This is a genomic window from Paenibacillus sp. (assembly GCF_035645195.1).
Lineage (GTDB): Bacteria > Bacillota > Bacilli > Paenibacillales > YIM-B00363 > Paenibacillus_AE.
Map to the genome: position 1 here is coordinate 173,015 of NZ_DASQNA010000033.1, position 57,671 is coordinate 230,685.

A 57,671-nucleotide genomic window follows, 5' to 3' on the forward strand; every position below is an offset into this window, starting at 1 on the left:
GGCTCGAGACGCACGCCGATTACCGCCTCATCACGGAAGTGTTGAAGAGGGAGATCGGGTTTACCGGCATCGTTCTTTCCGACTGGGACGGCATCAACGCCATCCCCGGCGATTACGCCGCGGACATCCAAGCCTCCGTGAACGCGGGCATCGACATGTTCATGGTGCCTTACAGCTGGAAGGAGTTTATCGCCATTTTGACCGATCACGTTCTGGACGGCCGCGTGCCCATGTCCCGGATCGACGATGCCGTCGAACGAATTTTGCGCGTCAAATTCGAAGCCGGCTTGTTCGAGCGTCCTTGGGCGGACCGGTCGCTCCTTGCGGACGGCAGCTTCGGCGGAGCGGAGCATCGCGCCCTCGGCCGGGAAGCCGTACGGAAATCGGCGACACTGCTCAAGAACGAAAATCACATATTGCCGCTTTCCAAGAACCTCGGAAAAATTTTCGTCGTCGGCGATATCGCCCACGATATCGGCTTCCAATCCGGCGGTTGGACGAAGGAGTGGCAGGGCCAGATCGATCTCCACAACGGCGGGCAAAAAATTACGCCGGGCACGACGATTCTGGAGGGCATCCGGAACACCGTCGCCGGCTCCGGCGCCTCGGTAACGTACGAGCGGACGGACGGGAGCAAAGCGGCGGGCCATGACGTCGCGATCGTCGCGATCGGAGAACGGCCGTACGCGGAATGGAAGGGCGATATCGGGACGCCGCACAACGGCGATCCGAACGAACAATACGGGTACGATTTGAACTTGAGCGCCGAAGACCAGCGGATTCTCGATGCAGTCAAAGCGACAGGCGTTCCGACGGTCGTCGTTATGGTATCCGGCCGCCCGCTCATGATCGCGGATCGACTCAACGATTGGCAGGCGTTCATCGCGGCGTGGCTGCCCGGCACGGAAGGCGACGGTCTGGCGGATGTGCTGTTCGGCGATTACGATTTTACAGCGAAGCTTCCCGTTACGTGGCCTTCCAACTTCGGCCAAATTCCGATCAACCTCGGCGACGCCGATTACCGGCCGTTGTTCCCGTACGGGTACGGATTGAACGCTTCGCGTACCCATGCTAAATCGGTGCCCGGCGTCATCGAAGCGGAAAATTACAACGATGCGTTCGGCGTTCGGACGGAACCGACGCTGGATTCGAACGGCGGACTGAATGCCGGGTATATCGACGAGGGCGACTGGTTGGAGTATCGGATCAACGTTCCGGCGGCGGGCTTGTACCAAGTTCGGCTGCGAGCGGCCAGCGCGGCGGGGGCGCCGAACGCCGTCCGGCTGATGAACGGTTCCGCCGAACTTGCGGTCTATAGCATCCCCAATACGGGCGGCTGGCAAAACTGGACGACGATTTCGCAAGACGCCATGCTGAGCGCCGGCGTGCAAACCATCCGGCTCCAGGCGAACGCGGGCGGCTGGAATTTGAATTGGATCGAGCTCATACCGCTTGCCCCTCAGGAGAGCGGAAACCTGTTGGTCAACGCCGGCTTCGAAACGGGTTCGGCCTCCGGATGGGCGTCGTGGAATAACGGAACGAACGCCCAGTTCGTCGATACCGACAATCCGCGCACGGGTTCTTACAAGCTCGTTCATTGGGCGCAGACCGCTTACCAGCAGTGGACGCAGCAAACGTTGACCGTCCCGAACGGAACTTACCGATTCAGCGCCTGGGCACGGAGCAGCGGAGGGCAAAAGAAACTGCACTTGTTCGCCAAGCCGTCGAACAGCGCCGAGGAACTGACCGCCGATATCGCATCCAATGCCGGAGACGGTTGGGTCAAATACACGATCGACAATATCCAGGTTACGAACGGTCAGATCGAGGTCGGCGTATGGTCGAACGCGAACGCAGGCAATTGGGTCGTGCTCGACGATTTGGAATTGACCTCGGCGAACTTGCTCGCCAATGCGGGCTTCGAGCGTGGCAATACGTCCGGATGGACCGAATGGCATGACGGCGTACTTGCGCAGAAAGCGGATCCCGACCATCCGTTCGAAGGCAGTTACAAACTTACGCACTGGGCGGGGACGGCCTATAGGCAGTTGACGTCCCAAACCGTCGACGTTCCTAACGGCATGTACCGGTTTTCCGCCTGGGTCCGCTCCGGCGGCGGCCAGGGGTCGCTTCATTTGTTCGCGAAGCAGCACGGCGGGCCGGAGCTTACGGCCGCGATCGGTTCCCAGCCGATCGGAGACTGGACGGTCTATACGATTCCGAACATCGCCGTAACGAACGGACGCATCGAAGTCGGCGTATGGTCGGACGCGAACGCCGGCAATTGGGCGGCGTTCGACCGATTCGAATTGGTTCGACAATAGTTTAGGAAGAGCGTACGCAGCGACAACGACGACAAGGAGGAACGACCATGAAACGTTTCAGAAGATGGCTGATGTCCGCTATCGCGGTCGCGCTGTGGGCGGGCTCGTTCGGAGCGGCTGCGCCGAAAGCGGAAGCCGCCCCGTCTCTCGTAGAGGTATACTACAGTTCCGAATCGAACACGGTGAAACCGAAGGATCGGAATTGGTACTGGAATACCGAATGGGCCATGTCCGACGTACCGTACCAACTCTCTCGTCAGCCGGATATTGCGTTCACGAGTCCGACGGGAACGAACGTCCCGGCGATCGCCGTCCATCCGGACCAGCGGTACCAAACGATTCTCGGCATCGGCACGTCGCTCGAAGAGTCGACGATCTATAACCTGTCGCTTATGTCCGCGGGGAAGCGGGAGGAGGTGCTGCGGAAATTGATCGATCCGGTCAACGGCGCCGGAATGAGCTTGTTCCGCATCACGTTCGGAGCATCCGATTTCACGGGCCGCCCTTTCTACACCTACGAAGATACGCCGGGTCAATTCTCAATTCAGAAAGATATCGACTATAACATCGTCGAGACCATCAAGCAGGCGATCGCGATCGGCAAGGCGACCGGCAACCCGATCCGCATCTTCGCCAGCTCCTGGACCGCGCCGGCTTGGATGAAGACGAACGACAGCATTCTCGGCGATACGAATCCGTCCGTCGACGGCGTCGGAGAGGGCTATTTGCGCAGGGAGCATACGAACAATTTGGCGGCGTATTATCGGAAAGCGATTCAAGCGTATCAAGCCCAAGGCATTCCGATTTATGCGATGACGATTCAGAACGAGCCGTTGTTCCCTGCGCCGTACCCCGGCATGCTGCTGACTCCGGACAACGAGAGAGAATTGACTCTCGCGATGAAGGCGGAATTCGATGCCCATAACCTGCATACGAAGCTGTGGTCGTTCGACCATAACTTCGCGGACGTATGGAAGCATGTCCCGGGCATTCTGGACAACGCGCAGGCGCGGGCCGCCGTGGACGGCGTCGCGTTCCACGACTACGCCGGCGAACCGGCAACGATGACGGACGTTCATAACATATATCCGGAGAAAAACATGATGGTGACGGAACGCGCCGTATGGGGTACGGCTGGAGCCGACCGGATCGCTCAATACTTCCGCCATTGGTCGACGACGTACGTGAACTGGGTCACCATGCTCGATCAGGATTGGAGCCCCGAACAGTGGTCCGGCGACCCCGATCCGACGATGCTCATTCAAAGCAAATGGAACCGGGATCAGTACTGGGCTACGCCGGAATACAACTTCTTCGCGCAATACGCGAAATTCGTTCGCCCGGGGGCGAAGCGGATCGGCAGCGATTACGGCTTCAAGGATACGGTCACGAACGTGTCGTTCCTGAATACGGACAATACGGTCGTCAGCGTCGTCATCAACCAGAACGATTCGCCCCGCACCTTCAAAATCCAGGCGGACGGCTACGAATTCATCCATACGATTCCGAAGTTTACGGTGGCTACGTTCAAATGGGCGCGCAGCGGCTCAAGCGCGGGAGCGCCGATCGGCGCGACGATCGCCGTCAAGTCGATGGCGAACGGCCAATTCGTCGCTGCGGAAAATGCGGGAGCCGACGCCTTGATCGCGAACCGGAACGCGGTCGGCACGTGGGAGAAGTTCCAAGTCGTCGATGCGGGCGGCGGCTACATTGCGCTCAAATCGCTGGCGAACAACAAGTTTGTCGCGGCGGAGCATGCCGGCGCATCGAGTTTGATCGCAAGGAGCGACGCCCCTCAGGAGTGGGAACAATTCCGCTGGATCGACAACGGGGACGGCACGTTCTCGCTGCTGTCGAACGCCAACATGAAGTATGTGACGGCCGAGAACGGAGGCTCGAGCCCGTTGATCGCGAACCGCATGCAAATCGCGGACTGGGAGAAATTCCAATATTTTATTCAATAAAATAAATGAAAATCGTGCCTATGCCTTCGGCGGCCTCGCGCGCATGAGCGCGTCGGGCCGCGTTTTCGTTATGGAGGGAGAACGGAACTTTCATTCTGGTTTTGGCGTCTAGATTGGAGAAGGAAGCGCCAAGCACCGTTAAGGGGGCGGCTTATGCATTATTCGTTGAAAATGCATTGATCTTGACGGGAATTTTTATGCATATCAACGAGGGGCTCGACAGCTTCGGGGAGCCGAAGATGATGAACAGATAGGGAGAGGAAGAACGATATGCGCGTTAGAACCGTCACGGAACAAGATGCGGAGGCATTCGTTCGTCTGCTGAACCAAATCGACGGCGAATCCGATTTTATGCTATACGAGCCGGGGGAACGATCGGTCACTGCGGAGCAGCAACGGGAAAAGATCGCAGCCTTGGGAGAGCGCTCGACGATTCTCGTCGCAGAGCTGGAGGGAGCGTTGACGGGGTACGTAATGGCCGACGGCGGATTCGCCAATCGGAACAAGCATTGCGCCTACCTCGTCGTCGGCGTTCTGCAAGCGTGCTCCGGGAGAGGCGTCGGCACGCGGTTGTTCGAGGAGCTGGAACGGTGGGCGGTCGACCGCCGCTTGACGAGGCTCGAACTGACCGTCATGCGGCACAACGAGCGGGCGATTGCGCTATACCGCAAAATGGGCTTCGACATCGAAGGCGTCAAGAGACGCTCGCTCTTCGTGAACGGGGAGTACGTCGACGAATATTATATGGGGAAACTGTTGGAAGGTTGAACGTTCGCAAAGAAGAGGGGAGCCGCATGCGGCTCCCCTGCTTGCGTTCGGCCGGCGCGCGGCATTACGTCGGCTTGCCGTTGAGCGTCGGCGGCGCTTCCTGCTGCATGTCCGGGCCGAATTCGTCGACGGCGGCGGTCGGATTGCCGTCTTGATTCCAGGCGTCGTTCGTCATGAACGCCTTTCGCCGTCCTTCGTCGGTCGAGTCTTTCGCTTTCGCCCGCTCGAGTCGGTTTTCGTTTTCGTTTCCGTTTCCGTTCATCGGGCCACCTCCTTCGCGATCGCGCGCATCCTTAGGAGTGTTCCCGAATTTCGTTCCGAACATTTACATCGCAAGCGGGAGGCGCATTCTCCTTCGATCGGACGAGGGGCAATCCGCCGCCGGGCGGCTGCTCGGGCAGGGGCGAACGCTTGTATCGTCCGACGATGAGGCTCGCGACCGCGATCGACAGCACGGACGCGGCCGCATGACTCCACCCGAGCATCCACGCGGCAGCCGCCACGATCAGAAAATCGGTGACGAAGATGGACGCGCCTCGATTGATGCCATGCAAGCGGTCGAGCACGAGCGCGAAAATTTGGACGCCGCCGAGAGAGGAACCGTTGTTCAGCACCACCGAGATGCCGGCTCCGATGCAAATGCCCGAAGCGACCGCCGCGATTGCGGCGGGCATCGTCGGGAACGACCAATCGAAACGATGAAGCGTATGGCTGATCAACGAGATGCCCATGATCGCGGTCAACGTCGACCATGTGAATCGCCAGCCGAGATGGCGGATGGAAAGGAGAAAGAACGGAAGGTTGACGGCGGCGAACCAGAAGGACCAAGGCAGCGGAGTGGTGTAGCTGAGCAGGAAGGCGACGCCCGCCGTGCCTCCGAACGCCAGCTCGTGAACGGCAAGCAGCTTCATGCCTATGGACGTGATACAAAGGGCAAGACCGATCAGGAAGGTTTTCCGAACGAGCCGCATCATCCTAGCATCTCCTTCCCCAAGGGATGCTTTATGATATTCAACCGGCGTTCGAAAAGTGCCCGGCGTGTTCGTCCTGTTAACGGGCGGCGGCAAGCTGACCCGGGCGGCGCGAGGGGCGCGCATGCGAACGAACAAAGGGCGGAAGGGAAGGTGACGGAAGGCAAGGAGCGGGAGAGAACGAACGCATCCCTTCGGCGAGAGAATTCGGCGAGAGAACAGCTCGTTCTTCGCCGAAGGGATGTCAAAAGCGGGCTTCAGCTCCCGATATATTTCGCGTACAACGATTTCGCCTCGACGATATCTTGGGTGCCTTGAATCATGACGCGCCCGTCGCGAAACAGCACCAAGGTGCGGTCGTCGATCGACGCCCGCAGCAGGAACGGGTTGCGCTCGACGACGCCGACGTTGCGGAGCACCTGCTCCTCTTTGTCGAAATCGATCACTCGGGGCGATCTCGGCGTGAACTGCACGGAGTCGCGGCCGCACATGACCGTGAATACATCGTCTTCCTCGGAACCGTTCAAAAACTCGAACAGCCCTTGCCCGCACGCCGGGCAGTTCGGCTGCCGGCCGCCGGCGATGTTCATCTGCATGTGCATGTTCGTCCACATCTCGAACTGCTCCAAATACGGGTTGAAGCGGTCATGAGCGCCGACGAGAATTTTGAACGCCTCGGCCGCTTGATACGAGGCGACGACATGGACGATCGGACCGATGACGCCGACGGTGTCGCACGTGTCGCCGCGCCCTTCCGGCGGGTGGGGGAACAGACAGCGGAAGCAGGGCGTCTCGTACGGCCGCACGGCGGCGAACATGCCTCGCGAGCTGACCGCGCCTCCGTACACCCACGGAATGCGATGCTTAAGCGCGACGTCGTTAATCAAATATCGGATTTGAAAATTGTCCGTGCCGTCCAAAATGATGTCGACGCCCGTCAGCAGCGATTCGGCGTTGCCGGGGTGAACGTCGTCCACGACGGGCTCCACCGTCACGGAGGAATTGACTCGGCTCAGCTTCTCCGCGGCGGCCGCCGCCTTCGGCATATGCCGCCTCGCGTCGTCTTCGTCGTACAGCATTTGACGCTGGAGATTGCTTTCCTCGACGAAGTCGCGGTCGATGATGCGGACGTAGCCGACGCCGCCGCGGACGAGGTGATTCGCCAGCACCGACCCGAGCGCGCCCGCGCCGACGACGACCGCGCGGCTCGCGAGCAGCTTCGCTTGGCCTTCGGGGCCGATCGGCGTGAACAGCATTTGCCGGGAGTACCGTACCTTCGGATCTTGCGCCATGAATGAGTGCCTCCTGTCGGACGTGATTACAATCAATAAACGATTTTGCCCTGAATGAAATCGCGCAGCAGCTCGCTTCGCGGACGCTCGAAGAAGGCGGCGGCCGGGCCGCGCTCCGCGATTTCGCCCTGCCACAGAAATAAACATTCGTCCGCGAGACGCCTGGCTTGCAGCAGCTGATGCGTCACCATGAGAACGATCGTCGACCGCCTCTCGCGAATGCGGCGGAGCGCCTGCTCCATCAGCTCGACGTTGCCGGGATCGAGATTCGACGTCGGCTCGTCGAGCAGCAGCAGCTCGGGCTCCACGACGACGGCGCGGGCGAGCGCGACCCGCTGCGCTTCGCCGCCGGACAGCGTCGACGCCTTCCGGTGCGCCGCCGCTTCCAAGCCGACGAGCGCGAGCGCGTCAAACGCGCGAGCGTTCCGCTCGGGCTTCGGCAGACCCCGATAGCGGAGGCCGAGGGCGACGTTCTCGAGAACCGTCGCCTGGAACAGAACCGCGTTCTGGGCGACGAACGCCATTCGCCGCCGCAGCGCCAGCGCCGCGCGGGGGCGGATCGCCGGCAGCGGCTCGCGGACGCCGGCGAACTCGAGCACGCCGGACCGCGGCCGCTCCAGCAGATTGACGGCGCGCAGCAGCGTGCTCTTGCCGGCGCCGCTCGGGCCGACGACGCAGGTGAAGCTGCCCGGGGCGAAGCGGGCTTCGGGCACCGTCAGGAGGGTGCGCCCGTCCCGAACGACGAGAAGATCGTGCAGCGATACGCCGGTCATCGGGATGCCTTCCTTTCCGCCTGCAGCCGCTCCAGCGCTCCCGCAACCATGAAGCTGTTGAACAGAAAGCTGAGCGCCAGCAAGGCGAGGCCGAGCTGCAGGCCCGTTTCGTAATTGCCTTTGCGCGTTTCGAGAATGATGGCGGTCGTCATCACCCTCGTTTGGTGTTCGATATTGCCGCCGACGAGCATGACGGCGCCGACCTCCGAGATCGCCCGGCCGAACGCGGCCGCGACCGCCGCGGCGATGCCTCGGCGCGCTTCCTTCACCATCGTCAGCGCCAGCTGAAGCCTCGTCGCGCCGAGGCTGAGCGCCGTTTCGCGATAGCCGGACTCTCTCGCTTGGACCGCCGACATCGTCAGCCCGGTCACGATCGGCGCGACGAGCAGCGTCTGCGCGATCGTCATCGCCCACGGGGTGAACAGCAAATCAAGAAAGCCGAGCGCGCCGTAGCGCGACAGCAGCAGGTACACGACGACGCCGATCAAGACGGGCGGCAGCCCCATCAGCGTAAACACGGCGACCGCGAGCGCGCGCCTTCCGGGGAACGAGAACAGCGCCAGCGCCGCGCCGGCGGGAATGCCGACGGCGGAGCCGAGCAGCACCGCCAAGGCGGACACTTGAATCGACAACAGCATGATTTGCACGACTTCCGGTTGAATACGCCGACACGTCCTTTATACGAAATTCATCGCTGCTTGGCGTTCGGAGTGAACAGGGGCTTGCCGTATTCGTCTTTTCCGAATTCGCCGATCAACCGTTGGCCCGTCTCGCCGGTCAGAAATGCGATCAACCGGGCCGCTTCGTCCGGATGCTTCGTCGACGCGACTTGGATGACGCCGTAAGGGTTCTGCAAGCCGGCGTCGCCTTCGAGCACCGGGGCGAGCTCCGTGTCGCACGCGAGGAACGTCGCTTCGTCGGACAAGGTGTAACCCCGCTTCTCGTCCGTCATTTTCAGCGTCGCGCACATGCCTTGTCCGGCGGAGATGTAACCTTCAAGGCCGGCCGGATCGATGTTCGCCTGCTTCCAGAGCGACAGCTCCTTCTTGTGCGTGCCGGAATCGTCGCCGCGAGAGACGAACGGCGCGCCGGAGGAGGCGATGCGGGACAGCGCGTCCGCCGCGCCGCCCGCGCCGCGCACGCCGGCCGGGTCGTCCGACGGACCCGCTAACAAAAATTGATTATACATCACATCGTAAGCGTTGACACCGTACCCTTCTGATACGAAGGCGTCCTCCGATTGGCGGTCGTGCACGAGCAGCACGTCGGCGTTGCCGTCTTTGCCGAGCTGGATCGCTTGTCCGGTGCCGACGGCGACGACGTCTACCCGGATGCCGGTGTCCTCTTCGAAGACGGGCAGCAGCGTATCCAGAAGGCCGGAATCCTGGGTGCTCGTCGTCGTGGCGAGCACGATCTCCGCGGCCGAATCGCCGCTCGCGGCGGGCAGCATCGGCGCGCAGCCGGCGGAGACGGCGGCGAGGGCGAACGCGGCTCCTTGAAGCGCTTTCCGACACCATGACCCGACGTGAAAATTTCGCCTAGGAAACTCCATCGCCACTCCCCCAAAACTTGGATATATGTTATAATACAACAAAAGAAAGCGCTTCGCTGTTTTAAATTTCTTCAAATTTTTACTTTTGGTTGGAAGGAATTTGCGAACAGCGTTCGAAATATGTATTTATAATCGGATGCATCAATGCCATCGTACATGATTTCGAAGCGCGCGTTCAACTTTGAAGAGGAGGCGAACGGATTTGGGGATCGGCGGTTTTAAGAACAAAGAAGTGGTTGTGGATTTGACGGCGGGAAGCGTCAGTTATCGGGGCATCGACGAGGAGCTGGCGCGAAAGTACATCGGCGGCCGCGGTCTTGGCGTTAAATACGTCTTCGACAATGGGCCCGATGTGGAAGCGCTTTCCGAAGAGAACATTCTTTGCATCATGACGGGACCGATTTCCGGATCGCGAACGTCGATGAGCGGCAGATTGTGCGTCGTCACGAAGTCGCCTTTGACCGGCACGGTCACCGACTCCCACATGGGCGGGTGGACGGCCGCGAGACTCAAGTGGGCGGGCGTCGACAACATCATTATTAAAGGCAGAAGCGACAAGCCTGTATATTTGTACATCGAGAACGGGACGGCGGAGCTGCGCGACGCATCCGACGTCTGGGGCAAAGGCACGCGCGACACCGTCCGCGCCATGCAGGATCGGTACGGCAAGGACAATTTGTCCGTCATGTGCATCGGCCAAGCCGGTGAAAACCGGGTGCGGTACGCGGGCTTTATCAACGAGAACGACCGCTCCGCGGGCCGAGGCGGCACAGGCGCGGTCGCCGGGTTCAAAAACTTGAAGGCGATCGTCATCCGGGCCGAGCAGAAGGGCAACATGCCGCAGCCGGCGAACGACGAGGCGTACAAGAAGGCGAATCAGGCGAGCCTCAAGCTGATCATGGAAGGCGGCCTCACCGCGCCGAAGAAGGGCGGGCTTTCCGTCTACGGGACGAACGTCCTGACGAGCCTCATTAACGAGGTCGGCGCGCTGCCGACGCGGAACTCGCAAGTGTCGCATTGGGAAGGGGCCGAAGGCCACAGCGGCGAGACGGTCAACAGCACGCTCCTCGTCGCCGACAATACGTGCCATGCATGCCCGGTCGCTTGCAAGAAAGAAGTCGAGGTCAAGGAAGGCAAATACAAGACGCGCGTCGAGAGCTTCGAATACGAGACTGCGTGGGCGCTCGGGGCGAACTGCGGTCTCGGCGACGCCGCCGCGATTTCGTACCTGCTCAATTTGTGCAACGAGCACGGCATGGATACGATCGAGCTCGGCAACGTGCTGTCGGTTACGATGGAAGCGTTCGAGAAAGGGTTGATTTCCGAACGCGTCGATTGGGGCGACGCCGACCGCATGATCGAGCTGACCGAAATGATGGTGCGCCGCGAAGGCATCGGCGACATCCTCGCCGAAGGCGCGGTGCGCGCGGCCAAAGCGTTCGGCAACCCGGATCTCGCGATGGCGGTCAAAGGCCAAGCGATTCCGGCGTACGACCCGCGCGGCATCCAGGGCATCGGCCTCGGCTACGCGACGAGCAACCGCGGCGCCTGCCACCTTCGCGGGTATACGGTCGCTTCCGAGATCGCCGGCATTCCGGAGCCGACGGACCGGCTGAAGCCGGAAGGCAAAGGCGAGCTGCTGAAAATTTTCCAAGATCTTCACTCGTTCTCGGATTCGATGGACATCTGCAAATTTTCGGCGTTCTCGATCGGCGCGGAAAACTACGCGGCGCAATACGCCGGCATGACGGGCATCGAGATTACGGCGGACGACGTGCTGAAGATCGGGGAGCGCATTTACAACTTGGAGCGTTACTACAACAACTTGGCGGGCTTCAACAAGCGGGAAGACGATTACCTGCCGAAACGGTTCACGGAGGAGCCGGCGACCGGCAACAGCGCCGGATCGGTCAGCCGGATGGATATTATGCTTGACGAATACTACCGGGCGCGCGGATGGGTCGACGGCGTCGTGCCGGAGGAGAAGCTTCGCGAGCTGGAAATCATTTAACGAATCCGAATATCAGGCGCGAAAAAAAGGTGGAACTCGATTCCACCTTTTTTTCAACCGGCGCCGGGTTCGCCCCGGGCGGCGGGCTTCGCCGGGCGGAGGATTATCCTCCGGCGCGGAACGTTTTCGTGCGGTACGCGCGGACGACGGCGTCAAGCCGTTCGTCCGTGTCGGCTTCGAAGCGGATTTTGACCGCGTTGACCGCGAAGATGGGGGTGAACCGGATTTCCGTCTCTTCGAGAATGTCGGCGCGCCAGCCGGGCCCTTCGAACCGCAGCGGAAAATCGGACGAGCGGGGCTCGGCGTCCAGCTCTTTCAGGTAATCGATCAGATGCGACAAGCGGATGCCGCGCAGCTCCAACGTTCGCTCGGCCACGGCTCAACCTCCCGCCACGGGGGGAAACAGGGCGAACTGGTCTTCCGCGCGCACCTTCGTCTCGAGACCCTCCAAATGAATGATATTGCGGCCGTTAATGTACACATGCACGAACGGCTTCAGCCGGCGGGCCGCGTCGAACACCTCCGGCTCGAGCGGAGGGAACTGCTCGATAAGCGCTTCCAAAACTTCGGCGACCGAGCTTCCGTCCGGGGCAGGCACTTTGACGACTTTGTTCATGCAAATTTCTCGGAAATTCGCGAACACTTTCACGTTCATGCGCGTTCACCTGTTTCGTCGTTTTTTTCTTCATTATAAACAAACATACGCGGTTGGGTAGGAGGAAGGCATGAAATTTTTTAACGTCTTGACGATCGAAGCGACGTTGTCGCTCATTGCGGAGCAGTTTTCGCCGGTGCGGCCGCCGGTTCGCATTGCGGCGGCCGACGCGCTCGGCCGCGTCGCCGCCGAGGAGATCGCATCGAACGAACAAGTGCCGGCGTTCGCGAGGTCGACGGTGGACGGCTACGCCGTCCGGGCGAAGGACACGTTCGGCTCCTCGGACGCGATTCCGGCGTTTCTTACCATCGTCGGGCACGTCCGGATGGGCCGAACGCCGGACAAGGCGGTCGGCGAAGGCGAGGCGCAGTACATCCCGACGGGCGGCATGCTGCCGCCTGGGGCGGACAGCGTCGTCATGATCGAGCACGTCGAAGAGGTCGGCGAGCTGCTGAACGTGTTCCGCCAAACCGCGCCCGGGGAGAACGTCATTCAAGCGGGGGACGACGCGCAGCCCGGCGCGCCCATCGTCGCCCGCGGCACCCGGCTGCGCCCGCAGGAGCTGGGCGTGCTGGCCGCGGCCGGCGTCGTCGACGTCGCGGTGTACCCGGTGCCGGTCGTCGGGCTGCTGTCGACGGGCGACGAGATCGTTCCGCCGGAGACGCGGACGCTGGCGCCCGGAGAAGTGCGCGACGTCAACCGCGTCATGATCGCCGGCCGGCTGCGAGAGGCGGGCGCCGAGGTGATCGACGGCGGCATCGTGCGGGACGACCTCGAGCTGTTCGTCCGCCGCGCCCGCGAGCTGTTCGAACAATCGGACATGCTGATCATCTCCGGCGGCAGCTCGGTCGGCAGCCGCGACTTCACCGTGCAGGCGCTGGAGGCGCTCGGCGAGCCGGGCGTGCTCGTCCACGGCGTCGCGACGAAGCCCGGCAAGCCGACGATCATCGGCAAAGCGCAGGGGAGGCCGGTCGTCGGACTGCCGGGACATCCGGTGTCGGCGCTCATCATGCTGGACGTGCTCGGCCTGCCGATCGTCCGGCGCATCCGCGGCGAGCGGCCCCAGTCGTTCGACGACCGGCTGCGCGCCCGCCTGACGAGGAACGTGGCGTCGGCGGTCGGGCGGACGGATTATATCCGCGTGAAGCTCGAGCAGCGCGAAGACGGCCTGTGGGCCGCGCCGGTGTTCGGCAAGTCGGGGCTCATTTCGACGATGGCCCAAAGCGACGGCATCGGCGAAATTCCGGCGAACAAGGAAGGCATGCTGGAAGGCGAATGGATACAAGTGAAACGGATATAGAGGGGGTAGCGAGCGATGACGAACATGCGAACCATTTACCTCGAAGACACGCCGCTGCCCGAAGCGCAGCGCACGCTGGTCGAACGGGCCGCGCTGCCGCGCAGGACGGAGACGGTTCCGACCCGCGAAGCGCTCGGCCGCGTGACGGCGGAGCCGGTGTATGCGGTCGTCTCGATGCCGAATTACCACGCGTCCGCGATGGACGGCGTCGCGGTCGCGGCGTCTTCCACGTACGGCGCGGACGAGTCGCGGCCCGTCCGGCTGCGCCGGGGAGCGGATTACGACGTCGTCGATACGGGCGATCCGATCCCCGCGGGCCGCGACGCCGTCATCATGATCGAGCACATTCATCAAGTCGACGACGATACCATCGAGATCATGGAGCCGGCGGCGCCTTGGCAGCATATTCGGCCGATCGGGGAGGACGTCGTCGCGGGCGAAATGATTCTCCCGCCGTACCATAAGCTGCGTCCCGTCGATCTGGGCGCGCTGCTCGCGGGCGGCGTCACGACCGTACCCGTGTTGATGCGGCCGACGGCCGCGATCATCCCGACCGGCACGGAGTTGATCGAGCCGCGCGACACGGTCGAGCGGGGCGAAATCATCGAATTCAACGGCACGGTGTTTTCCGCGTATTTGACGGAGTGGGGCGCGGAGCCGATGTATATGGGGATCGTGAAGGACGATTACGACGCGATCAAGCGGAAGGTGCTCGAAGCGGCGGAGACGGCGGACGTGGTCATCCTGAACGCCGGATCGTCGGCGGGCACGGAGGATTTCACGGTGCACGTCGTCTCCGAATTGGGCGAGGTGCTGACCCACGGCGTCGCCACCCGCCCGGGCAAACCGGTCGTCACCGGCATCGTGAACGGCAAGCCGATCATCGGGCTGCCCGGGTACCCGGTGTCCGCCTATTTGGCGCTGGAATGGTTCGCGAAGCCGTTGATCGAATCGTACTACGGCCTCGCGCCGATCCCCCGCGAGACGATCAAGGCGACCTTGGGCCGCCGCGTCGTGTCCGTCATGGGCGCCGACGACTTCGTGCGGATGAACGTCGGCCGCGTGGACGGGACATACGTCGCGAATCCGCTGACGCGCGCCGCGGGCGTGACGATGTCGATGGTGCGGGCCGACGGGCTGCTGCGCATCCCGCCGTCGGGGATGGGCTACGAGCAGGGGGACGAAGTCGAGATCGAGCTGTATCGCCCGAGATCGCATATCGACCATACGCTCGTCGTGACAGGCAGCCACGATTTGTCGCTCGACGTGCTGAGCGCGCATCTTCGGAAGCGGCACCCCGGGCGGTTCATGGTTTCCTCCCACGTCGGCAGCATGGGGGGACTGCTCGCGATTCAGAAGGGCGAGGCGCATGCGGCCGGCGTTCACCTGTTCGACGAAGCGTCGGGGGAGTACAACGTTCCGTTCGTCGAAAAATTCGCGAAAGGGCGCGACGTCGTGCTCGTGCATCTGGTGTACCGGCAGCAGGGCTGGATCGTGCCGAAGGGCAATCCGCTCGGCATCCGTTCCGTCCATGACGTCGCCCGCGCCGGCGTGACCTATATCAACCGGCAGCGCGGCGCAGGCACGAGGCTGCTGTTCGACTACTTGCTGAAGCAAGAGGGCTGCGATCGAGCGGAGGTATACGGCTACGAACGGGAGGCGGTGTCGCATCTCGGCGTGGCGGCCGCCGTCGCAGGCGGATCCGCGGACGTCGGGCTCGGCATCTATTCGGCCGCCGCCGCGATGGGGCTCGATTTCGTTCCGATCGCGGAAGAACGATATGATCTCTTGATGAGCAGACGATTTTTCGATAGTGTAGAGGGAAACGATTTGCTTGAATTGATACGTTCCGATTCGTTCCGGTCCGACGTCGAAGCGCTGGGAGGCTGCAGCTGCAGAGAATCGGGCCGCATCGTATACGAAAAATGAACAGGTAGGCGGTGAGCGGCGCAATGAATGAATTCATCCCTTTACTCGACCGACGAAATCGACCGCTCCGAGATTTACGCATATCGGTGACCGACCAATGCAATTTTCGCTGCCGCTACTGCATGCCGGAGGAAATTTTCGGACCCGATTACAAGTTTCTGCCGAAGGAAAGCCTGCTGACGTTCGAGGAGCTGACGCGGCTGTCCGGCATCTTCGTCTCGCTGGGCGTCGAGAAAATCCGGATCACCGGGGGCGAGCCGTTGATGCGGAGGGAGCTGCCGACGCTCATTCGCATGATCGGGGACGTTCAGGGCGTCCGCGACATCGCGTTGACGACGAACGGCTCGCTGCTCGCAAGGCATGCTCAAGCGCTGCGGGACGCCGGGTTGAAGCGGGTCACGGTCAGCCTTGACAGCTTGGACGACGAGCGATTTCAGGCGATGAACGGCCGAGGGTTTCCGGTCGAGCGCGTGCTGCGCGGGATCGAAGCGGCGGCGGAGGCGGGCTTCCTAGTCAAAGTAAACATGGTGGTTCAAAAAGGCGTGAACGACGAGGATATTTTGCCGATGGCCCGTTATTTCCGCGAACAAGGGCACATCCTCCGTTTCATCGAGTACATGGACGTCGGTAACTCGAACGGCTGGAAGCTCGACCAAGTCGTGCCGAGCCAAGACATCGTTAACCGCATCCATGCCGAAATGCCGCTCGAGCCATTGCAGCCCTCCGCGTACGGGGAGACGGCCAAGCGGTACCGCTACGTCGGCGACACGGCGGAGATCGGGCTCATTTCCTCCGTCACCCAGGCGTTCTGCTCCACGTGCACGCGCGCCCGGCTGTCGGCGGAAGGCAAGCTGTACAGCTGCTTGTTCGCATCCGAAGGCACCGATCTGCGGAGCCTGCTGCGCGAAGGGCGGAGCGACGACGACATCCGGGAGGCGATCCGCAGCTTCTGGAACGCGAGAGACGATCGCTATTCGGAAATTCGACTGACGAATACGCCGGAGCTCAGAAAACGAAAAGTGGAAATGTCCCATATCGGAGGGTAATCTCCCTCGCCGTCGGCCCGCAGCGATGCGGGCTTTTGTCGTTGCGCGGAATACGCGCGCGGGAAAAGACCTTGCTTCCGAACGTTCGCGTCAGTACAATGGCTGTACTTCGGCATTTTTCGTGATTATTCGACAAAAATCGCCAAAGATGACACCTGTACGAAACCGAGAACGGGGGCTGCGCGCCATGCTGAAGCAACGACTGCTGTTGAAACAAGTGAAAAGCGTTCGGTTGAAAACGATGCTGACGATGCTGCCGATTACGATCGCCATCGTCTTGTCCGTGTCGGCCGTTACGTTTACGAAATCGAAACAAATGTTGCTTGAAACTTCCGCCTATGCCATGGAGCATCAAGCGGAGGGCGTCCGGCAGCGGATCGAAAAAGACATCTTGTCGCACAAGCTGGCGGCGGAGGCGCTCGCGCGCGCGGTCGAAGCCCGGTTCGGCGAGTACGAGTTGGACGATTACGAAAGTTTGTTCACGCATTTGATCGACTTGAATCTAGGGACGTTCGGCGTGGGCATTTTTCTCGAGCCGAACGTGCAGGAAGCGTCCGAAACGTACTTTTCGACGTATGTCTACCGGACCGAAGACGGCGGGAAACGCATGACGCAGGAATATAGCGATCCTTCCTACGACTACCATAATCAAGATTGGTACACGATCGTAGGCGAGACGGGGGAACGCGGACCGCAATTTACAGCGCCTTATCTCGACGAAGTGAGCGGGATTACGATGCTGACGTACTCGGTCCCGATTTTCGACGAGAACCGCCGCTTTCTCGGCGTCGTGACCGGCGACATCGACTTGACTACGATTCAAAGGATGGTCGCGGAGACGAAGGTGGGCGAATCCGGCTGGGCGTTCCTATTGGGGGATGACGGCGTCTTCTTGGCGGCGGCGGATACCGCTTTGGTTAACCGCGCCGTCGTCGACGCCGGCGGCGGGCTGGCCGAGGCGGTCGCGGCCGGAGGCGCGGACGCGTATCGGGACGAGAGCGGCGCGCAGCGCGTGACGAGCATGCCGATCGCTTGGACGGGCTGGACGCTCGGCGTCGTTATGCCCGAGCGGGAGCTGCTGGAGGACGCGAATCGCCTGCTGCTGGCGGTATCCGCCCTCGGCGCCGCCGGGATCGCCCTGCTGACGGCAGTCATCGCGCTGTATACGAAGTTTATCGCGAATCGTATCCAGCGGGTGAACCGGTTGTCGGAGAGGATGGCCGAAGGGGATTTCACGGCATCCGTCGAGGCGGATACCGCGGACGAATTCGGCGCGATGGCGAACAACTTCAACGGCGCCTTGTCGTCGATCCGCGGCGCGCTGCGGACGGTGTCGGATCGGACGGTCGAGGCGGCCTCCGCGTCGGCCCGCGTGCTCGAAGCCGCGGAAGCGACCGACGCTTCGACGGCGAACGTCGCCGCGCTCGCGAAGGACATTGCCGCCGGCGCGGAGATGCAGACGAAGAGCGCCAAAGACAGCGCCGCGGCGCTCGAAGAGATGGCATCGGGCATCCAGCGGATCGCCGAGTCGACCGTCGGCGCCTCGCTCTCTTCGAACGAAGCGCTTAGCAAAGCGGAGTACGGCAACGAGGTCATGCGCGGGGCGCAGGAGCAGCTGGAGAACATGCGGCGGTCCGTCGGCGAAGCCGCGGCGATCATCGGAGAGCTGGACAAGCAATCGGCGGAAGTGAACCGCATCGTCGAGGCGATCGGCGAGATCAGCACGCAGACGAACCTGCTCGCGCTGAACGCGGCGATCGAAGCGGCGAGAGCGGGAGCGGAAGGCCGCGGCTTCGCGGTCGTCGCCGGAGAAGTGAAGAAGCTGGCGCTCAAGACGAGCGAATCGGCCGAGCAGGTGACAAGCATTGTCCGTCACATCCGCAGCGATACGGTGCAGGCGGTTCGAGCGATGGAGCGGGGCACCGCGGAGGCGGACAAAGGCGCCTCGGCCGTCGGCGAAGCGGGGAAGGCGTTCTCCGACATTCAAGCGGAGATTCGGGCGATCGCCGCGCAAATGGACGAAATTTCCGCTTCCTCCGAGCAGCTGTCGGCCGGTTCGGAGCAGATCAGCGCGACGGTGTCGGAGTTGTCTACCATCGCGCAAAGCGCCTCGAACCGTACGCGGCAAGCCGCGGCGGCGACCGAGGAGCAGGCGGCGTCGGCCCAACGGATCGCGGACGCGGCGGGCCGCCTCACCGAGATGATGCAGCAGCTGCAGTCAATGATCGGCAAATTTAAGACGTAACGCCAAGAAAGCCCCGGCAGCGGGGCTTTCTTGCGTCAGATTGCAGACAAACTCCTTTGTTCCAACACGGAACTCAGGAGTTTGTCTTGTTTTGGGACTATGAGATGTAAATGTTCAACGCAAATAAAGTATTAGACTGGGAAAATAAAGTATTAGACCGAGAAAATATAGTTGTAGACTAGTGACCATGTAAGGTTGCTAAAAGAGTGATTATCGCAACCTTAATCTAAGAATTGGGTATATCTGCTTCTGGTACTCCGGGTTGTTTTTTATTGTTACCTCGCATAAGGCACATCGCTGCTTCAGCAATTAAGTATGAATTATAGCGACCAGAAGCATGCCGATAGCCGAGGCGATGCATCCATGAATGCAGCAATGACCCTGTTAATGTTGAATCATCAAGGTCAATTCTACTTAAGGTTCTCGGGTTAATTGTAACTGATAATGAGCTCCTGTCCGGGTCCGATGCATTAGTTCCACGGATAGCCATTGGCGGTGTTGTGGTCCCCGGATGCGTAATAAAAGCACGAAATGCTCTCCCAAAACCATTTGCGGCGAATGCCCGTGTTAATCCATTCATCATCACATCAACGGCTACATTTCCATTGGCTACTTTATCTACAAACCAAACCGGAGCTAGGTTGAAACGTGCATATTTAGCGGTACACTGTTTCAGTGGACTATCGACCCCAATATCTCTATCGAGGTGGTAGCGGTCCAACTGAAAAAAAATGCCAATAGCTAAACGATGAATCCTATTCCTCTGGGATGTTGTAAATCGCGAATCAACAAAATATGTTAAATAAGTTGGTAACGGATCCTCAATCCCCGGTGATTGAGGTAGCGGTGCTGTAATCCGTCTAAACGACTGACTAATGTTTGCTTCATCCATAAGCTCCTCTTTCAAATGAATTTCTACAACCTCCAAAAATCGTTAAACGCTCTGTGTTGCTCATATATGGATATGTCGTTCGGTAGGATGACTCTTTTAGCGAATAAGAACGTCTTTTTCTTGTGTGGGGTATTGAGATCAGAGATTAATACTCTCTTGGGCGAGGGGAGGCAATGAATCATTGTACCTTCACCAATATAAATGCCGACGTGACCGGGGATGTCGTTTGTTGGGAACCTTTCGGGTACATAGAAAAATAATAAGTCACCTTTCTTCAAGTCGGTTTTATCCACTTCTATTCCTTGCTTTGCTTGGTCTCTGACTTTGCGCGGCAGTTTGATGCCGTGCTTTCCATAGACATGCTGTGTGAAAGAGGAGCAATCAAATTTTCGTGACCTGGGATAAGGTGTCGTTAGAAGTTTAGGGCTAGCCACAAGAAACCTTTTAGCGTATTCAATCAAGGAGTTAATATCTTGGTGTCTCACTTTCCTTCCTCCAATAAGGTATGAGTCAATCTAGAAATGCAGTGTACCTGCTGTCCGGTACCCCGGGCGACTTATTTGCATTCGCACGCATTAAACACATTGGAGCTTCACCAATCATGTATGATGTATAGCTACCTGCAGGGTGTCTATACCCTAATCTATGCATCCACGCATGTAGTAAAGAGCCTGCTAAGGTTGAATCAATAACGTCAGTTCTGCTTAAAATTCTAGGGTTAATAGTGACAGTCAAAGAATTTTGGTTGGGATTGGAAGCATTAGCACCTTTAATAGCTTTTGGTGGGATAGATGAACCAGGATGCATGATTTGTGCGCGTGCTGCCCTGCCGAACCCATTAGAAATGAACATTCTTGTTAAACCTTCCATCATGACATCAACGGCAACATTACTGTTGGCAATCTTATCTTCAAACCAAACCGGCGCAAGATTAAATCGTGCATACCTTGCTACGCATCGCTTTAGAGGACTGTCAACTCCATTTTCTCTATCATTGTAGTATCTATTCCACTGCCCTAAAATGTTTGCGATCAATCTTTGTATCCTATTCCTCTGTGTTGTTGTAAAGCGTAAATCCACAAAGAAGGTCAAATTTGCAGGCAATGGGTCTTCAATCCCCGGCGCTTGTGGTAAGGGTATTGTAATCTGCCTAAAAGCCTGGGAAATCGTGAGTTTTTCCCGGTTCACGGCTGTAACCTTACGAGGCCTTCCTTTCATCTTTTCACCGTCCATTCCACAGCAGGTAAGTTAGTATATGACCCAGCAGCTTTAGCGGAGTGGGTATGTGTGCCAAGGTTAATGAAAGGGCTATTATCATAACCAATACCAAAAAAAACCGCGTCAGTCTAAGACTTTATTTTCACGTCCTTAGTTACGCCGCTGTTTCATTTTCTGAGTTAGTCTAAAACTTATTTTCCCTAGGTAACCGATTAATACAGCGAATCTCCGCTCTGTGCCACCTGACCTCCAGAGCCAGGTGGCTAATTTTTTAAGGTTCATGCAAGCAAAACCGAGCATCGCCTGCATGGAGACTTTACGCAGTCCTCGTAATATCGTCCATCGCATGCCATGCTTTTCCTTCATGTCTGCAAATACGCGTTCGATCGTTTCCTTACGCTGCGCGTAAATCCGTTTGTTCTGTTCCGTGTGACGGAGGTGGTCCGCCTCCTCAAGGTAATCGGCCCAGATGTGTCGGCTGATCCGCTTCGTGAAGTCTTTGCCTCCGTGCACTGATTTAGGAGGGGGCAGACTCGGCAGGCCGAGTATAAGGCATTACGGGCCGGATCCCGTCATCAATCAGCAACTTACTTATGTATGGTGTCTTGTAACCGGCATCGACAGCTACGGACAGCGGTTTTCCGAACGGCTTCTTAACGAGTTCCAGCACATCCTCGAATACTCGGCTGTCGTGAACGTTGTCTGGCGTTACCTTTGCGCCCAACACAAAGCCGTTCCGATCGCATGCCGTGTGAAACTTATAGGCAAAGACGCGCTCTTTTTCACCCTTAACTAACAGCCCGCTCTCAGGGGCGGTTGCGCTCACTTTCACTTCTTCCTTTCAGAGCGGGCTCTGGCTTTTTTCCGAGCGGCTCCTTTCCATGCTTGATGCGGTCCTCGTTGATTTCTTCCTCTGGTTGCTCCTGGTACTTCTTACTCTTTTCCTGCACGAGCGTCTTCACATATTTGTTCTTGTTGGCGTTCGCTTTCACACGGGTAGCATCAATGAAGAGGACGTCTGGTTCAACAAAGCCATGTTCCACAGCCTCTTCGAGGATCCGAGAAAAAATGGTCTCAAAAACGTCGGTACCCCGGAACCGGCGTACGTAGTTCTTCCCGAACGTCGTGAAGTGCGGTATGGGCTGGGTGAAATCGTAACCGAGGAACCAACGGTAAGCCACATTCGTTTCGATTTCCCGGATCGTCTGCTGCGTAAAGCGGATCCCGAAAAGGTATTGGATTCTTCCACACCTCAACCCACGTTTTCTATATATCAATACGACAAGAGCCTGCAGACCCTGCTCCTTGCGGAACTTTGTCTACAGGCTTTCTTGCGTTGCATTACTGCGGCTAAGCTCGATTACGGATCCGGCGTCGTGTCGATGTCGACCGTTCGCGTCTCGCGGCTCCACTCCACGCCGACGCCGAGCAGCTCGCCGACGTCGCGGAGCGGCACGTAGACGGCTCCGTTCACGAGGGTCGGCGCATGCCCCATCGCTTGCCGCTGGCCGCCCTCGAGCGCGAACGGGGCTCCTTCTTGCAGAGTGAAGGTGCGGCCGCGGTATTCCACCTGCACAGAGCCGCCCTCGGCTTCGTCGAAAGTCACCCTCGCGCCGACGGCTTGGAACAGCGCTCTGAGCGGCACGTACATCCGGTTGCCGATCATGACCGGGCTCGGCTCGAAGCGGCGTTCCGTGCCGTCGACGACGAGCCGGGCGGACGCAGGCGCGTTAGTCGCTGCCGCCGCGGAGCCGGTTTGCAGCGCCTCCGGCAGCGCGTACGCGTACAGCGTGTGCTTCGCCTGCACCAGCAGCATGCCGTTCGCGACGAGGAACGGCCCGTATTGGCCGGCGGCGTCGGTTTGGGCGCGGAAGACGGCCTTGCCTGCGGCGGCGTCGAAGGCGAACACTTCCCCGTCGGACTGACCCGCGAAGAGCGCGCCGCCGACGACGCCCAATCGGCTCACAGGATTGTCGAGTCCGTCATAATCGATGCGGCCTTCGTCGATCAGCTTGCGCGCGTGCAGTCCGAAGCCGTTCTTTCCGGAGAAAAACAACGTTCCGCCGCTCGGTCCGCCGATCCAGGTTCCGGCATCCTCCAAGACGGCGCGCTGCTCCGGGGAAGCGTCGAGATGGGTGACGTACAGCTTCTCGTCGGCTCCCAGCGCGATGACGAGGTCGCCGTCGATGACGGCATGTCCGGCGCGGTGCAGCAGCGGATCTTCGCCTTCCCCCAATGGAATGAAATGCAGGGAGCCGCGAGGCTTCCCCGTCGCCGTATCAATCGCGTCGATCTTCAGTCCGTACGGTTCGGCATCGCCCGGCGGATACGTGTCCCTCAAATAAACGACGTCGTCGCGGACCTGCAGCGGCACGCCTTCGACACGCCAGCGCGTGCTGCCGGTCGCCTTGTCGATGACGTACGTCACGTCCTGCGTGATCGCTCCGGATACGGCGGTCGCATAAAGCACGAAATCGGCGAGCGGCACGCTCTCGCCCGCCCCCGCCGCGTCCGCGTTCCGCCAATACGCATGCCCGGTGTCCGCGTCGACGCAGACGAGGCCTTCCGCGTGCTTGACGTACACGTACTCGGGCTCGGCCGTCAACTCGCCGTCACCCGCCGCGTCGTCGAACTGGGAGCGCCACCGCTCCGCGCCCGTCTCCGCCGCCAGCCGCGACAGCGTGCCGCCGGCGGTCAACGCGTAGACGGAGCCGTCGGCGGAAGCGATCGAGACGATATTCGAACCGAACGACCAGGCGCGCTTCCCGGTGGCGAGCTCGACGGCGACCGCCTTGCCGTTCTGGACGAATACCGCCTTCGAACCGGCGAGCGCGATCCGGCTGCCGCTCCAGCTGTCTTCCTGCGTCGGGCGGCCGTACTCGACCGTCCACCGGGGCGACGCGAGCGGCACGGCGGACGGCGCGTCGGACTGCATGACGCCGGCCTCCGCCGTTCGGTGAGGCTCGTATAAGACCGCCGCGTCCGCCGGCGGCGCGGCCCAGGCGGACGACCATCCCGCCGCGGCGACCGCGGCCGCGACGGCGCGAGACCATCTTCGAACGTACATCGTACCACGCTCCTTCCAAGAATACCCGATGCTATATGGACGCTTGACCTCGCCGGAAAGTTGCCGCTTGCCCGGTTGCCGGACGGCAGGGCGAATGCGGCTGGCGTTCGGAGCCGATTCGAGTACAATGAAAGAAGCCGTCGATCCGGCCGGAGTCGAGGAGACGGCGCGAAGAAAGGAACGAGAACGGAGGAGCATGCGGCATGAGCGCATCGATCGATAAAGTAGCTTGGATATGCATACGGGACGGCCGGGTGTTATGCGCCCGATCGAAGGGGAAGCCAGCCTTCTATCTCCCCGGGGGAAAGCGGGAACCGGGAGAAACCGATGCCGATACGTTGGTGCGGGAAATCGAGGAGGAGCTGACGGCGCGGATTCGCCGCGAGAGCGTCGAGTACGCCGGAATGTACGAAGCGCAGGCCGACGGGAAGCCGGACGGCGTCATCGTCCGTATGACGTGCTACTTCGCGGAGCACGACGGGGACATTCGCCCGGCGTCGGAGATCGACGAGATCGCGTGGCTCGCGTACGAGGACCGGCCGCAGCTGTCCGAAGCCGGACGCCTCGTCTTCGACGAGCTCCGCGCGGCGGGACGGCTGAAGGAGCGGTAAAAGCACATTTCCCGGAGCCGCGCAAGCGAAATTCGTGTAAATCAAATATCGCGGCCGGCGATTGTATTCGAGTGTCGGCCGCGATATGATGTACGCAATCGCATAGCAAGATCACGTGTAAAAGGCAAACTTGCCGAAAGGCAAGGACGCAAAACCGCGGGCCTACGACGCTTCGGCGTTACGGCAGCCGGGTCGCCGCTGACGGAGGAAGGATGAAGTGGCCGCGGATCTTATGCAGCCGCTTTTTTAGCATTACTACAATTAGGAAGCGCTTACGATGTTGCGGGTACAGCTTTAAATAGAGAAACAGGGGAAATGTTCATGAGTTCACTGCGCATCAAATTGCCGATCAGCGTCGTGCTGTTGATCAGCGTCGCCATCGTGCTGTCCGGCGCGGCGACGTATTCGTTCAGCTCGGCGTTGTTGATCCGCAAAAGCGAGGACGAAATTCGAGCGAACGCGTTCCGAACCGGGGAGGCCATCTACGGCCTGCTGAAAGCGGAAATTCGGAAGAGCGAAATACTCGCCTCCCAAACGGTGTTTCGCGAAACGCTGGCACAGCGGGAACGCATGCCGGACGAGCGGTTTTTCCGCGCGGATCACGCAGCCTTCCGGGAAGCGACCGACAGCTTGCGCCGCGCGTACGACGGGGAGTCGCTGCATGAGAAATTTTGGCTGGGCGACAAGAACGGCGTCGTCATTGCGAGCAGCTCGCCGACGCCGGAATCGGGCTCTATCCGCGTAGCGGACCGCGAATATTTTATCGAAGCGATGCAAGGAAAGCCCGCAGTCAGCGGCACGATCGTATCCCGGGCGAACGGGCGGTTCATCATCGTCGCCGCGGCGCCGGTGTTCGACGAGGCAGGGCGCGCGATCGGCGTCGTCGGCAATTCGATTTACACGAGCTTCTTCTCCGATTCTCTTAACGGCGTGAAAGTGAACCAGCGCGGCGAGCTGTATATTTTCGACTCCAACGGGACGGTGCTGGCGCATTCCACCGACGAAACGAAAATTAACAGCCGCGTGGACACGCCCGAGCTGTTGAACGTGCTGCGGAGCAATCCGAGCCGAAGCGGGGCCAGGGGGACGCTGTCGCTGCATGACGGGGAGATTCGGAAATTTTACGGATACTGGAAAGTGCCGTTCGCCGACTGGGTCGTCGTCGTGGAGGACGATTTGCCGGATATCCAAAGCCCGTTGAAGGGGCTCGCGCTTCAATACGCGGTCGTGCTCGTCGCGTCGATCGTCGTCCTGTTCGCGCTCTTTACGATTATGCTGTCCCAATGGGTCACCAAGCCGCTCCGCCGGATGCTCGGCGTCATGGAGGCGGCCGGCGCCGGGGATTTGCACGCTCGGGTACGGTTGACCTCGGCTGGCGAATTCGGCATGCTCGGGCGAGCCCTGAACCAGATGCTGGCGAAAATCAGCGAACTTATGGCGTCGCTGGCGGAGGCGTCGAAGCTCGAGCTGCGGTTCGTCGCCGAACGGGAGCGGAGCCGCTTGTCCGAAAGCTTGCGCCAATCGATGCAGGCGCTCAATTCGTCGCTGGACGAAGCGCGCGTGCAGCAGCTTGCCCTCGAGGAGCTGCAGCGCCACGTCCCGTTCCGCCGGGCAAGCTTGTGGGTCGACGAAGACGGGCGTTTGACCGCCAAAGCGGTGCTGGCGCGGGAGGCGGTCCGGGGCGAGCTTTCGCCGGATTTGGCGAAGGCGCTGTGCCGGAGCCTCGGAGGCGGCGAATCGGCGGCGTACCGGGGCCGCAGGGGGCCTGTTTACGAAATGGCGGTGGCGTTCGATTCCGCCTTCGCGCGGAAAGGCTTGTTTTATTTGGAACGAGACGACAGGGCATTCGCGGATAACGAGGCGGACTTCGCGCTGAGTTACGCGAGCCAAGCTTCCGTCGCCATCGACAACGCATCGTTGTATCGGAGAATGGAACTGATGGCCGTGACGGACGAGCTGACGGGCATGTACAACCGCCGGCATTTCTACCGGTTGGCGGAGGAGGCGTACCGCGGCGCGGAAGAGCTAGGGGAGCCGTTGACCGTCGTGCTGTTCGATATCGACCATTTTAAACAAATCAACGACCGTCTAGGTCATCTGGCGGGCGACGAAGTGCTGCGCCGGCTGCGCGCGATGATCGGGGAAGCGCTGCCGCAGCGCCACGTATTGGCCCGCTTCGGGGGCGAAGAGTTCGCGCTGCTGCTGCCGGGGATCGCGCTCGCCGAGGCGCTGGGCGCCGCGGAACGGCTGCGCGCCGCCGTCGAGCAGTACCGGTTTCCGCCGGAATCGGGAACGGAGGAGCTGCGCGTCACCGTGAGCGTCGGCGGCGCGGCGTGGGAGCGCGGCATGCCGCTGGATACGGCGCTGCAGCATGCGGATACGGCTTTGTACCGAGCCAAAGCGTCGGGACGCAATCGCGTCGTTGCGTACGCATCCGGTACCTAAGGGGGCAGCAAGATGAGAGAACGCCGCGAGGAACGCCGCGAACGCAAAGGCGAGCTGTGGCTTGGCGAGCAGCGGTTTTTCGAATCGATGTTCGACGAAATGAACGACGCCATCATGCTCGCCTCTACTGGAGAAGGCATCATTCGCGTGAACCGGGCGTTCGAAGAGATGTTCGGCTGGAAGGAAGCCGAGCTGCTCGGCACCTTTTTCCGCGACTATCCGTTCGTGCCGAAGGCGATGCGCCATGAATCGGAACACATTTACGTCACGCTCCATCGCGGCGGGAAAGCGAAAAACTTCGATTCCCGCCGCATGCGGAAAGACGGGTCGATGATCGACGTGTCCGTCTCGTTCTCCGTCATCGCCGATCGGCTCGGCCGGAAGGCGATTCTCGGCGTATATCGCGACATTACCGAGCTGAAGAAGCGGGAGCGGCAGCTCGAAGAGAGCGAGCAGCACTACCGGAAGCTGGTCGAGCTGTCCCCGGATCCGATCGTCGTTCATCGGAAAGGACGCTTGCTGTATTGGAATCGGGCGGCAGCCGAAGCTATGGGCGTAGCGAACGATAGCGCGCTGCTCGGCAAGTCGGTCGTCGAATTTATCGACCCGTCGTATGTGGATCAGGTCCACGAAGTGTCGAAACGGATCCAAGACACCGGCGAATCGAAGGAGCCGGCGGAAATCGTGCTGCGCCGCATCGACGGTTCGACGTTCCATGCGGAGCTGGTCGGCACGCGGCTCGAGTACGACGCGCATCCGGCCTCGCTCGTCATGATCCGGGATGTCACGAAGCGGAAGCAGTCGGAAATGCTGATCGAATATATGGCTTACCATGACGCGCTGACCGGATTGCCGAATCGGCTCCGGTTTCGCAAGCAAGCGCTCGAGAAGTTCGGCGAGGGGTCCGGTGCGATGTATTTTATCGACTTGGATCGATTCAAGCTGATTAACGACACGCTCGGGCACGGGATCGGAGATTTGCTGCTGCAAGAAGTCAGCGAACGGCTGAACCGGTTCGGCGATTTGATCGTCTCGCGTCAAGGCGGCGACGAGTTCGCCGCGTTCGGCGCCGCCGCCGGCCGGGAGGAGGCGGCGGCGACGGCCGAACGGCTGATCGGGGCGCTGTCGGAGCCGTATGCCATCGGCGGGAACGAGTTGTTCGTGACGCCGAGCGTCGGCATCAGCTTGTATCCGCATGACAGCGAAGAGATCGACATGCTGCTGCAGCAGGCGGACACGGCGCTGTACGTCGCCAAAGCGAACGGCGGCAACGCGTACGCGTTCTTCGACACCGAAGCGAACGCGGCCAACAGCTTCAAGATGGCGCTCACCGGCGATCTGCGCAAGGCGCTGGCGAACGGCGAGTTCGCGATATGCTACCAACCTAAGTACGACGTTCGGAAGCGGATCGTCGTCGGCGCGGAGGCGCTGCTGCGGTGGAACCATCCGACGCGCGGGCTCATTCCGCCGGACCGGTTCATCCCGTTCGCGGAAGAGTCGGGCCTCATTTTGCCGATCGGCGAGTGGGTGCTGCGGACCGCATGCAGTCAGGCGAAGGCGTGGCACGACGCGGGCTATCCGATCGACATCTCGGTCAATATCTCGGTCCGGCAGTTTCTGCAGCGGCAGTTCGTAGAGGGCGTCGAAGCGGCGTTGGCCGAAACCGGCTTGCAGCCTAGCGCTTTGAATTTGGAAATTACGGAGAGCGTGCCGGTGCTCGATTTGCAGGCGGCGGTGCAGAAGCTGAAGCGGCTTCGAGAGGCGGGGGTGACGATTTCGCTCGACGACTTCGGGACGGGCTATTCGTCATTGAACTACATCCGCCTGTTGCCATACGATTTCCTGAAAATCGACCGGTCGTTCGTTCAAAACATGCACGAGGATCCGTTCCACGCCTCGATCGTGCGCTCCGTCATTTCAATCGCGCATATGATGGGCAAACGGGTCGTCGCCGAAGGCGTGGAGACGCGGGAACATCTTGATTTGCTGGAGCAGGCCGCCTGCGACGAAGCGCAAGGCTTTTATTTCAGCAAGCCGATCGCCGCGGAACCGTTCGAGCGTTTGCTGCGCGATGCTGGCGCGCGGCGAGAGCCTTAATGTTCCGTTTCGAGCAAGTATCTCAAAAAAACACAAGCGGAAAACAAAATCCGCCATTGTCTGGAAGCGAAACGTCCCCTATCATGAAGGAAAAGGCGTTTCGCGCATCGAAATTATGAAAGCGCATAAAAATGGCATGGATAGGAAGGAGACTCGCAAATGAGCGGTATCGGAGAGTGGGAAAACGCGGAGCCCGGGGTCAGGAGGAAAATTTTCCCGCCCGGAGACGGCCTGATGATGATGGAAGTTCATTTCGAGCAAGGCGCGGAAGGGTATTTGCACAGCCATCCGCACGAGCAGATGAGCTATTGCTTGCGGGGCAAGCTTCGGTTTACCGTCGACGGCAAAGAAACGATTCTTCAAGCAGGGGACACGATTCGCATTCCCGGCGGCGCGGAGCACGGCGTCACGGCGTTGGAGCCGTCGGCGCTGCTGGACGTCTTCACCCCGCTGCGCGAAGATCTGTTGAAAGGCCGAACGTGATCCAGCGGCGGCGGACGGAGGGAACGGCTTTGACGGCGTCGTGATCGTGCCGATCGGAGCGGCCGCGGAGGCGATCGCGCGATGTCGGGCCTCGAATTGGCGCCCGATTCCCGGGGCCGCGCCGGCAAGCTGATGGCCCGGCTGCTGACCCAATTGCGGCATATTCGTCGGCTGTAACGCGCGGAGATCGCGCGTCTTCGTCGTTTCTTCGTAAAATGGCCGGAAAAAACTTCAAATCGGATCGTTATAATAGGCACACGCAAACGAATTTTTCTTCTGCGAGGTGCCTTTTGTATGCATACGAATCGAAGCCGGCTGCTCGTCCCGGCCGCCGCGGCGTTCGCGGGCGGAGCCATGTGGGCGGCGAAAGCCGGGCTCATCCTGCTCGGCATCGCCGACCTCGGCTGGATGGTCGTCGCGTCGCAAGGTTTTATGGGCATCGCCCTTCTCGGACTGTACCGGCACTCGGGAGAACGCGGCAAGCTCGCCCGAACCGGCGCGGCGCTTGCGGCCGCCGCGGTCCCGTTGTCGGCGTTCAACAGCTTATGGGCGGAAGGGATGTCGATCCAGCCGTACACGTATATGGCGAGTATCGCGGGCGTGCTCGCCTCTTCCGTCATGGCCGGCATCTTGGCGAGGCGGAACGATGCGCTTTACGAGCGGACGGGGCGCTGGCCGTTATGGATCGGGACGCTGACGTTCCCGGCCGTGGCGCTCGGCTCGCTCGTCCATTTGGAGTCCGGCGTCCTGCTGGCGGGCTTCGCCTGGATGGCTTTGGCCGTCCGGATGTGCCCGCCGCGCTTCCGCGCCGCGGCTTAACGAAGTTTAGACGCCAGCTTTCCTGGGCTACATTAGGTACTGTACCTAATACGAGTTCGGAGGAGCGTGTGTTTTACGATGGTGAATCGACGTTGGATGATCGGGTTCGCGGCTGCCGTAATGCTGGCGACCGCCGGCTGCGGCGCTGCGGCCGTTCACAACGGAGCGGCGGACGACGGCGCGCACGGAGGACATGCCGGGCATTCGGGGTCGGGCGAGGTTCCGGAAGGGCTGCAGCCGGCGGCGAATCCGATGTTTCCGGTCGGCGGCGAAGCCGTGATTGTTGCGGACCATATGCCCGGCATGAAGGGCGCGGCGGCGACGATTTCCGGCGCCTACAATACAACGGCGTACGCAGTGTCGTACACGCCGACGACGGGCGGCGAACGCGTAGAAGCCCATAAATGGGTCGTCCACGAGGAGATCCGGAACGCCCGCGAACAGCCGTACGCCCCTGGGGATACCGTCGTGCTGGAAGCGGAACATATGGAAGGCATGAAAGGCGCAGAGGCCGTCATCGACGCCGCGGAGTGGACGACCGTCTACATGGTCGATTTCGTTCCGACGACCGGAGGGGAGCCCGTCAAAAATCACAAATGGGTGACGGAAGCCGAATTAAAGAAAAAGTAAAGAGGAGGATTTTTCTAGGAGGAAGGCGAATGTATATTCGTACGACTTTTTAATACAAAGGAGCTGTCAAACATGAGAGTCAATCCGTATTTGATCATGGACGGGAATGTAAGGGAAGCAGTAAGTTTTTACCAGAAGGTGTTCGGCGCCGAGCTCGTTAACATCCAGTCGTTCGGCGACATGCCGGCCAATCCCGAATTTCCGCTGCCGGACGCAGCGAAGGAATTGATCGCGCACGCGATGCTGAAAATCGGCGACACGGAGCTGATGTTCTCCGACGCGTTCCCGGGGCAGCCGGTACGGATCGGCGACAACGTGCAGGTTTGCGTTACGACCGACAGCGCCGAGAAATCGAAAGCCGTGTTCGCGGCGCTCGCGGACGGCGGAACGATTCAAATGCCGATTCAAGAAACGTTCTGGAGTCCCGCGTACGGCATCGTGACGGACAAATTCGGCATCTCGTTCCAAGTGACGACGCATCCGGCGCAGTAAACGGACGAATTCCGTCCGGCCGGCAGGAAGAGAATCCGCCTCCATCGAATACGATTGGTAGTAACAACCAACCGATCGGAGGCTTGCAGCCATGAAGACGGGCGCGAAAAATTCACCGGCAATGTTTGCGTTAGGCATGTTGGCCATGATGATCCCGAGCCAGGCGTTCTCGGCGTTCTACAGCTACTATTACGTCGAGAAGCTGGGACTCGGGCTCGGCCTCGCGACGATCGCGCGGACGGTGTTCCTCGTATGGGACGCGGTCAATCAGCCGCTCATCGGCTACTGGTCCGATCGAACCGATACGAAATACGGGCGCAGAAGACCGTGGATCGCCGCCGCGGCGCCGCTGTTCATGCTTTCGTTCATCCTGGTGTTCAGCGCCCCGAGCGGATTGTCGGAATCGGGATTGTTTTGGTGGCTCCTTTTTGCGTTAATTTTTTACGAAGCGGTCGCGACCGTCATTTGGGTCAACTACGGAGCGCTGTTCCCGGAGCTGTATCAAGACCATGCGCTCCGCGCCAAAGCGTCCGCCGTCCAGCAGGGCTTTCAAATCGTCGCGCTACTGATCGGCAGCGCCGCGACGCCGCTGCTGTTCGACGCGCTCGGCTTCGGGGGGATGTCCGTCGCCTACGCGCTCCTCTTCGGCGTTCTCATGTTTTGGTTTCTGCGCTCAGTGGAGGAGAACGAGGAAGCGCGGCGCGCTCCCCCGCTGCCGCTGCGGGCGGCGTTTCGCGCGACGCTGTCCAATCAGCCGTTTTGGCTGTTCAATATCGCCAATTCCTTCGCCCAAACGGTGAACGGCTTGCTCAGCTCGATGATCCCGTTTTACGCCAAGTACGTGCTGCGCATTCCCGACGCGCAGGTGACCGTGCTGCTCGCGTCCATTTTCGTGTCGGTCATCCCGCTCGTCGCCGTCTGGTACAGGATTGTCAAGCGAATGGACCCCGTGAAAGCGTGGCGGCTGTCGCTTCTCGCCTACGGCGTTTCGGTCGTTCCGCTGTGGTTCGGACAGTCGCTATGGACCGGCGTCGCCGCAGGGGTATGCGTCGGCTTCGGGCTTGCCGGATTTTTGGTGACGCCGCCGATCGTCGCCGGCATGATCATCGACCTCGATTTCGCGCAAACCGGCAGCCGGCGTGAAGGCGTCTATACGGCCGTCAGCGGCTTTATAACCCGTTCGAGCGGTTTGATTTCCGCCGTGGCGTTCTGGATCGTCGGCATGCTGTTCGGTTACGAAAGCGGCGATAATCCGGGGCCGAATCCGGAGACGACGTTCCGCACGCTCATTAGCGCGGTGCCGTTCGGTCTCATCGCTGTGTCGGTCGTCGTATCGCAGTTCGTGAAGCTGGGCGAAGACGCAGGGCAGGCGTAATCCGCGCCTCCCTGCGTTTTTTCGTCCGCATGATTCGTGGTACAATGAGGGGCAGTCGAGCAAGGCGCGAAGGAGGAAGCCATGGGATTTTTGTTTATCGTCATCCTCATCGTCGGCATGGCGGGGATGATCGGAAATCAATACGCGATGCTGCGGAAGATGGATCGGTTGGAGGCGGCGCTGCGGGACATCCGCGACATGAAAGCGGAGGAGCGGCGCGAGGGGAATGCGGAAAATTCGCTAGACAACGCCGAAGATTCGAATAAATCGATGTAAATACGTACGGCAGCCGGCGAAATACCGCGGCTGCCGTTTCGCATTAATTGACGATGTCGAGCGCGTCGTAATTCGGGTACACATAAGGCGTCTCGGGCGCTTCGATGGGCTGAATCGTGTCCGCCTCGATCATGGAGATGCGGTAGCCGTCCCAATCGACCGTGTTCAGCGTCCCGGCGACGCGCAGCCAAGTATCGTCCGCGTAGGTGGACGCCTTCGGGTATTGAATCAGAAAACCGTACGGCGTCGAATCGGCGGAGCAGCATTCCATCGCCATCCGGGCGATGACCAGTTGGTCCTGCGCCATATCTTCGTTCCGGTAGACGAACCCCTCGATTTGCACGCGCTTGCCGACGAATCGGTCGCTGAACAGATCGATGGTCGTCGTTATTTCGAGGAAGGCATCGTCGCGAACGACGATCGGATCTTGTTGGATCAGCTGCACGGCCAGAGGCGCGTATTGATCCTCGTACAGCTCCCCGGTTTGAAACGAGGCCAGCAGCTGTTCGTCGGACATGGCGCCGGCTTGCTCGGGCGAAGGCGCGGGAGCGGAAGATGCGGCCGATTTCGCCCCGGCGGCGTTGTTTGCGCTAAGCACGATGCCCTTCTTATCGACAAGCGCGCTGCCGAGCGCGCTGTCCGGCAGGAAATATCCCATGAGCAGCGGGGCGATCAGCAGCCCGTAAGCGGCGGTATTGCGCCAGAACGATTTCGATGGGGGGTGGCCGCAGCCGCAGTCGAGCGGCTGTCCCCGAAGCGTCGCGAACGCGGAGTACAACTGAAATACGGCGAACATGACGAACACGACGGCCGACAGTTTAACGTACAGCTCCATCTTCGGGGCAATGTACAAGTGAAGTAGATCGTTCTTCACCAAATAGACGATATAAAAGGAAAAGCCGGCTGATACGCCGGCGCGAAGCAGACGATGCGCCATCGCGGGAATCACCTCCGAATCAAATTACAGATACAATCGATCGAGCAAGAATACGCCGGCGGTTACGAACACAACGACCGCCCCGGCGACGAGCGCCACGAACTTCGCCCGTAATACGGACAGCATCATGATCGTGCTTTTCAAATCGAGCATCGGACCGAACACGAGGAAAGCGACGAGCGACGCCGACGGGAACATCGAGGCGAACGACGATGCGACGAAAGCGTCCGACGTGGAGCAGATGGACAATATATAGGCGAAGCCCATCATAAACCAGTGCGCCCCCCATTCGGACTGGGCGACGGCGGTTAAGCTGCCGCGGTCGAGGAACGTTTGAATCCCTGCCGTTAGGAGGGCGCCGAACGCCAAATATTTGCCCATCTCGAAAAATTCGGAGGAGGCATGCTCGAACGCGGAGAACAGCTTGTTTCCGCCGCCGTGCGCGCGATGATGCGCATGAGGAACGGACGCGCGCGCCCGTTCCGGCCTCAACGGGCTGTTGCGAACGAGCGCATATACGAGCAAACCGACGGCCGCCGCGACGGCGAACGCTAGTCCCATCCGCGAGTACACGACCTCGGGGCGGGATCGGAACGCGAGGGACGTGGCGGCGAAGACGATGGGATTTAGAATCGGTCCGGCGAGAAGGAACACGACCGCGGCGTACAGCGGCAGCCCTTTCTTCACGAGCCGGCGCGCGACGGGAATCATGCCGCATTCGCAGATCGGGAAGACGACACCCAGCAAACAGGAAACGGTCACGCCCAGAACCGGGTTTTTCGGAATGATCTTTTGCACGTACCGATCCGGGACGAACTCTTGGATGAGCGATGACACGATGACGCCGAGCAGGATGAACGGGAACGCCTCCAGCACGATGCTGACGAACATCGTTTTGAACGTCAGGAGCCCGGCGCCTTCGAATTCGGGGATGCTGCGGACGACGTCGGGGTTCATGAAAATCACGATAAAGAAGCTAAGCAAGACAAGCAGCGCTAACGAGAATCTGAGACGCGCGAGCGATAGGGTCATAATGAAACCTCCGTAACATCCGTACACCATTTTCGGTCAAGCATACCCGAATATATATTCGTAATGCTTACGATTATTCCTGCTTGGGGACGTCTGACCTTTGGGAAATGGGACTAAGGACCTAATATTGTGGTATTCAGCGAATGAACAAACGTTAGTTTTGTGTGAGCGATACCGGTTCGTATATAATGGTTTCTAACATAGCATGAGCAGGGGGACGCGCGATGGAGCATCTGTTTTCCGCCCAAGCGGCGGTCGGCACGAAACAAAAAATTTTGGAAACGGCCATCGATTTATTTTCCCAAAACGGTTTTACCGGGGTGTCGGTTCGAGAGATAACGAAACTAGTAGGCATTAAAGAAAGCGCGATGTACAACCATTTCAAGAACAAGGATGAAATATTGGATACGATTTACTCGGTCTTTCGGGAGGAGCGGAAGAAGGCGCTGCCACCCGCGGAAGCGCTGCCCGCGCTGCTTGCGTCCGTCGCTCCGGAGACGTTTCTGCTTCAGGGGTTTGACAGCTTCAAACGAACGGTCGAGGACCCGTTGAAGCTTAAAATTTGGCGCATCTTGAACATCGAGCAGTACCGCGACCCGAGAGCGCGATCGATCATCTTGGAAGATATGTATCAGGGAACGATCGACTTTTTGGCAAACGTGTTCCGCATCTATATAGAACAGGAGCGGATGAAGCCGCTCGATCCGAGGCAGCTTGCCTTCGAGTATCAATACCCGATCTTTGCGGTCATGACGGAGTACGTACTGCTGAAGTACGACGGGAAAAGTACGGAAGAGCTGGAGCAGATGGTTTTGCGGCATATTCGGATGTTTATCGACAAGGCGACGGCTGCGAATTGATTTTTATTCGCGGCCTTAGCGGGTCGAAAGAATATTTTAATATGAACGAACGTTAATTATTTACATGTTAACGTTCGTTCATTATAATAGGGAAAACGAACCCGAAGGAGAATGTTTCCATGCAAACGTCACTGCGCCGGCCGGCGCTCGACTCATCCGCCGTCCCGGCCACTTCCATCCTGTTTTCTCTCTCGATGCGCACGCTGTTTTTTTTGTTATTCGGCCTTTTGTTCGTCGGTTTGTCCGCCTGGGCCGGAGCGGAGCATCCGCTCCGGGCGGCCGAGAAATGGTGGCCGTTCCAAGCGATTCTGGCGAACGTCGCCACCTTCTTCGCGCTGCGGTTTCTGCTGAGGCGGGAAGGCGCGCGGTTCCGGGATCTGTTCGCGGTGCGGCGCGGCCGGCGGAACCAAGATCTCAAGCAATTCGCCCTGCTGCTCGTCGTCGGCTTTCTCCTCGGCGGTATTCCGCTGTATGTTTCTTCCTATTTAATATTCGGAAGCGCGGTGCCGCCCGATCTGATGTTCCAGCCCGTGCCGCTGTGGGCTGCCGCGATCGCGCTCGTTCTCTTCCCGATTACGAACGGGCTGGTCGAAACGCCGACGTATATCGGCTACGCGTTGCCGCGAATGGCGCAGGCCAGCGGCAAGCTGTGGATCGGCGCGTGGATCGCCGGGCTGGCGCTCGCGTTCCAGCACGTCGTTCTGCCGCTCGTGGCGGATCCCGCCTACATGATGTGGCGTTTCGTCGCGTTCATTCCGCTGGCCGTGGCGCTCGGATTTATTTACAACCGGACGAAGCGGCTGCTGCCGATCGCTGCGGCTCACGCCGTCATGGATTTGCAGCTCGCGGTCACGTGGTTCGCTTATTCGGCGTGACCGGACACGCAACCAAGCCCCGAACGATAAGGTTCGGGGCTTGGTTGTTATCGGTTCAGCTGTGCCGAACCGCGTCTGCGGTTTCGCGAACGGCTCGCGGGCGAGGTTTCCGATTGACGAGCGCGATGCCGGAGACGATCAGCAGCAATCCCGCCAGCAGCGTCGGAGTGAGCGGCTCGTTCAGGAACAAGGCGCCCATGCCGATCGCCGACAACGGGATCAGGAACGTGAACGAGGCCACTTTGCCGGCTTCTCCGGAATCCATTAGTCTGTAGAACACGATCCAGCCGGCCGCGATGACGAGGATCGAGATGAACAGCAGCGTCGCGACGAACGAAGGCGTCCAGACGATGTCGGACCAGCTTTCGAAGGCGGAGCCGGCTCCCGTCATGAACGACCCGCCGATCAGCAGCTGCATCGTCACGAGCCAAATCGGATCGACGCGCGGGCTTACTTTTTTCACGTAAATCGTTCCGACCGCCCACGTAAGCGCCGATGCGAGCGCCAGCGCGATCCCTTCCCACGAAATATGCCCCGACAGTCCGCCCGCCCCGGTGCAGATGACGGCCACGCCGACGAAGCCGAACAACAGCCCGGAAAACTTCGACCGGTTCATCGACTCGCCGAGCCACATCCACGCGAACACGCCGACGAGCACCGGCTGCAGGAAGACGATCGCCGAGAATAAGCCGGACGGCAAATATTCGAGACCGACCGTCTGAAAGCCGTAGTAGCACATCACGTTGACGACGGCCGAAACCGCGTAAATCGGCAGCGTCGACTTCAGCCGCAGCTCCTTGTACCTCGGGATCGCGACCGCCAGCAGCGCGATGCCGCCGAGCAGCGTCCGAAGCCCGGAAAACAAGACCGGGGGAATGAAGTGCAGCGCGTATTTCGTCAGCGGCCAGTTCGCTCCCCAGGTCAAAATTAAAAACGCCAACAGCAGCGTCGATTGCGTTCTGGTCAACCTTCCCACGTTCCATGCTCCTTGCTCTGTCGTTTCGATTGCGGATCTATCATACGCCTGATCCGGCAAGTTATCAAATGGGAGAGGAATCCACCGGCGGGCGGCGAATGAATGGATACGGATTCATTTTCGCTCGGGAAGGGGCGCAGCCCATGTTCATGAAAGGAAGCATTCGGTACCGGCTCATGCTGCTCATGATCGTCTTGACGACGGCGCCGGTGCTGATCGTGACGCTCATCGCGACGAATAACACGCGAAGCTCGGTCGAGAAAGAGATGATCGAAGCGAACCGGTCCAGAATGCTGTGGGCGGAGCAATATCTAGACGAGCTCGTCAGCCAGATCGACGTGCTGTTCTACTCGCTGCAGATCAACCAGCCGTTGATGGACGGACTCGCCGCCGCGGGGGAGCCGACGGTGAGCGAGCAATTCCGAACGCAGCGCTACATTCAGGAAACCTTAACGAGCGCGTTCTACGCGAATTCCCGGAAAATCGACGAGCTGTCGCTGTATACGCACCAAAGCGGCCGCATCTATTCCGTCAACTTCGGAACGAGCGGTCTCATCCATTCGCTCGATATCCGAAGCGGCGCTTGGAGCCGCATGCTGGACGGGCCGGTCAGCTTGTATTTCAAGCAGTCGGGCGATCACATGTACGCGTTCCACAGCGTCAACCGATTCGAGGACCGCGCGCTGCTCGGGGGTTTGGCGGTACGGATCAACGACGGCGTGTGGCGGCAGGTCGGCGACATTCTTCGCTCCGAGCCGGACAGCGCGGTGTTTCTGATGAACGACGAGGGTGAATTGCTCGCGGGTTCGTCTATGGAAGCGGCGTTCGGCGACGCGCTGGACCGCTTCCGGGAGTCGCTCCGGCAGGACGACGGCGCGGAGCCGTTCCGCAAAACGGATCGGTACTTCTTGTTCGCGGAGCGGGTCGACGGCGGCACGTTGATTTTATTGAAAGCGGTTCCGATTACGGCCGTGACCGAGAGCGCCGACGACACGGTGCGCGCGGGCTTGCTCGCGGGCGTCTTCTTCGCGGCGCTGTCGGTGCTCGCGTCGATCGTCGTGTCGCTGCGCATTACGCGGCCGATCGTCGCCCTCGCCAAAACGATGCGAACGGCGCCGATCCAGCAGTTCGAGATGACGTCGGTGCGCAGCCGAGACGAAATCGGCCTGCTCGAACGCGGGTACAACTCGATGATGCAGCGGATCAAGGAGCTGATCGAGCACGAATATCGGCGCGAGATCGAAGTGAAGAACGCCCAGCTCATGGCGCTGCAGGCGCAGATCAACCCGCATTTCCTCAACAACGCGCTGATCCTGATCGGGGGCATGGCGCTCTCGAAAGGGATGCCGGACGTGTACCGGATCGCCCAAGGAATCGGTGATCTGCTTCGCTATTCGATCGGCTCCGGGGAGGAGCTCGCTTCGCTCGAGGACGAGGCGAAGCATGTCCGCAATTATTTGTTCATTCAAGAGCAGCGCTTCGCCGGCCGGTGCACCGTCGCGTTCTCGGCGGAACCAGGTCCAGCGGCCGGCGTGCGGCTGCCGCGCTTCACGCTGCAGCCGCTCGTCGAGAACGCGTTCGAGCACGGCCTTCAGCCGAAGGAGGGCGCATGGGAGATCGAAATTCGCGTCAAACGGATCGGCCGGCATGTCGCGGTGCTCCTGCGAGACAACGGCGTCGGCATGGATGGGGAGCGGCTGCGCGCGCTCAGGGACGAGCTGCGCCTCGGCGCGGCGCTCCGCCGGCGGCCGAACGAAGAGGCGAAGGCCGAACCGGCGCGGCGGAAAGGGATTGGCCTTGCCAACGTCGATTCGCGCATGAAGCTGCATTTCGGCGGGAGGGGGATCCGATTATACAGCGGGGCGGGTGCGGGGACGATCGTCGCGTTGCAAATTCCGATCGTTCAGGAACAGGAGGCGAATTCGCATGACAAGACGCGTGGTCATCATTGACGACGAACCGTGGTCGCGGGAAGTCGTGAAATCGCTCGGCGAGTGGAGCAAGCTCGGCCTGACGGTGTCCGGCGAGGCCGAGGACGGCAAGCAGGGCATCCGGCTCGTCGAGGAGCTGCGCCCGCACATCGTCGTCACCGACATGCGCATGCCCGGCATCGACGGCGTCGAGCTGCTGCAGCAGCTGAAGGAGCGGTTTCCGTCGCTCAAAATCGTCGTCATGAGCGGCTACGACGACTTCGTCTACTTGAAGCAGGCGATTCAGTCCCGCGCGGTGGAATATATGCTCAAGCCGTTCGATCCGAACGAGCTGAACGAAGCGCTGCGGCGCTGCGTCCGCGAGCTGGAGGCGGAGGAGCAGACGGTGCGCACGTCGTGGACGTCGCCGCTCGCGCTGCCCGACCCGGCTCTCATGGAGCGGCTGCTGGCGATCCGGCAGCGCATCTTCGCCGGCTTGTTCGAGCTGAACAAGCCGGCGCTGCTGCAGTCGTTCGAGAAGCTCGAGGAGCTGCTCCGCAAGGCGTACCCGGACGGCGCAGATGCGGCGATGCTGCGGATGCTGCACGCCGATTTCCTCGGCGCGCTGCGGGAGTTCATGGCGGGGCATCCCGACCCCGTTCCGGAGGACGGAGGGGAGCCGTCCGCCCGCGCTTGGGCGGACGCGTACGGAGCGGCTGTCGACCGCGTCGAGGCGCATCGGAACAACAAGACGCGCCTCGTCGTCGAGGAAGTCGCGGCGTTCATCGACGCGCATTTCGCGGAGCCGATTTCGCTCGAGACGGTGGCGCGGCGGTTTTACGTCAGCAAGGAGCACCTGAGCCGGACGTTCAAACAGACGACGGGCGTGAACGTCTCGGATTATATCGTCCGCCGGCGGATCGAACAGGCGAAGGCGCTGCTCGCGGACGGCGTCGCGATCAAGCATGCGGCCCGCGCGGTCGGCTATCCGGAGCTCGCGTATTTCCACCGCATCTTCAAGAAGGAAACGGGCCTTACCCCGGGCGAATATCGTTCGGCTCACCATTCCTGAATGATTCGATATCAATATTGTGCAATGGATTCCGCTAATCGGCTGGAATGTTCGCGGGCGCTTCCGCGAGTATACTGAAAGCGCAATCAACCAAGAGGGGGAACCACTCATGAAGAAGGCGCTTCATTATTGGCTTACGGCTGTGCTGCTGTTGTCGCTGCTCGCGGCGTGCAGCTCGGGAGGAGGATCGGACGGCGGCGCGGCTTCCGATGCCGCGGACGCGGCTCCGGCTTCGGCTTCGACGGATGCGGCTTCGACGGACGAGGATCAGGCGCAGGCGGAGAAGCCCGCGAAGAAGGTCGAGCTCAAGGTGATGCTTGGGCATCCGCGGTTCAAGGAACATTTCGAGAAATATTTCGAGCAGTTCAAGGCGAAGCAGCTTGCCGAGCATAACGTCGATGTGACGATCAAGCTCGAGATGCCGAACCCGGACCAAGCGAAGCAGGTGCTGCAGGCACGGCTCGCCTCGGGCGACGCGCCGGATCTCTTCGACGTGCACGCCAACGATTTGGCGACGTACCACAAGGCGGGGTACTTGGAGGATTTGAGCGGCCAGCCGTTCGTCTCGACGCTGTACGACAGCGTGAAAAATACGGTCACTTTGGACGGGAAAGTCGTCGCGCTGCCGCTGGAAAGCTTGTCTTGGGGATATTTGTACAACAAGAAAATTTTCGCGGAGCACGGCATCGCGCCGCCGCAGACGCTGGACGAAATGAAGGTGGCCGTCGAAAAGCTGAAGGCTGCCGGCGTGACGCCGTTCCTGCTCGCGTTCCAAGAATCGTGGGTGCCGCAGCTGATGACGGCGCTGTCGCTCGGCGGCATCGTATCGTCGGAGCAGCCGGATTGGATCGAGCGGATGAGCCGAGGCGAAGCGTCTTACGCCGACGTGCAGGCGATTTTCGATATTATCGACCTCATTATGGCGAACGGAACCGCGAAGCCGTTCGAGGTCGGCAACGAAGCGGGCTCCGCCGATTTCGCGAACGGCAAAGCGGCGATGTGGGTGCAGGGGCCGTGGAACGCGGAGACGATTCTGAAGGTCAATCCGGAGATGGAGTTCGGCGTCGCGCCGCTGCCGGTCAGCAACGACCCGGCCGGCACGATGATCAATCTGTCCACGTCGACGACGCTCGCGGTGCCGCCGACGAGCCCGAACAAAGAAACGGCGCTCGCGCTGCTGAACTATATTTTGGACGCGAACGATTCCTCGGCGCTGTTCCAGGAGCTGAAATTCAATCCCGTCTCTACGGTCCATCAATATGAAGTGTTCCCGTGGGTCAACGAAGCGTCCGAATACGTGGCGCAGGGCAAAGCGTACCAGGATTTGAAGCTGCCGAACGGCGTCACGGACGAACAGGCGAAGCTGCTGCAAAGCTATTACGCGAAAGAGGTCACCAAAGAAGACTTCATCCGCACGATGGACCGGACGTGGGCCGCGGCCGTGAAAGCTTCGCAATGACCGAGGCGAACGGCGGACCGGAGGGATACGTATGACGATCGCGAGACGAACGAAACGAACGGCCGCCCTCCTCGCCTTCGTGCTGCCCGCGCTGCTGTTTTACGCGACGCTGACCATCGCCCCCGCGTTCGGGGGCGTTTGGTTCAGCTTGACCGATTGGAACGGCCTCAACCCCGCATACGATTGGGTCGGGCTGTCCAATTACGTCGAGGCGTTGAGGGCCGATCGTTATTTTCTTAATTCGATTTGGTTTACGCTGAAATATGTGCTGTACATGGTCGTGCTGCAAAACGCCATCGCGCTGGCGCTCGCGCTGCTCGTCGAGTCGAGGCGGAAGGGCAAGGCGCTGTTCCGCACCGTCTTCTTCATGCCTAACATGCTGAGCATGATTATCGGCGCCTTCATGTGGGTGTTTATTTTTACGAAGGTGCTGCCGAGCGTCGCCGAAGGGACGGGCCTCGGTTTCCTGGATCGGTCGTGGATCGGCGATCCGCATGTATCGTTTTACGCGATTCTCATCGTGTCGTTATGGGGCGGCGTCGGCTACATTATGGTCATTTACATCGCGGCGCTGCAGAGCATCCCCGCGCAGCTGAAGGAAGCGGCGGCGATCGACGGCGCCGGACCGGCGCAAATCGTCCGGCACGTGACGCTGCCGATGATGTACCCGGCGCTGACGATCGGCGTGTTTCTGACACTCAGCTCGTCCTTCAAGGCGTTCGACGCCGTCTTCGCGCTGACGGGCGGCGGACCGGGGCGGGCGACGCAGGTCATTGCCATCAACATTATGGAGGAAGCGTTCCGCTTCCAGCACCGGTACGGGTATGCGAGCGCGAAGGCGATCATTCTGTTCGTCATCGTCATGCTGATCACGATGATTCAGCTGTGGATCATGAAACGAAGAGAGGTGGAAGCATGACGTCCGGCCGAACGACCGGGGGCGGCGGATTCGCGGCAAAAGCCGCGGACGCCGCCATCCTGCTCGCGCTGCTCGCCGCCGCCGCGTTCACCTTGTTTCCGATTTATATGGCGCTGCTCAATTCCGTGAAAACGGACGGGGCGCTGCTAACGAACGTGCTCGCCGTTCCGGATCGGTTCGAATTCGCCAATTATGCGGACGCGTTCCGAAAGATCGACTTTGTGAACAGCTTTTGGAACACCGTCGTCGTGACGCTTATCGGCGTCGTCGGCATCGTGCTGCTGGCGGCGCCGGCCGGGTACAAACTGTCGCGCACCCCCGGGAAGCTGAGCGGGGCGTTGTTCGCGCTGTTCGCGCTGTCGACGCTCATCCCGTTCCATTCGATCATGATCAGCCTCGTCCGCATCGCGCGCGAGCTGCGTCTCCAAGGCTCGACATATGGGTTGGGACTCATTTATATCGGTCTCGGCGTCGCGCTGGCCATCTTTTTGTATCACGGCTTCGTCAAATCGATCCCGCGGGAGCTGGACGAAGCGGCGGTCATCGACGGCTGCGGCGAGCTGCGGCTGTTTTTCGCGGTCATTTTCCCGCTGCTCCTGCCGATTTCGGCGACGGTCGCCATTTTGAACGCGCTCTGGATGTGGAACGACTTTTTGCTGCCGCTGCTCATGCTGACGGACAGCGACGACTATACGCTGCTGATCGCGACGAACATGCTGTTCGGCGAATACAACAACGATTGGTCGGCGATCTTGGCTTCGCTCGTCTTGACGATGATGCCGGTCGTCGCCGCCTACGCGCTGTTGCAGAAGTACATTATGAGCGGCATCGCGGAAGGAGCGATCAAAGGATGAAAGGCAGAGAGAGTCTCCGTATGGACGGCGCGATGGAGGTGTCGGGCTTCGTCAGGGCGGAAGGGACGAAGCTCGTGAACGGCCGCGGGCAGGAGCTGCTGCTGCGGGGCGTAGGATTCGGCAGCTGGCTGCTGCCCGAAGGGTATATGTGGCGCTTCCCGGACGCCGGGGATCGCCCGCGCCGGATCGAGCGTGCGATTCGCGGGTGGATCGGGTCGGAGAAGGCGGCCCGGTTTTGGGAGGCGTATTATGACGCCTACATTGCGGAAGCGGACATCGCGGCGGTCGCGGCCGAAGGGTTCAACTCGGTTCGCATCCCGATCAATGCGAGGTTTCTGATCGACGGCGAGGAGCCGCTTCGGCTTCGCGAGGACCGGCTGCGGCTGCTCGATCGGGCGATTCGCTGGTGCGAGAAGCACGCGCTGTACGTCGTCTTGGATTTGCACGGCGCGCCGGGCGGCCAGACGGGCACGAACATCGACGACTCCGAGCGCGAGCTGCCCGAGCTGTTCACGGACGAGCGGAACCGGCGGCTGACGGTCGAGCTGTGGCGCCGCCTCGCGCAGCGGTACCGCGACGAGTGGATTGTCGCCGGGTACGATTTGCTGAACGAGCCGCTGCCGAACTGGTTTGCGCAGTACAACGACCGGGTGATGCCGCTGTACAAGGACATCGTTCGCGCGATCCGCGAAGTGGACGACCGCCACATGATTATCCTGGAAGGCGTCCATTGGGCGACGGATTGGTCGATATTCGACGAGCGGATCGACGACAACCTCATGCTGCAGTTTCACAAATATTGGAACAACCCCGATACCGAAAGCATCCGTCCGTTCCTCGAGAAACGCGAGGCGTGGAACGTGCCCATCTTCATGGGGGAGGGCGGGGAGAACAACTGCGATTGGTACGCCGGCGCGTTTCGCTTGTTCGAGGACCACGGGATTTCGTGGAATTTCTGGACGTGGAAAAAGATGGACTGCGGCAACTCCCCGTATTCCGTCGTCATGCCGGAGAGGTGGCCGCGGCTCGTGCAGCATCTGGAAGGCGGGCCTGCGCCGGATCCCGCGGACGCGGAGCGAACGTTATGGGCGTATCTCGACAATTTGTCCCTCGAACGGTGCGAGCATCGTCCCGAGGTTGGGAACGCGCTATTTCGCCGGGCACCGGTTCGCATTCCCGCAGCGTTTTACGATTACGGGGAAGAAGGCTTCGGCATCCGCCCGCGCGCCACGGACGGCGCCGGGTTTCGCGCGAACGACGGCACGGACATCCGATTCGCGGAGGGGGCGCGAGATCGGCCGAATTTCCAGCATATGCGCGGGGAAGCGTGGCAGCCGGACGAATGGATGTACGTGCGGCTCGAAGCAGAGGAGTGGGCGTCGTACACGTTCACGGTGCCGCCGCCGCATTCCGCGCGGAAACACGTGCTCTCCGTCCGCTTGCGGGCGGAAGGGGAGGCGGCTTGCGACATCGCGCTGAATGGGGCGCCGCTCGGAACGTTTCGCGAGGAGTCGGGGGAGTGGCGAACGCTGACGCTCTCGCATGCGTTCCTGCCGGGCTTCGGAGAGCACCGGCTTCGCGTGCGGACGACGAAGGGCGCGGTCGCTCTGCTGTGGCTGGAGCTTGCGTTGGCGGAGCCGTAGACAAAATTTGTGCCGGCGATGGGAACTTTTTCAAACGGCTCGCGTCTAATGAGCGGTATCATTTCGCAAGCTTCCAAAGGAGAGAGAAATGCATATGCGCAAAACGTTGATCGCCGCCGTCGCCGCCACGATGTTGACCTTGCCGGCGGTATCGCCTGCGGGGGCGGAGGCGCTCGCCTCGTACGTGCGGTCGTACAATGCCGGGTCGCTCGTGAAGACGGACGGTACGCTGTGGACGTGGGGCGGCGAACGGGCGGTGCCGACGCCGATTCACGGTTTGACGGACGTCGCCGCCGCGTATGACGGGGGATGGATCGTCAAGAACGACGGGACCGTGTGGGTTTGGGAGGGGACGACGTCGGGCGAGCCGCGCCTTGACCCGGTGCCGGGAGCGGACGTCCTCCGGGAGGTCGCGGGCGACTCGTTTTCGAGGTCGGTCGCGATCGATTCCGCCGGCCGCGCGTTCGTGCGCGAATGGGTCGAACCCGGCGTGTTCGGCGCCCCGGGGCCGCTCGAAGGGATCGAGGGCGCCGTCGACGTCTCGCGATCGCGGCAGCAATTTTACTTGTTCGTCCTCTCGGACGGCACGGTGAAAGCCGCGAACGACGATTTGGATTCGGTCGAGACGCTGGCCGGCATCGAACGGGCGAAAGCCGTCGACGGCAATCTCGTCCTGAAGGACGACGGCACGGTGTGGGAGGTGTCCCGCGCGGACGCCGACGGTTGGGAAAGTTCTCTCCGTCTTGCGGCGAACCGCGTCGAAGGGTTGAACCCGATCCAATCGATCGCCGGGTACGACGAGGTCCGCCTCGCCATTGACGCGCGGTCCGGCTTGTGGTTTTGGGGGGCGACGCGCACCGGCGCGTCGGACGGCACGATCGTCCACGAGCAGAGGAAGCCGGTGCAGCTCAGCGGTATCGCCGATGTGAAGGAGGCGGTCCATGTCGAACGGTCGATCGTTGCGCTGACGACGGACGGCGACCTGTACGAAACTTCGACCAGCCGGGAATCAATGCCGGCGGACGCGCCGTTCCGCAAGCTCGCCGAGGGCGTCGTATCCTTGAAGTCGGGCGGCAGGAATGTCATTTTCCAGAAAGCGGACGGCACACTGTGGGGCTGGGGCGTTAACAAAGGCGCCGCGCTCGGCGCGGGCAGCGAAGAGTTCCTTCATGACGAGCCGGTGCCGGTGCAAAAGCCGATCTCAATCAGCCTGAACGGCCGGCCGGTGCAGCTGACGAACGGCGTCATGCTGCGCGACGGCTTGACGTTCGTGCCGCTCCGCTCCGTATTCACCTCGATGGGAGCGGAGCTCGTTTGGGATCATGCGACGAAATCGGTCGCGATTCGCAAGGACGGCCCGTCCCCGCTGACGATCGTCGTCGATTACGAGAAGGGCGCGGTCATTAAGAACGGAACGACCGTCGTTATGGCGGAGGCGCCGTTCATCTCGTCGGGCACGTCGTACCTGCCGCTGCGGTTCGTCAGCGAATCGCTCGGCGCGAAGGTGGATTGGTACGCGGATCAATACCATATCGCGATTACGACAGGCGCGGAATAACGCGAAGCCCCTTGGAAATTCGCCCAGCGCAGGGGAAAGGTCGACCGGGAGCATGTTCGAGCCCGGTCGACCTTTTATAATTGCGTTTCCTTTTTATATTGCGAAGGGAGCATGCCCGTCCATTTCTTGAACGTTTTCGTAAAATGCGCTTCGTCGAAATAGCCGACCTCGCGGGCGACCGCCTGAATTTTCAGATCGGTCGATTGTAGCAGCGCTTTGGCCTTCTCGATGCGGAACTGGTGCACGTAATCCAAAAAGTTGACGCCCAGCTCCTGCTTGAAGAGCGAGGACAAATATGCGCTCGAGACGAACAGCGCGTTCGCGGCCCCGGCGAGCGACATGCCGGATTCGTTGTAGCGCTCGGCGATGTAATCCAGCGCCTGCTGCACCTTTCGCTTCATCGGCTTGCGGGACTGCAGCGCTTCGACGACGCTGCGAATATAGCGGTACACGATGCCGTTCAGCTCTTCGAACGTGTCGACCCCGTGCACCTGCTCCCGAATGCGCGCGGGATCGGCGTCGACGTCCGTCCCCGGCGGAGCGATCTCCGCGGCCGTCTGCAGCATGCGGCTTAAGAAGGCGATCGTCTGCCCGTGGATATCCTCCCGGGACTGCGTATATTCGCCCTGGAACGCGGTTAACCACGCTTCGGTATCGTTGAGCAGCTCCGCGAACAGCCCCGCGCGCAAATGTTCGATAGCGGCTTGCTCCACCCGCAGCATCTCCGCCTGCCGCAGCCGGCCGGGGAGGGCGCCGGCCTTCCACCGTTCCGCGTCGCGGCGGTAGACGACCGAAGCGCCGAGGAAAAAGCGGAATTCGAGCGCTTCCGCCGCTTCTCGGAACGCTTCGTGCAGCTCGTTCAGCGTCGGCTTCGGATCGCTGACGCCGATGCCGACCGACAGCCGCAAATACCGCTGCAAATTGTCCTTCAGCTTGGCCGCGCCCGCGGCGACTTTCTCTTCCATCCATTCGAACAGGCCGTTGCCGACCGCGACGAGCAGGTCTTGCTCCAACACGATTTCGATCGGCTGCATCAGCGTCTGCTCCAGCGTTTCCTTCATAATATTCGACGCCGCGAACGTAACCAGCTTGACGTCGGACGTACGCTCGTCGTACCGGTCCAGCGATCGGTGATCGATCCGGACGGCGATGACGAGCGGGTATTCGAACGCGACGGACATGCCAAGCTGCTTCAGCTGCAGACGCCGGTCTTCCGTCACGACGGGAGGGTGCCGGAGCCACTGCCGAAGCACCTCCGACTTCGCGTGCGGCACGCTCGCGCGCAGCCGCGATTCGATTCCTTTCAGCCGATCCGTCCGGCGCCGTTCCTCCCGCAGCGACTCCGCGACGCGCACGAACAAGCTCCGAATGTCGTCCGGCGAGCATGGCTTAACGAGATAGTCCGTCACCCCGAGCCGCATCGCCTTCTGCGCGTATTCGAAGTCGCCGTAGCCGGAGAGCAGGATGCAGGTCGTCGGCCAGTCGCGCCTGCGCACCTCCTCAATTAATTGAAGTCCGTCCATTACGGGCATGCGGATGTCGGTAAGCAGCAGGTCCGCCGGCTGCGCGGCGAGAAGCTGCACGGCCTCCAAGCCGTTGGCGGCGAGTCCGTCGATCCGGATGCCGATCGACGCCCAGTCGATCAAATCGGCGAGCCCTTCCCTCGTCAATTGTTCGTCTTCCACGATAAGCAGTCTCAGCATACCGGTTACCCCCGTTTCATCGGAATCGCGATCGTCACTCTCGTCCCGGAGCCGGGTTCGCTGTGCAGGTCGAGCGACGCGCCGTCCCCGTAATGGAGCCGGAGACGGCTGCGCACGTTGTGCAGCGCGTAGCCGCTGTCATCCCGTCCGTCCGGCTCGTTCCGCAGCGCCTCGAGCCGATCCGCGGGGATGCCGACGCCGTTGTCCGTCACCTCGATCGAGAGCGCGCCGTCCGCCGCCGCGGCTTTCACTTGGATGAGTCCCAGCTCGTCGGCGAGCGGTTCGATGCCGTGGACGATGCTGTTTTCCACGAGCGGCTGGATGAGCAGCTTCGGAATCGGGAAGCCGCTCACGTCCGGGGCGAGGTCGAGCTCGTAAGCGAGGTGCGACGGGAACCTCATTTTCTGCAAAAACAAATAATGCTCGAGGAGCTGAAACTCCTCGCGGAGCTCGACGAGATCGCCGCCTTGGTTTAAACTCGTCTTGAAAATGCCGGACAGCGAGTACACCATATCGGCGACGAGCTTGTCGTTATGCTTCTGAGCCGTCCAGGCGATCGTGTTTAACGTGTTATACAAAAAATGCGGGTTGATTTGCGACTGCAGCAGCTTTAGCTCCGCTTGTTTCTGCTTCAATTCGGAAGCGTACACGTCGTCGACGAGCTGCCGGATGCGCTGCACCATAATGTTGTAGCCGGCCCCGAGCTCCCCGACTTCGTCCTGCCCGACGATGTCGACGCGTTCGTCGAACTGCCCCTTCTGGAACCGCTTCATGGACGAGAGGACGAGCCGAATCGGCTGCGTGATCCACCCGGCCGCGGTCCAAGAGAGAATCATGCTGACGAGGATCGTCACGAGCACGATGCTCGCCGTCGTCCACGTGATGCGGTCGAGCTCCCGCAGCAGCTCGCTGCGGGGGCGCAGCACGAGGACATGCCAGCCCGTCTGGGGCGATTGCTCGTGCGCCGCCAGCCAGGAAGACGAATCGACCGCATCGTCCATGCGGTTCAGATCGAACGCGTCCTCGCGGAAATACGGCAGCTCCCGCGCCGGTTTGCCGATCCATCGGCCTCCGCTGTCCGACAGGACGATGCCGTCCTCGCTGACGACCGCGATTTCGGCGCTGCCGGCGGCCGGCGCGTACGAGGCCCGGATGTCCGCTTCGTCGATGCCGAGCAGCAGGACGCCTTCCGCTTCATAATTTCGGCTGTTTTTGAGCACGCGCGTCAGCAGCACTTTCGTCATTTGATCCCCGTAAAAAATGCGATCCGCTTGCCCGGGCGTCTCGACGCTCCAGCTGTCGATCGGCGCATCCCGCAGCGCGGCGTCATAATCGTACAGGCGTCGATACTCTTCGAAGGAAATCGCGGTCGACAGCCCTTTGTTATTGAATTGAATCGGTGCGAACCGGTGGGAGTAAATCGTCAAAAATTGAAAATACGGCCGCGTGACCATCAATCGATTGATGGAATCGTTTACATTTTGATAAGAAACGTATTTTCCACTCGAGGCGTCCGACGCGAGCAGCGCTTGAATTTCGGGCATTAAGAACAAGTAGTTCGCGACTTCCGCGGCGTCCTGCGCGATATAGTCCAGATGGTCCGAGGCGGCGCTCGCCGCGCTTTGCTGCTCCGCCTGCAATTTGGCCGTCATCTCGCCCGCGGCGATCCGGAACGCGTAGGCGCCCGTAGCGGAAATCGTCGCGATCAGCAGCGGCGCGAACCAGAGAAAGATTTTGAGACGAATCGGTACGCGGCGATACCATGCGGGGGAAGCGAAGCGCATCGTGTTGTTCCTTTCTTCGATGGACGACATTATGAATATGATGCTTTTATCATAATCTACCAAGCGGTTTACGGCTAGAAGAAGGGCCGGCGAGCGGGCGAAAACCGAAAGAATATACAAGAAAATCTTAAAATTGCCCTACACGCGGCGAAGGCTCGAGGAAAACGCCGCCGCGCGCCTCATCCGCTCCCCCGTCTGCCAAAAACCATACAAACGAACCTATAAAACGGGTCCTAACGGCAAATCGATGGGACTCCTATAATAAGAGACGTAGACAAACAAACACGAACGAAAGCGGGGATACAGAAATGAACGGATGGAACAAAGCGAAAACCGGCTCGCTCGCGATCGCGGCGGCTATGGCGTTGACTGCGTGCAGCGGCGGAACGGCGGGCGACACGGCGGCTGCGCCGGAGAAGGCGGAGAGCGGCGCGCAGCAGCAGGAGCAGCCGGCGGCCGAGCCGATTACGCTGCGGTTCTTCACGAATAACTCCGACCGCACCGTGGGCCAGGGCAAAATGGAGCAGGAGCTTATCGATCGGTACATGCAGGAAAACCCGAACATTACGATCGAAGTGGAGACGCTCTCCCCGGATCCGCAGTATCAAGACAAAATTAAAGTGTACGCCGCTTCCGAAGGAATGCCGGACATTTTCAGCTCTTGGGGGAACACGAACTTCCTGAAGCCTCTCGTCGACAGCGGCGCCGTCGCGGAAATTTCCAAAGACGACCTCGCCGGCCACGGCTTCGTGGATGCCGCGCTCGATGCGTTCAGCTTCGACGGGAAGCTGTACGGCCTGCCGCGGAACTCGGATTTTTGGGTCATGTATTATAACAAACAAATATTCGCCGACCTCGGCATCGCGGTGCCGCAGACGGAAGCGGATTTCGTGAAAGCGGTCGAAACGCTGAAGGCGAACGACATCGTTCCGATCGCCATGGACGGGCGTGATCCGTGGGTGTCCGGCATTTGGTTCGACACGATGCTGCAGCGCGTATCCGGCACGTGGGAAACGGCTCAGAAGGCGATGGACGGCAGCGGCACGTACGAAGATCCGGCAACGATCGCGGCGGCGGAAAAGCTGCAGCAGTGGGTCGACATCGGCGCCTTCGGGGAAGGGTTCCTGAACCAAGATTACGGCATGGCGAGGAATATGTTCGGTCAAGGCAAAGCGGCGATGTATATGATGGGGAACTGGGAAATGGGCATGGCCGCGGACGAAAACTTCCCGGAAGAGGTGCGGAGCAGCATCGGCGCCTTCGCGCTCCCGGCCGTCGATGGCGGTCAAGGCAAAGCGAGCGATCTGGCGGCATGGTTCGGCGGCGGGTATTCGGTATCGAACGACTCCGCGCATAAAGAAGAGGCGATCGCGTTCCTCAAGTGGATGTTCCAGCCAGACAATTGGGCGAAGGGCGTATGGCAGAACGGCATTACGTTCCCGGCGCAGACGTACGATCAGCTGATGACCGGCAACGAAACGGCGCTTCAACAGGACCTGAGCCGCATCTTTAACGAAGCGACGTCGTACTCCGGCATGCTGGCGCAGGACAAATTTACGGCGGACACGCAAAAGGTGTATTACGACTCGATTCAACAGGTCGCTGTGAAAAGCATCGCGCCGGACGCGTTCGCGAAAGCGATTGCGGACGCGGCGAAGAAGTCGGTAGAAGCCTCGAAATAACACAATCCAAAGACGGGGCGCGCGGGCAACGCTGCGCCCCGCTCATGTCCGGGTGGGATGGTACCATGCATAAGCTGCTAAGCGATCGTAAAACCATCTTTCTGTTGATGGCGCCGGGGGTTCTGCTCGTCTCCTCGCTTATTTTCGTCCCGATCGGGCTGGCGTTTTATTACAGCCTGACGGATTGGAGCGGCGTCGGCGCCTACGCGTTAGTCGGGTTCGATCACTATATCTCGATTTTTACGAACGATCCGATTTTTTGGAGGTCGCTGCGGAACTCGGTGCTGCTCGGGCTCGGATTGACGCTCGTTCAGCATCCGTTTGCGATTTTCGTCGCCATGCTTATTCAATATTGCGGGCGCTACGAGCGATGGCTCCAGGTGTGCATTTTCATCCCGGCCATCATCTCCACCTTCGTCACGACGAAGCTGTGGACCAGCATCTTCGACACTCAATTCGGTTTGTTGAACCGGATGCTCGAAGGGGTCGGACTCGAGGCGTGGCGGCAGGATTGGCTCGGCGATCCGGGCTGGGCGATGGCTTGCATCGTCTTCGTCTGCATGTGGCAAGGGTTCGGCTACGCGTTCCTGCTGTACTTCGCGGGCATCAAAGGCGTCTCGAAGGAGCTGCACGAAGCCGCGATGCTGGACGGCGCCACGCAGCGGCAATGGAATGCGAGGATCGTGCTGCCGCTGCTCGCGCCCGTCATTCGCGTCAATCTGGTGCTCGCGGTCGTCGCCGCGTTCAAGCAGATGGAAACCGTCTATTTGTTGACGGGCGGGGGACCTGCGAACGCCACCCATTTTATGTCGACGTATTTGTATTCGAAGGCGTTCCGCGAGAGCATGTACGGCTACGGCAACGCGATTTCCATCTTGTTGGTCGTCGTTTGTTTGGCCGTCACCGTCCTTATGAACAACGCCATGAACCGGGAAACGGGGGAGAGCGCATGACATCGAAACGGGAAGAGTTGACGCCGCCGTGGGCGACGGCGCCATCGGCGGCCAGGGCGGTATTCGCCGGCTTTATGGCGCTGCTCGCGGCGGCGAACGTATTTCCGCTCATATGGCTGTTCAACTTTTCGCTGCTGAAGAGCGGAGATTTTTTCGGCTCCGACATATTGAAGTGGCCGAACCCGCCGATGTGGAAAAATTACGCGGACGCCTTCGTGAACGCCCGCATCCCGCAGCTGTTCGGCAATAGCGCGCTCATTTCGGCGGCCGCCATCGTGCTAATCGTCGTCTGCGCGGTGCCGATGAGCTACGCGCTGACCCGGATGCGGTGGCGGGGGCGGAAGACGGCGACCGCGCTCGTCATGGCGGGGATGATCGTGCCGATTTATTCGACGCTGCTGCCGAATTTCATCCTGTTTAAGGAAGTCGGCATGCTGAATACGTACGCCTCGTTGATTTTGCCGTACGCCGCGTTCCAGGTGCCGATCAGCATGTACATCCTGACGGGCTTCCTAGAAACCGTTCCGAAGGAGCTGGAAGAAGCGGCCGTCATGGACGGGCTGTCTGTGCCCGGGCTCATTTACCGCATCGTGCTGCCGCTGTTAAAGCCCGCGATCGCCACGGTGGCGGTCATCGCGTTCCTAGCGTGCTGGAACGAATTCATTATGGCGGTCACGTACATCGATACCGACGCGCTGCGCACGCTGCCGTTCGCGGTCGTTTATTTCATGGGCCAATATTCGTCTAACTACGGAGCGCAGTTCGCGGTGCTGGCCATCATTTGCATCCCGTCCATCGCGATGTATTTGGGATTTACGGATCATATCAATCGGGGCATCACCGCAGGCGCGGTGAAAGGGTGAGGGCATCCCTCTCGGCGGCTTTTCGGCTGCGGAGGGATGTTTTTTTTTCTTGTTTTGTTCTGTAAATCGTTATAATTACTATTTACAGATGTGCGGCCTTGAGTTATCATCGTAATCGTCATTAATCGTAATTATTACTATTAAGTCTGGTGGGCACATCCATTATCTTCGGCAAGGAGGAAGGCGGAGCATGGTCGTTCCGAATGATTCTCGTCGGACACAAAGAAAGGGGTTTGCAATGATGATATTCATGAATCGACGTCGTATGTTCAGGGCCAAAGCGCTGCTGGCTCTCGCCTTCGCGTTCGCGGCGGCGGGCTGCGCGGCGCAGGGGGATTCGTCCGAGCAGTCTGCGGCAGGGAGCGCCGAAGGGCGGACGGCCGCGAAAACCGTCACGCTGATGATGCACTATAAGTCGGCGACGCTGGATCCGCATAACGACTACTTGCCGGTTCGCGCGGGCATCGCGGAAACGCTGGTGCGGCTGGACAGCGACCTGACCTTGATAGGCTGGCTGGCGACACAATGGGAAGCTGTCGACGACACGACATGGACGTTCCGCATTCGAGACGGCGTGACGTTCCATGACGGCACTCCGCTTGATGCGGCTGCGGCGAAAGCGTCGCTCGAGAGGGGCATGAGCGTCAGCAAACGATTAGGCGGCCTCGACATCGCCTCGATGGAGGCGGACGGCCAAACGCTGACGATCCGGACGACCGAGCCGAATCCGGCGCTGCCGTCGGAGCTCGTGAACCCGTACGCCGCAATCGTCAGCGTCGCCGCCGAAGCGGCGATGGGCCGGGAAGCGTTCAATTTGCAGCCGATCGGCACCGGGCCGTTCCGAGTGAAACGCTTCGATCCGAACGCGGAGCTTGCGCTCGAACGGTATGAAGGGTACTGGGACGGACCGGCGAAGCTGGACGGCGCGGCGGTCCGATTTAACGAGGACGGCAACGTGCGCGCGCTGGCGCTGCAGTCCGGGGAAGCCGATATCGCTTGGGCGCTGCCCGCGGAAAGCATCGAGACGATTCAAAGCTCCGACCGGCTCCGAGTGGATTCGAACGCGAGTCTTCGCGTGCACCTCCTCCTGTACAACCAACGACGCCCGGCCATGAAGGAGCTCGCCGTCCGGAAGGCGCTGCATCTGCTGCTCGACCGCGAAAGCGCGGCGAACGACATTATGCTCGGGCATGCGGCGCCGGCCAACGGGCCGTTCCATCCGGGGCTTCCTTTCGGCAGCGATGCGCCGGCGCCGGCGCATAACATCGAAGAGGCGAAACGGCTGCTCGCGGAAGCCGGCTATACGCCGGATGCGAACGGCATGTTGTCGAAGGCGGGAGAGCGGCTGTCTCTCGAGCTGATTACATACGCCGCTCGGCCGGAGCTGCCGCTCATCGCGCAGCTGCTCCAGTCCGACGCGGCGAAGGCGGGGATCGACATCCGGATCCGTAGCGCGGAGGATGTCGACAATTATTTGAGCGAGAACAATGACTGGGATCTCGCGACATACAGCAATCTAACGGCCCCTCGGGGGGATGGGGGATATTTCCTGCATGCCGCGCTGATGCCCGGCGGACCGCTGAACGTCGGCGGCATCGACATCCCGGAGCTGAACGAGCTCGTCGCCGAGCTGGATCGGGAAAACGATGCGGACGGTCGAAACCGGCTGATTCGGCAGGCGGTCGATATCATCGGACGAGAGGTGCCGCATAGTTACGCGGTCTATCCGAACTTAATTACCGGCGTGAACGAACGCGTCGTCGATTGGCGGCTCGGCCGGGAAGAATATTACATTCTCGATCATCGGATGGATGTGAAGTGACGTGGTCCGCTTTATCGTGAGACGCGTCTTGCAATTGTGCATCGTTTCTTTTCTGCTGTCGGCCGCGACGTTCGCCTTGATGAAGATGGCGCCGGGCGACCCGGTCAGAGCGATTTTGAAGCCCGACGAATTCGTCGTCACGGCGGAAGCGGAAGCCGAGCTGCGGCGCTCGCTCGGGTTGGATCAGCCGGTCGCGCTCCAGTACGTCCGGTGGCTCGGGAAGGTCGTCCGGTTCGACCTCGGCGTCTCCCATGTAACGGGCAGGCCGGTCGCCGAGCTGCTGCTCGACCGACTGCCCGTTACGCTGCAGCTGACAGGGGGCGCGCTGCTCGTTATGGCGGCGATCGCCTTCCCGCTCGGCGTCGCGGCGGCGCGCGGTTCCGGGGGCTTCGTCGATCATGCGAGCCGGCTGCTGGCGACGCTGGGCGCGTCGATCCCGAATTTTTTGCTGGGGCTGCTGCTCATCTACGCGTTCTCCTTCCGATTAGGCTGGCTGCCCTCCATGGGAACCGGCACCGCCGTGCATCTGATTTTGCCCTCGGCGACGCTCGGTCTCGCCTTCGCGGCGATCTACGCGCGGGTGCTTCGTTCGGGGCTGCTGGAAAGCCTGTCTCAGGATTACGTGCGGGCGGCTCGGGCGAGAGGGCTGAGCGAGCGCCGCATCGTCTGGCGCATCGCGATGCGCGGCGCGCTGCCGCCCGTCGTCACGCTGTTCGGGATGAACATCGGCGCGCTGCTGGGCGGTTCCGTCGTCGTCGAGGTCATGTTTTCGCAGCCGGGCCTCGGCAGTTTGGCGGTAGGTTCGATTTTAAGCCGGGACTACCCGGTCATCCAAGGGTATGTTCTGTTCACGGGGATGGGCGTCATCGCCGTGAACGCGGCGGTCGATTTGGCGTACCGGCGGATCGATCCGCGCATCCGGTTGTCCGAGGAGGGGGGGCCCGTATGAACGCCATGCGCCGTCCGCTTACGCTCGCCGGCGTCATCCTGCTCGGCTTCGTTCTGCTCGCCAGCGTATTCGGCCCGCACCTCACCGGCAACGACCCGGTGACCGTCAACATGGCGGAGCGGCTGCAGCCGCCGAGCCTTCAATATCCGCTCGGGACGGACGCGATGGGCCGCTGTCTGTTCACGAGGCTGGCCGTCGGCGGGCAGTATACGCTCGGCATCACGGCGGCGGTCGTCGCCGCGATCGTGCTGCTCGGCATTCCGCTCGGGCTCTTCTCGGGGTACAAAGGCGGCCGAATCGACGCCATCGTCATGCGGGCGGTCGACGGGATTACCGCGCTGCCGGAATTTATTTTGGCGATCGCGGCGGCGGGCTTTCTCGGAGCGAGCCTCGGGCATGTGGTCATCGCCATCGTCGCCGTGAAGTGGACCGGTTACGCGAGAATCGCCCGCAGCGTCGCCCTTGCGGAGAGAGACAAGGAGTACGTTCTCGCCGCACGCGTCGCGGGCAGCGGACCCGTAAAGATCGTGTTCCGACATTTGGCGCCGCACATCGTTCCGCCGCTGCTCGTGCTGGCTGCGGTCG

Annotated in this window: 49 protein-coding genes, 1 pseudogene and 1 riboswitch (2 of these 51 running past the window's edge); of the genes and pseudogenes, 32 read left to right on the forward strand and 18 right to left on the reverse strand. The window is 60.7% G+C overall.

The window, feature by feature from the left end; genetic code table 11:
• From VE009_RS18265 to VE009_RS18275, 3 genes are all read left to right on the forward strand, one after another.
• A protein-coding gene (locus VE009_RS18265) for a glycoside hydrolase family 3 N-terminal domain-containing protein (protein ID WP_325010050.1) crosses the window boundary here: on the forward strand, positions 1 to 2,324 show its 3' portion. Its footprint begins 850 nt before the window's first position; 2,324 of the gene's 3,174 nt are visible here — the last part of the coding sequence; the start codon falls outside the window, past its left edge; it ends in the stop codon at positions 2,322 to 2,324.
• Positions 2,325 to 2,371: 47 nt separating this feature from the next.
• On the forward strand, positions 2,372 to 4,288 hold the full coding sequence (locus VE009_RS18270; protein ID WP_325010052.1) for a glycoside hydrolase family 30 beta sandwich domain-containing protein: 1,917 nt from the start codon (positions 2,372 to 2,374) through the stop codon (positions 4,286 to 4,288).
• Between the two features lie 270 nt (positions 4,289 to 4,558).
• Complete coding sequence (locus tag VE009_RS18275; protein ID WP_325010054.1) at positions 4,559 to 5,056, forward strand: GNAT family N-acetyltransferase; 498 nt, start codon at positions 4,559 to 4,561, stop codon at positions 5,054 to 5,056.
• A gap of 64 nt (positions 5,057 to 5,120) precedes the next feature.
• Here the strand turns inward: VE009_RS18275 and VE009_RS18280 are convergent, their stop codons facing one another.
• The 6 genes from VE009_RS18280 to VE009_RS18305 all read right to left on the reverse strand — a co-directional run bounded on the left by VE009_RS18280 (position 5,121) and on the right by VE009_RS18305 (position 9,644).
• Positions 5,121 to 5,318, reverse strand: coding sequence for a hypothetical protein (locus tag VE009_RS18280; RefSeq protein ID WP_325010056.1), 198 nt, complete (start codon positions 5,316 to 5,318; stop codon positions 5,121 to 5,123).
• A 31-nt stretch (positions 5,319 to 5,349) separates the two neighbouring features.
• Positions 5,350 to 6,030, reverse strand: a complete 681-nt coding sequence (locus tag VE009_RS18285; RefSeq protein ID WP_325010058.1) for a YitT family protein — start codon at positions 6,028 to 6,030, stop codon at positions 5,350 to 5,352.
• Positions 6,031 to 6,284: 254 nt separating this feature from the next.
• Complete coding sequence (locus tag VE009_RS18290) at positions 6,285 to 7,319, reverse strand: ThiF family adenylyltransferase (protein WP_325010060.1); 1,035 nt, start codon at positions 7,317 to 7,319, stop codon at positions 6,285 to 6,287.
• Between the two features lie 32 nt (positions 7,320 to 7,351).
• Entirely contained in the window at positions 7,352 to 8,092 is a 741-nt protein-coding gene (locus VE009_RS18295) for an ATP-binding cassette domain-containing protein (protein ID WP_325010062.1), read from the reverse strand.
• A complete protein-coding gene (locus tag VE009_RS18300) occupies positions 8,089 to 8,730 on the reverse strand; it encodes an ABC transporter permease (protein WP_325010064.1) in 642 nt (213 codons plus the stop codon). The genes VE009_RS18295 and VE009_RS18300 overlap by 4 nt, the downstream gene beginning before the upstream one ends.
• Positions 8,731 to 8,780: 50 nt before the next feature.
• On the reverse strand, positions 8,781 to 9,644 hold the full coding sequence (locus VE009_RS18305) for a substrate-binding domain-containing protein (RefSeq protein WP_325010066.1): 864 nt from the start codon (positions 9,642 to 9,644) through the stop codon (positions 8,781 to 8,783).
• A gap of 202 nt (positions 9,645 to 9,846) precedes the next feature.
• Between VE009_RS18305 and VE009_RS18310 the strand changes: the two genes are divergently transcribed.
• Positions 9,847 to 11,655, forward strand: a complete 1,809-nt coding sequence (locus tag VE009_RS18310; RefSeq protein WP_325010068.1) for an aldehyde ferredoxin oxidoreductase family protein — start codon at positions 9,847 to 9,849, stop codon at positions 11,653 to 11,655.
• Positions 11,656 to 11,758: 103 nt separating this feature from the next.
• On the opposite strand, the gene VE009_RS18315 is transcribed toward VE009_RS18310, so the two are convergent.
• Both VE009_RS18315 and VE009_RS18320 read right to left on the reverse strand, forming a co-directional pair.
• Positions 11,759 to 12,031 (reverse strand): hypothetical protein, encoded by a 273-nt coding sequence (locus tag VE009_RS18315; RefSeq protein ID WP_325010070.1) that lies wholly within the window; start codon positions 12,029 to 12,031, stop codon positions 11,759 to 11,761.
• A 3-nt stretch (positions 12,032 to 12,034) separates the two neighbouring features.
• Positions 12,035 to 12,310 (reverse strand): ubiquitin-like small modifier protein 1, encoded by a 276-nt coding sequence (locus VE009_RS18320; RefSeq protein WP_325010072.1) that lies wholly within the window; start codon positions 12,308 to 12,310, stop codon positions 12,035 to 12,037.
• 70 nt (positions 12,311 to 12,380) lie between these two features.
• Between VE009_RS18320 and glp the strand changes: the two genes are divergently transcribed.
• The 4 genes from glp to VE009_RS18340 all read left to right on the forward strand — a co-directional run bounded on the left by glp (position 12,381) and on the right by VE009_RS18340 (position 18,830).
• Positions 12,381 to 13,610 carry a gephyrin-like molybdotransferase Glp gene (gene glp / locus VE009_RS18325; RefSeq protein ID WP_325010074.1) on the forward strand — a complete coding sequence of 410 codons (1,230 nt, stop codon included), beginning with the start codon at positions 12,381 to 12,383 and terminating at the stop codon, positions 13,608 to 13,610.
• A 24-nt stretch (positions 13,611 to 13,634) separates the two neighbouring features.
• The gene (locus VE009_RS18330) at positions 13,635 to 15,539 is read left to right on the forward strand and encodes a molybdopterin biosynthesis protein (RefSeq protein WP_414694900.1); all 1,905 of its coding nucleotides are present in this window, start codon (positions 13,635 to 13,637) and stop codon (positions 15,537 to 15,539) included.
• Positions 15,540 to 15,562: 23 nt separating this feature from the next.
• On the forward strand, positions 15,563 to 16,585 hold the full coding sequence (gene moaA / locus VE009_RS18335; protein ID WP_325010078.1) for a GTP 3',8-cyclase MoaA: 1,023 nt from the start codon (positions 15,563 to 15,565) through the stop codon (positions 16,583 to 16,585).
• A 187-nt stretch (positions 16,586 to 16,772) separates the two neighbouring features.
• Complete coding sequence (locus tag VE009_RS18340) at positions 16,773 to 18,830, forward strand: methyl-accepting chemotaxis protein (RefSeq protein ID WP_325010080.1); 2,058 nt, start codon at positions 16,773 to 16,775, stop codon at positions 18,828 to 18,830.
• A gap of 226 nt (positions 18,831 to 19,056) precedes the next feature.
• Here VE009_RS18340 and VE009_RS18345 read toward each other — a convergent pair whose 3' ends face one another.
• The 5 genes and pseudogenes from VE009_RS18345 to VE009_RS18360 all read right to left on the reverse strand — a co-directional run bounded on the left by VE009_RS18345 (position 19,057) and on the right by VE009_RS18360 (position 24,007).
• Positions 19,057 to 19,722 carry a hypothetical protein gene (locus VE009_RS18345; protein ID WP_325010082.1) on the reverse strand — a complete coding sequence of 222 codons (666 nt, stop codon included), beginning with the start codon at positions 19,720 to 19,722 and terminating at the stop codon, positions 19,057 to 19,059.
• Positions 19,723 to 19,745: 23 nt separating this feature from the next.
• Complete coding sequence (locus VE009_RS27285) at positions 19,746 to 20,207, reverse strand: C40 family peptidase (RefSeq protein ID WP_414694897.1); 462 nt, start codon at positions 20,205 to 20,207, stop codon at positions 19,746 to 19,748.
• Positions 20,208 to 20,232: 25 nt separating this feature from the next.
• Positions 20,233 to 20,940: a hypothetical protein gene (locus tag VE009_RS18350; RefSeq protein ID WP_325010084.1), complete on the reverse strand. Its 708-nt coding sequence runs from the start codon at positions 20,938 to 20,940 to the stop codon at positions 20,233 to 20,235.
• Between the two features lie 150 nt (positions 20,941 to 21,090).
• Positions 21,091 to 22,181: pseudogene (locus tag VE009_RS18355) on the reverse strand (transposase); the annotation flags it as partial.
• Positions 22,182 to 22,300: 119 nt separating this feature from the next.
• Positions 22,301 to 24,007 carry a PQQ-binding-like beta-propeller repeat protein gene (locus VE009_RS18360; RefSeq protein WP_325010086.1) on the reverse strand — a complete coding sequence of 569 codons (1,707 nt, stop codon included), beginning with the start codon at positions 24,005 to 24,007 and terminating at the stop codon, positions 22,301 to 22,303.
• Between the two features lie 203 nt (positions 24,008 to 24,210).
• On the opposite strand from VE009_RS18360, the gene VE009_RS18365 reads away from it, so the two are divergent.
• From VE009_RS18365 to VE009_RS18405, 9 genes are all read left to right on the forward strand, one after another.
• Positions 24,211 to 24,618 (forward strand): NUDIX domain-containing protein, encoded by a 408-nt coding sequence (locus tag VE009_RS18365; RefSeq protein ID WP_325010088.1) that lies wholly within the window; start codon positions 24,211 to 24,213, stop codon positions 24,616 to 24,618.
• Between the two features lie 113 nt (positions 24,619 to 24,731).
• Positions 24,732 to 24,818, forward strand: a riboswitch (cyclic di-GMP riboswitch).
• A gap of 121 nt (positions 24,819 to 24,939) precedes the next feature.
• Positions 24,940 to 27,063, forward strand: coding sequence for a diguanylate cyclase (locus VE009_RS18370; protein ID WP_325010090.1), 2,124 nt, complete (start codon positions 24,940 to 24,942; stop codon positions 27,061 to 27,063).
• A 12-nt stretch (positions 27,064 to 27,075) separates the two neighbouring features.
• Positions 27,076 to 29,160, forward strand: coding sequence for a putative bifunctional diguanylate cyclase/phosphodiesterase (locus VE009_RS18375; protein ID WP_325010091.1), 2,085 nt, complete (start codon positions 27,076 to 27,078; stop codon positions 29,158 to 29,160).
• 159 nt (positions 29,161 to 29,319) lie between these two features.
• Entirely contained in the window at positions 29,320 to 29,643 is a 324-nt protein-coding gene (locus tag VE009_RS18380; RefSeq protein ID WP_325010093.1) for a cupin domain-containing protein, read from the forward strand.
• Between the two features lie 294 nt (positions 29,644 to 29,937).
• Complete coding sequence (locus VE009_RS18385) at positions 29,938 to 30,462, forward strand: hypothetical protein (protein ID WP_325010094.1); 525 nt, start codon at positions 29,938 to 29,940, stop codon at positions 30,460 to 30,462.
• Positions 30,463 to 30,540: 78 nt separating this feature from the next.
• Positions 30,541 to 31,092, forward strand: coding sequence for a YdhK family protein (locus VE009_RS18390; RefSeq protein WP_325010096.1), 552 nt, complete (start codon positions 30,541 to 30,543; stop codon positions 31,090 to 31,092).
• Positions 31,093 to 31,164: 72 nt separating this feature from the next.
• The gene (locus VE009_RS18395; protein ID WP_325010098.1) at positions 31,165 to 31,584 is read left to right on the forward strand and encodes a VOC family protein; all 420 of its coding nucleotides are present in this window, start codon (positions 31,165 to 31,167) and stop codon (positions 31,582 to 31,584) included.
• Between the two features lie 91 nt (positions 31,585 to 31,675).
• On the forward strand, positions 31,676 to 32,959 hold the full coding sequence (locus tag VE009_RS18400) for an MFS transporter (protein WP_325010100.1): 1,284 nt from the start codon (positions 31,676 to 31,678) through the stop codon (positions 32,957 to 32,959).
• 81 nt (positions 32,960 to 33,040) lie between these two features.
• Complete coding sequence (locus VE009_RS18405) at positions 33,041 to 33,235, forward strand: hypothetical protein (protein WP_325010101.1); 195 nt, start codon at positions 33,041 to 33,043, stop codon at positions 33,233 to 33,235.
• Between the two features lie 43 nt (positions 33,236 to 33,278).
• On the opposite strand, the gene VE009_RS18410 is transcribed toward VE009_RS18405, so the two are convergent.
• Both VE009_RS18410 and VE009_RS18415 read right to left on the reverse strand, forming a co-directional pair.
• Positions 33,279 to 34,172, reverse strand: coding sequence for a TIGR03943 family putative permease subunit (locus VE009_RS18410; protein WP_325010103.1), 894 nt, complete (start codon positions 34,170 to 34,172; stop codon positions 33,279 to 33,281).
• Positions 34,173 to 34,196: 24 nt separating this feature from the next.
• Positions 34,197 to 35,204, reverse strand: a complete 1,008-nt coding sequence (locus VE009_RS18415) for a permease (protein ID WP_325010105.1) — start codon at positions 35,202 to 35,204, stop codon at positions 34,197 to 34,199.
• Positions 35,205 to 35,428: 224 nt separating this feature from the next.
• Between VE009_RS18415 and VE009_RS18420 the strand changes: the two genes are divergently transcribed.
• Positions 35,429 to 36,064 (forward strand): TetR/AcrR family transcriptional regulator, encoded by a 636-nt coding sequence (locus VE009_RS18420; RefSeq protein WP_325010107.1) that lies wholly within the window; start codon positions 35,429 to 35,431, stop codon positions 36,062 to 36,064.
• A gap of 119 nt (positions 36,065 to 36,183) precedes the next feature.
• Positions 36,184 to 36,939 (forward strand): CPBP family intramembrane glutamic endopeptidase, encoded by a 756-nt coding sequence (locus tag VE009_RS18425; protein WP_325010109.1) that lies wholly within the window; start codon positions 36,184 to 36,186, stop codon positions 36,937 to 36,939.
• Positions 36,940 to 36,994: 55 nt separating this feature from the next.
• On the opposite strand, the gene VE009_RS18430 is transcribed toward VE009_RS18425, so the two are convergent.
• Entirely contained in the window at positions 36,995 to 37,915 is a 921-nt protein-coding gene (locus VE009_RS18430) for a DMT family transporter (protein WP_325010110.1), read from the reverse strand.
• Between the two features lie 143 nt (positions 37,916 to 38,058).
• Here VE009_RS18430 and VE009_RS18435 point away from each other — a divergent pair, with 143 nt between their 5' ends.
• The 7 genes from VE009_RS18435 to VE009_RS18465 all read left to right on the forward strand — a co-directional run bounded on the left by VE009_RS18435 (position 38,059) and on the right by VE009_RS18465 (position 47,330).
• Positions 38,059 to 39,867 carry a sensor histidine kinase gene (locus tag VE009_RS18435; protein WP_325010112.1) on the forward strand — a complete coding sequence of 603 codons (1,809 nt, stop codon included), beginning with the start codon at positions 38,059 to 38,061 and terminating at the stop codon, positions 39,865 to 39,867.
• Positions 39,842 to 40,897: a response regulator gene (locus VE009_RS18440; RefSeq protein WP_325010114.1), complete on the forward strand. Its 1,056-nt coding sequence runs from the start codon at positions 39,842 to 39,844 to the stop codon at positions 40,895 to 40,897. Before VE009_RS18435 ends, VE009_RS18440 begins: the two co-directional genes overlap by 26 nt.
• Before the next feature lie 109 nt (positions 40,898 to 41,006).
• Complete coding sequence (locus tag VE009_RS18445; protein WP_325010116.1) at positions 41,007 to 42,356, forward strand: ABC transporter substrate-binding protein; 1,350 nt, start codon at positions 41,007 to 41,009, stop codon at positions 42,354 to 42,356.
• Positions 42,357 to 42,387: 31 nt separating this feature from the next.
• A complete protein-coding gene (locus VE009_RS18450; RefSeq protein WP_325010118.1) occupies positions 42,388 to 43,275 on the forward strand; it encodes a sugar ABC transporter permease in 888 nt (295 codons plus the stop codon).
• Positions 43,272 to 44,129, forward strand: a complete 858-nt coding sequence (locus VE009_RS18455) for a carbohydrate ABC transporter permease (protein ID WP_325010120.1) — start codon at positions 43,272 to 43,274, stop codon at positions 44,127 to 44,129. Before VE009_RS18450 ends, VE009_RS18455 begins: the two co-directional genes overlap by 4 nt.
• Positions 44,126 to 45,772: a cellulase family glycosylhydrolase gene (locus tag VE009_RS18460; RefSeq protein ID WP_325010122.1), complete on the forward strand. Its 1,647-nt coding sequence runs from the start codon at positions 44,126 to 44,128 to the stop codon at positions 45,770 to 45,772. Before VE009_RS18455 ends, VE009_RS18460 begins: the two co-directional genes overlap by 4 nt.
• 94 nt (positions 45,773 to 45,866) lie before the next feature.
• Positions 45,867 to 47,330, forward strand: coding sequence for a stalk domain-containing protein (locus tag VE009_RS18465; protein WP_325010124.1), 1,464 nt, complete (start codon positions 45,867 to 45,869; stop codon positions 47,328 to 47,330).
• Positions 47,331 to 47,404: 74 nt separating this feature from the next.
• Here VE009_RS18465 and VE009_RS18470 read toward each other — a convergent pair whose 3' ends face one another.
• Both VE009_RS18470 and VE009_RS18475 read right to left on the reverse strand, forming a co-directional pair.
• Positions 47,405 to 49,033 carry a response regulator gene (locus tag VE009_RS18470; RefSeq protein ID WP_325010126.1) on the reverse strand — a complete coding sequence of 543 codons (1,629 nt, stop codon included), beginning with the start codon at positions 49,031 to 49,033 and terminating at the stop codon, positions 47,405 to 47,407.
• 5 nt (positions 49,034 to 49,038) lie between these two features.
• A complete protein-coding gene (locus VE009_RS18475; RefSeq protein WP_325010128.1) occupies positions 49,039 to 50,817 on the reverse strand; it encodes a sensor histidine kinase in 1,779 nt (592 codons plus the stop codon).
• 308 nt (positions 50,818 to 51,125) lie between these two features.
• Between VE009_RS18475 and VE009_RS18480 the strand changes: the two genes are divergently transcribed.
• The 6 genes from VE009_RS18480 to nikC form a co-directional block, all read left to right on the forward strand.
• The gene (locus VE009_RS18480) at positions 51,126 to 52,499 is read left to right on the forward strand and encodes an ABC transporter substrate-binding protein (RefSeq protein WP_325010130.1); all 1,374 of its coding nucleotides are present in this window, start codon (positions 51,126 to 51,128) and stop codon (positions 52,497 to 52,499) included.
• Between the two features lie 65 nt (positions 52,500 to 52,564).
• Positions 52,565 to 53,452, forward strand: coding sequence for a sugar ABC transporter permease (locus tag VE009_RS18485; RefSeq protein WP_325010132.1), 888 nt, complete (start codon positions 52,565 to 52,567; stop codon positions 53,450 to 53,452).
• A complete protein-coding gene (locus VE009_RS18490) occupies positions 53,449 to 54,315 on the forward strand; it encodes a carbohydrate ABC transporter permease (RefSeq protein ID WP_325010134.1) in 867 nt (288 codons plus the stop codon). The genes VE009_RS18485 and VE009_RS18490 overlap by 4 nt, the downstream gene beginning before the upstream one ends.
• Positions 54,316 to 54,565: 250 nt before the next feature.
• Complete coding sequence (nikA, locus tag VE009_RS18495) at positions 54,566 to 56,137, forward strand: nickel ABC transporter substrate-binding protein (RefSeq protein ID WP_325010136.1); 1,572 nt, start codon at positions 54,566 to 54,568, stop codon at positions 56,135 to 56,137.
• 16 nt (positions 56,138 to 56,153) lie between these two features.
• Positions 56,154 to 57,086 (forward strand): nickel ABC transporter permease, encoded by a 933-nt coding sequence (gene nikB / locus VE009_RS18500; protein WP_325010138.1) that lies wholly within the window; start codon positions 56,154 to 56,156, stop codon positions 57,084 to 57,086.
• Positions 57,083 to 57,671: the 5' portion of a nickel transporter permease gene (gene nikC / locus VE009_RS18505; protein WP_325010140.1), read on the forward strand. The gene runs 224 nt beyond the window's last position; only the first 589 of its 813 coding nucleotides appear in the window; its start codon is at positions 57,083 to 57,085; its stop codon lies beyond the right edge, outside the window. The genes nikB and nikC overlap by 4 nt, the downstream gene beginning before the upstream one ends.

Excerpts from the sequence above, each read along its gene's own strand:
- VE009_RS18320 (WP_325010072.1), bottom strand. The coding sequence starts at position 12,310 with ATGAACGTGAAAGTGTTCGCGAATTTCCGAGAAATTTGCATGAACAAA.
- VE009_RS18490 (WP_325010134.1), top strand. The coding sequence starts at position 53,449 with ATGACATCGAAACGGGAAGAGTTGACGCCGCCGTGGGCGACGGCGCCA.
- VE009_RS18295 (WP_325010062.1), bottom strand. The coding sequence starts at position 8,092 with ATGACCGGCGTATCGCTGCACGATCTTCTCGTCGTTCGGGACGGGCGC.
- VE009_RS18485 (WP_325010132.1), top strand. The coding sequence starts at position 52,565 with ATGCATAAGCTGCTAAGCGATCGTAAAACCATCTTTCTGTTGATGGCG.
- VE009_RS18380 (WP_325010093.1), top strand. The coding sequence starts at position 29,320 with ATGAGCGGTATCGGAGAGTGGGAAAACGCGGAGCCCGGGGTCAGGAGG.
- VE009_RS18480 (WP_325010130.1), top strand. The coding sequence starts at position 51,126 with ATGAACGGATGGAACAAAGCGAAAACCGGCTCGCTCGCGATCGCGGCG.
- VE009_RS18300 (WP_325010064.1), bottom strand. The coding sequence starts at position 8,730 with ATGCTGTTGTCGATTCAAGTGTCCGCCTTGGCGGTGCTGCTCGGCTCC.
- VE009_RS18410 (WP_325010103.1), bottom strand. The coding sequence starts at position 34,172 with ATGGCGCATCGTCTGCTTCGCGCCGGCGTATCAGCCGGCTTTTCCTTT.
- VE009_RS18420 (WP_325010107.1), top strand. The coding sequence starts at position 35,429 with ATGGAGCATCTGTTTTCCGCCCAAGCGGCGGTCGGCACGAAACAAAAA.
- VE009_RS18360 (WP_325010086.1), bottom strand. The coding sequence starts at position 24,007 with ATGTACGTTCGAAGATGGTCTCGCGCCGTCGCGGCCGCGGTCGCCGCG.
- VE009_RS18475 (WP_325010128.1), bottom strand. The coding sequence starts at position 50,817 with ATGCGCTTCGCTTCCCCCGCATGGTATCGCCGCGTACCGATTCGTCTC.
- VE009_RS18275 (WP_325010054.1), top strand. The coding sequence starts at position 4,559 with ATGCGCGTTAGAACCGTCACGGAACAAGATGCGGAGGCATTCGTTCGT.
- VE009_RS18340 (WP_325010080.1), top strand. The coding sequence starts at position 16,773 with ATGCTGAAGCAACGACTGCTGTTGAAACAAGTGAAAAGCGTTCGGTTG.
- VE009_RS18285 (WP_325010058.1), bottom strand. The coding sequence starts at position 6,030 with ATGATGCGGCTCGTTCGGAAAACCTTCCTGATCGGTCTTGCCCTTTGT.
- VE009_RS18400 (WP_325010100.1), top strand. The coding sequence starts at position 31,676 with ATGAAGACGGGCGCGAAAAATTCACCGGCAATGTTTGCGTTAGGCATG.
- VE009_RS18350 (WP_325010084.1), bottom strand. The coding sequence starts at position 20,940 with ATGAAAGGAAGGCCTCGTAAGGTTACAGCCGTGAACCGGGAAAAACTC.
- VE009_RS18405 (WP_325010101.1), top strand. The coding sequence starts at position 33,041 with ATGGGATTTTTGTTTATCGTCATCCTCATCGTCGGCATGGCGGGGATG.
- VE009_RS18280 (WP_325010056.1), bottom strand. The coding sequence starts at position 5,318 with ATGAACGGAAACGGAAACGAAAACGAAAACCGACTCGAGCGGGCGAAA.
- VE009_RS18370 (WP_325010090.1), top strand. The coding sequence starts at position 24,940 with ATGAGTTCACTGCGCATCAAATTGCCGATCAGCGTCGTGCTGTTGATC.
- VE009_RS18415 (WP_325010105.1), bottom strand. The coding sequence starts at position 35,204 with ATGACCCTATCGCTCGCGCGTCTCAGATTCTCGTTAGCGCTGCTTGTC.
- VE009_RS18395 (WP_325010098.1), top strand. The coding sequence starts at position 31,165 with ATGAGAGTCAATCCGTATTTGATCATGGACGGGAATGTAAGGGAAGCA.
- VE009_RS18455 (WP_325010120.1), top strand. The coding sequence starts at position 43,272 with ATGACGTCCGGCCGAACGACCGGGGGCGGCGGATTCGCGGCAAAAGCC.
- VE009_RS18305 (WP_325010066.1), bottom strand. The coding sequence starts at position 9,644 with ATGGAGTTTCCTAGGCGAAATTTTCACGTCGGGTCATGGTGTCGGAAA.
- VE009_RS18345 (WP_325010082.1), bottom strand. The coding sequence starts at position 19,722 with ATGGATGAAGCAAACATTAGTCAGTCGTTTAGACGGATTACAGCACCG.
- VE009_RS18330 (WP_414694900.1), top strand. The coding sequence starts at position 13,635 with ATGCGAACCATTTACCTCGAAGACACGCCGCTGCCCGAAGCGCAGCGC.
- VE009_RS18470 (WP_325010126.1), bottom strand. The coding sequence starts at position 49,033 with ATGCTGAGACTGCTTATCGTGGAAGACGAACAATTGACGAGGGAAGGG.
- VE009_RS18460 (WP_325010122.1), top strand. The coding sequence starts at position 44,126 with ATGAAAGGCAGAGAGAGTCTCCGTATGGACGGCGCGATGGAGGTGTCG.
- VE009_RS18270 (WP_325010052.1), top strand. The coding sequence starts at position 2,372 with ATGAAACGTTTCAGAAGATGGCTGATGTCCGCTATCGCGGTCGCGCTG.
- VE009_RS18440 (WP_325010114.1), top strand. The coding sequence starts at position 39,842 with ATGACAAGACGCGTGGTCATCATTGACGACGAACCGTGGTCGCGGGAA.
- VE009_RS18385 (WP_325010094.1), top strand. The coding sequence starts at position 29,938 with ATGCATACGAATCGAAGCCGGCTGCTCGTCCCGGCCGCCGCGGCGTTC.
- VE009_RS18450 (WP_325010118.1), top strand. The coding sequence starts at position 42,388 with ATGACGATCGCGAGACGAACGAAACGAACGGCCGCCCTCCTCGCCTTC.
- VE009_RS18425 (WP_325010109.1), top strand. The coding sequence starts at position 36,184 with ATGCAAACGTCACTGCGCCGGCCGGCGCTCGACTCATCCGCCGTCCCG.
- glp (WP_325010074.1), top strand. The coding sequence starts at position 12,381 with ATGAAATTTTTTAACGTCTTGACGATCGAAGCGACGTTGTCGCTCATT.
- VE009_RS18365 (WP_325010088.1), top strand. The coding sequence starts at position 24,211 with ATGAGCGCATCGATCGATAAAGTAGCTTGGATATGCATACGGGACGGC.
- nikA (WP_325010136.1), top strand. The coding sequence starts at position 54,566 with ATGAATCGACGTCGTATGTTCAGGGCCAAAGCGCTGCTGGCTCTCGCC.
- VE009_RS18290 (WP_325010060.1), bottom strand. The coding sequence starts at position 7,319 with ATGGCGCAAGATCCGAAGGTACGGTACTCCCGGCAAATGCTGTTCACG.
- VE009_RS18375 (WP_325010091.1), top strand. The coding sequence starts at position 27,076 with ATGAGAGAACGCCGCGAGGAACGCCGCGAACGCAAAGGCGAGCTGTGG.
- VE009_RS18390 (WP_325010096.1), top strand. The coding sequence starts at position 30,541 with ATGGTGAATCGACGTTGGATGATCGGGTTCGCGGCTGCCGTAATGCTG.
- VE009_RS18465 (WP_325010124.1), top strand. The coding sequence starts at position 45,867 with ATGCGCAAAACGTTGATCGCCGCCGTCGCCGCCACGATGTTGACCTTG.
- VE009_RS18435 (WP_325010112.1), top strand. The coding sequence starts at position 38,059 with ATGTTCATGAAAGGAAGCATTCGGTACCGGCTCATGCTGCTCATGATC.
- VE009_RS18445 (WP_325010116.1), top strand. The coding sequence starts at position 41,007 with ATGAAGAAGGCGCTTCATTATTGGCTTACGGCTGTGCTGCTGTTGTCG.
- moaA (WP_325010078.1), top strand. The coding sequence starts at position 15,563 with ATGAATGAATTCATCCCTTTACTCGACCGACGAAATCGACCGCTCCGA.